This is a genomic window from Sporosarcina sp. P7 (genome assembly GCF_002743425.1).
Classification (GTDB): Bacteria; Bacillota; Bacilli; order Bacillales_A; family Planococcaceae; genus Sporosarcina.
In genome coordinates this window covers 1-57,671 of record NZ_PDZF01000009.1, presented here as the reverse complement: position 1 = coordinate 57,671, position 57,671 = coordinate 1, and the positions used below count along the sequence as shown (strand labels likewise).

The following is a 57,671-nucleotide window of genomic DNA, read 5'->3' as shown; positions in this document are numbered from 1 at the left end:
GTAGTTCTTGTAGGATAGGAAGCTGTTGTTGTTCTTTTACTATTTCTGCTTTTCGTGTTTCAGCTTGAGCAAGTTCTATTTCTATTTTCTCTAATTGCTCTGGTAAATCTGGTTTCAATTGAACGGCAAGTTCTTCTATTTTCTGCTGTCGTTGTTGCTGTTCTTCTTGTAATTGCAATGTTTTTTGCTCTACTTCTCTGACTTCTATTTTTTCTTGTTCAAGTAGTTGTTTTGCTTGAGAATACTTTAGTTCCGAAGTAGTTAAGGTTGCTGCTAATTGCGTTACGTTTTTTATTCGTTGTCTGCACTCCAATATCTTCGTTTCAAGCTGATCAATTGCCTGTGTGAGTTGATTTCCCTGCCACTGTTTTTCAGGCGGCCCGTTGGTTTGTAGGTATTCATCAATCTTTTTCTCCAATGCTATTTGCTTGGATTCCAGATGTTGCTTCAACTCTTCCTTTCGCTGTATATTGGCTTGTATTTCATGAAGTTCCTGTTGGAGGAATCTCAAAATCTCATATTTCACTTCCGCAAATACTTCCTTTACAGAGTGGACTTTCTGTTGTTGAAGATCAATTCCTTTTGCACGAACGATCTCTTCTTTACCGTAAAACAATGACATACCTTGTGCAATTTTTTGTAGAACTTCCATTTTCCCGGATGAAATTTCTTTATTTTGCAGCACTTTTTTTGTTGTAGGATTGATTAAAAACTTTCCTAAACGATCAATCATTTCATGCATTTCTTGTATAGTTGTGAAATTTTCGGTTGAGCGCTTAGTAATGGTTTCTACCGGATAACGGTGCGTCTGCAAAAGAGATTGTGTTTTTTTAATAGCCGTCTGAAATCGTTCATGAAGTTCCTTCCATTCCTGAAATTCATAGGAATACTCTCCACTTTCAATCGACTTGATGATTCGTTGTAAGTCGTTATTCCGCAACGTAATATGAATAGGTAATTCAATCTGGTTTTCAGCGAGCGTCAGTTGGATATCTTTCATTTTCGTCTGAGACTTTACGAGACGATGTGTTGCTTGTAGCAATCGTTCTTTATCAGGAAGAGTTTTGTATTCTTCCATCATCTTTTGGTGTGCTTCGGTATTGCTCCGCAATTTTGCAAGCCAGTTGATGTAAGATTGTGTCTGTCTTAATAAGCACTGCTCTTGTAAAGATTCTTCCACTTGACCTGACAATTCTTCTTTATTCGGCTCTGTTTTTAGCTGTTTCTGTAACCCTGCAATTTCCTTTACGTGTTGAGCAAGGTCAACTTCAGTTTGCGCCATTTTTTGCTGCTTTTGAGAAAGCCTGCGTACAGACTGCTCAAGCAGAGATTTCCGAGAAAAGTATTCAGACTTTAGTTTTTTCAACTTCTCTTGCACTATGTTTTGCATTTGTAGTTGCTCAGTTAATATGATTTTCAATTCTGTATTTTGTTTAACCTGATTGGATAATTGATCCGCATGCTTTTGCAATTCGATATCTTTTTTTCGATAAATTGCACGTGTTGCTTGTACGGTTTCAATTGTTTCATTTCTCCAGTGCAACGCCACATTTTCTTCCATGAAACGCTTGCCCTCTTCTTCGATACTTTCTGATCGCCCATAACGTAAAATGCGTGTCGCTGGATCTGTAAGTAATCGACCGAGTGCGTTATCTACTGCTAGATTTGATTGGGATGCAACAAGTGTCCGCAAGCCGGCTTTGACGTTCTGATAGCAAATTTCGGATATTACCGTTGTTTTACCTGTGCCGGGAGGACCTTGGACTACAAACAAGTCATGTGCCTTCATCGCGCCCGAGACTGCTTCTTGCTGGAATTCATTTAAATTATTATGAAACTCCAGTTTCGGCTGTTTATTCGTAATTTGCACGACAGGTCGTTCCTCAAATAAGATCTTTTCCAAATTCGCATTTGCCGCTAGACCATCTTGTAAGTCTTTGAAACCTTTACGTAACCGACGAATCTGACTTAATTCAGCAAAGTTCGTCAGCACTAGGCTTTTATTACGTGTTGGTAACCAGTGCTCAGATCTTGCTTTCTTCTGAAACCGTTGATTTAGTTCTACGACAAGGATTTTCTGTCCTTTCTGAGCATCGATGACTTGACCGATCTCAGTGGTGAGTTCATTCATTTTTACACTAAATCCACGGAGTTGCTTCCAATTTTTCATTTGCAAATCTTTACATTGAAGACGTACCTTTGTAAAATCACTAGTAAAACTGGCTTGGCTAAATGTACAGGAGATATCCGCTACATCCGCATTTTTCTCTGCAATTTGTAGATAGCCTTCCCAACTTTCAATGCGTTTTTTTACATATTCTGAACGCTCTTCTGCGATGGGCAATTGACGCAACCTTGTGTAAAATTCAATTGGCAGTGCGACTCCTGCACGGTTTAACCTGAATTTTATTGCTGTATGTAGCCGCCGATTTGTCTGAACAGGCTCTCTTGCACCTCTGACATGAAAGCCTGTTGCGAGCAAGCCATCCGGTTTCAATACGCACTCCATAACTGCCACACGTTGCTGTACTTCTTTGGCAAACCTTTTATTTGTATGTGGATCAAAAAACAGCGCATAGGATTGGTTCCCCATACGATTCTCTGGTTTCTTTTCAATATGTATATCAAAAACAGACTCTGAAGAAACAAAAGCCTCTTCACTTAGAAACCACTGTTCCAAACCTTTTCGTGCATTTTTCGTTATTTCCAGACTGCAAAGTATCATTTCTATATTTTTTAACACACTCATGGTAGTTCATTCTTTTCAACATAGGGCTTTACTTCAGCAAGATTATACATCGTGCTTCTCCCTGTTATTCCCTTGTTCAAAGCTCTCACCTCAGTCCTCTATTATAGATCATAAGTGCATATACCGCGAGTAAGAAAAATCTCAAAAAAACTTTTTCAAATTAATTTAAAAAAGATGTTTAGAAATAGTTTGTATGGGTATACTATTACTACAAGGCAAACTGAAGGAACTAGTTAGTGAAGTAAGCTGCTAGATCTGGACGAGATGCACAGCCTTGGCGGAAAACTTTTCTTTACTGGCAAGTGGTACACTCGGTTTGGGAATCTGCTTTTAAGATTCCAAATGAAAGACAGGTTTACCAGGTAATGCGAATGAAGTTTTTTGTGTAAGTGCAAGTGAAATTCCTGCTTCAAAGAAGTTAAGCAGTGCAACATGCAAAACGCATACTACGAGGGTACAATATCGTCAGTATGGAGTAATCGCAACATAAAATTTTCCGCATAGTTAGAGAAGAACAGTCAGTGATTAGAAGGTTTTAATCACTGACTGTTTTTTGTTTTGTCGCTAAACCATGTGAGTTGTTTAATATGAATGAAAACTGGGAAAACAACATATAAGAAACAATAACGAGGAGGAGCATTATATGAAAAAAAGAATGGCGTTGACAGCTATTGGTTTAGGAGCAGCCTATTTAATGCGTAACAAAGATGCACGGGACAAATTGTCTCGTCAATTCGACGAGTTCAATGACACACCTATGCGCGGCGAACGTAAAGGTAACACTCAGAAACCTGAACCAAATAAAGGATTACTAGGTAGATTTTTAGACTAAATATATTGAATCGCAAAGGAGTAGATTTGCATGAGCGAAGAGAAAAGAGTTTTTACAGAAAAAGACCGTAACAGGGCAGAGGGCGGTTATATGGATAACCCCGAAAATTTAAAAACGGATAAGGAAAGCATTTATGATATGCATGAAGATATGCAGACCGTAGACGCTATTCCTTTGGAAGATGTTCGTATGGAGGAAGAAGAAGAAAGACATCATCGTGAGACGAAAAATCGTTCGTCCAGTGAAGAGAAATATGAAAAGGAATAATGATGTTTTGAAATACACTGTAACAAACTCGTGGAGTACTTAACCGATATGAAAGCAGATTAGAAAAGTGACGCCCATCAAAACGGGCGTCACTTTTTATGTCATTTTTAACAGTGCTTCTGATCCAATCATACCTGCGGAAATGCCATAGTTCTCAGCTTCCAGCGTTACAGATTCTAGCGGGGCTGCCAGCAATTGCTCTATCGTTTTCACACCAACCGCGCGTCCCGCAACAATTTTTCGGTCTGCTAGTACACTATTTAATAATCCTACATCAAGTGCCCCACACATAATATACCCTTTGTCATTCGAAACTGTAAGTAGCGTCGTTTTCGGTAGTTTTACCGTAACTGCTTGAAATGACTGTCCATCTATAGATATGATTTGATGTTCAATCAAGACACCCACCCCTTTCTTTATCAGCATATGATAAGCCAGTCAAAACGTGATTCATCTTACAACCTTTCCTACACTGGAATGCATGAAAATCTCACCTATTATGGTAAAAGTATGACGTCGTTATGTATTCATGTGCTACTCTGTTGTGTGAATATCCAACCTACACTTCAGAATCGCTAATTAGCTCAACGTATTTCATATAAAATTTTTCATCTACTATTTGTTGATTCATCTTATTCAGTTTACTATAGGTAGATAAGGAGGTTTCGGTATGACAACGATTTGGTTTAATGCACTCTTTTATACGATGCAAAATGAAGGACATACAATAGATGCTTTACTTACAAACGACGAAAAAATACTAGCGACCGGTTCATATGATGAACTAAAAAATCAAGCTGATACTCAAATAGACTTGCAAGGTGCTTTTGTTTACCCTGGTTTTATCGATAATCATATGCACATGATCGGCCAAGGTGAAAAGCTGTTGCGCCTTGATTTATCCAACACCACTTCTTCAGAACATATGATGGAGCTGCTTCTAAACGCCTATAAAGATTTGCCAGAAGACGAATGGTTCATTGGGGAAGGTTGGGATGAGAATAATTTTCCTGACAAGAAAATCTTCACTCGCTATGAGTTGGATGCTGTAACAGATTCACCCATGCTATTAAAACGCACTTGTTGGCATGCTGCTATCGTCAATTCAAAGGCTCTGGAACTAGCTGGTATTACAAAAGAGACACCTGATCCTGATGATGGTGTCATTGAACGCGATCATAACGGCGAGCCGACAGGGTTATTGAAAGAAGGTGCTATGCAGCTAGTGCTTCAACTTTTACCGACTCCAACAGAGGACTATGTTACGAAAGCTTTGGAAACTTCTGTTGATCATTTACTATCTGTTGGGTTGACAGGTGTTGTGACCGATGACTTAGGTTACTATGGTCACTATCAGACGCCATTGAAAGCTTTCAATAATGTTCTCGGTGGTGATCGAAAATTTCGTGCTCATTTACTGTGTCATGTTAGTGTATTTTCTGATTTGATGGAAGACCATATGCTCTATAATACACCGTGGGTAGAGCCTGGTGAGATGAAGTTCTTCATTGATGGCGCTTTTGGCGGCAGTACTGCGCTGTTAAGTGAGCCGTACACCGATGAACCCGATAATGTAGGAACAGCTGTATTGACCGATGAAGAGATCGATAACTATGTCAAAATGGCAAGACACTATGGAGAAGCTGTTGCCATACATGTGATTGGTGATCTAGCAGTTGAAAAAGCACTAGATGTCATTGAAAAGTATCCTGCTCCAGCCGGCAAGAAAGATCGGTTTATACATGTCATTTTATTACGTGATGATTTAGTAGAGCGAATGCAAAGGCTTCCCATTGTTTTAGATATACAGCCTGCGTTCGTTCCTTCTGATTTCCCTTGGGTTAGGGACCGACTGGGTGAAGACCGGCTTGACTGGGCATATGCATGGAAGAAGCTTCTAACTAAAGGTTTTATTTGTGGCGGGGGATCAGATGCTCCTATTGAAGACCCGAATCCTTTGCTAGGTATACACGCAGCAATCACCAGAAGATTATGTACGGAACAGCATGAAGGATATTTGCCAGATGAAAAACTTAGTCGTTATGAGGCAGTACAATTATTTACTTCAGGCGCAGCGGCTACTATAGGTAAAATGCATTCAAGAGGAAAACTCTCAGTTGGATTTGATGCAGACTTCACGGTCTTGAAAGACGATGTTTTCACTATAGACGTTGATCAAATAACTGAAATACAAGTAGAAAAAACTATTGTCGCTGGTGAAATTATGTATACAACGAATACGTAATCACTGTTTAGTAACTAGTGAATGGGGGAAACTTTCTAAAAAGGGGGTTTTACCTTGGAATTATTAAAAGTATATGGTGAACTGGATTGGAAGAAGCTCACGCGTAACGTGTTAATTCCAGTAGTGGGCGGATCGATTATCGGATTTCTTGCTAACCGCAATACGCAAAAACAGTATGCCAAGTTGAAGAAACCTTCATTTTCTCCTCCCGGAGCTACATTTCCATTTGCTTGGACAGCTTTATATACGATAATGGGTGTTGCGAATTACCGCGTGGAAATGAAGCAGCCATCGCAATGGAAAGATACCGCTATCTCGTTGTATGACGTACAATTAGGCCTTAATTTTCTTTGGTCCTTCTTGTTCTTTAAATGGAATTTACGAGGTACAGCACTGATAGAGATGACGATTTTGTTAGGTGCAATTGCTATGACCGCTTATGAATTCAATCAGACTGATCGTATCGCAGGCGGATTGATGGTACCTTATATTGGATGGGTTATGTTTGCACTAGTATTAAATTACTCTACATGGAAATTAAATAAGTGAACATAAAAATGTCCCTGCCACTACTGGCTGGGACATTTTTCAATGTTGATTATATTGATTTTGATTGTAGTTCATACGCTCGGCAGTCTTATAAGCGTCATACATACCCCAAATCCATACAATGGGATACGTAATGAAACCGATACCTACAAACATGAGCAGACCGTTGATTCCTTGCAAGATAATAAGTAAAATCCCTTTAAGGATTTGTCCATTATAGATTTGACCGACGCCAGTCCAGAAAAAACTAAGCACGGCGGCAATACCTGGATGCTTAAACATGTCATCTCCCCTTCCTGGCTGTTACGTCTATCCTACAGTATCCAGAAAGGGAATGACAAGGTATTTGCTACATGTTTTTTAGAAACGGTCTTTATCCAACTGATCGCCTTTGACTTCTACGTCTCCTTCTTTTTCAAAATGTACTTCCTCACGTTTCACTGATTCGTGAATCGTTTCATTCTCTACAACCTCACGCTTCTTGAGTATGATTTCTTCCGTGACAACTGGTTTCTTTGTTACTTCCACTTGTTCTTCAGTAATCGGAATGCGAATTGTCTCATCATCTTCCCTGAACGCTGCCGCGTCATTGCCATTGCGACCGTCAAAACCACCTTCTCCATCTACAACTGGTCTACGTTCGATTGTCACTTCGTCGTGCGAAACGCTAACATCTACTGATCTAGGTTCTTCTACTACTTCTTTTTCAACACGGATTTCTCCACGCTGTGTTTCATGCTTATCCACTTGAAGACGTTCCTCGTGTAAACGTAGACGCTCTTCTTCTGTATCTGTGTCAGTGAAAGCATGTTCAGTTGCATGAAGGCCAGAATCTACATCCCGATTGTGTTGGTTAAGTGTATGATCTGGAAGCGTTTGGTTCAATCTGAATGCCGGATCTCCTCCATTCAATTCTTGGTCAGTTACGCTCAAGCCATTCGCTCCAAGATTTACGTCTGTACTTTTTCCAATTCTGCCGTAGAACTCGGTGTTGTCCATATAGTGGCGATTTGCTTCACCAGAATCAACATATAGCAACATGCCACCCTGTTCAATTTCCTGGTAATACTTTACTGTATCTTCTGTTCCGAAATCTAAACTATCTACCATACGACGTACATGGTCTTCTCCAGAAACAAACCCCATAAAACGATCCCACCATGAATCGTCAGCTGATTTAATTTCTGCATCCGTACGACTTCTAAGCATAGTTAATTGATCTTCATTTTTCACAACGACATAAATATCATCTTCAGGCCATCCTTCTCTTTTCAACTCATCCAGACGGTTCACCAGATCTGTTTCATTATAGTACATTCCAATATATCTATTTTTACCCATATAAATCTCCTCCTAATGTTGTAATGAATTATTTAGAACTCTTTTTAACGTCGTGTTGATACATGTACCCGGGTTATGGAAATTAGAAACCTTTTCGTTAAATTTTTTGGGGATGTATAAATATTTGCTAGTATGGAATGCTGTTAAAAAGGAGTGATTTCATGCTGGAATTAGATACGCCGATTGAAGGCAAACTAGCTTGTTTTGGGACTTTACGGGATAAAGTCGATCAGCACGGCTATCATTTTGGCGGAGGCTGGGATTATCATAAAGGTAGTTTTGATTCCATCCTTCATAGAGAAGCTGGCGAAACCATTTACTTACGTGTCCCCTTTGAAGTTCATGACGGTGAACTTGATGATTTCAACACATCCATTAAATTTAAAAAACCTTACGTCATCAAACATGTGGTGAATACGGGATTAGATCCCGACTCAAGTTCTTTAATAAGTGGTTCTTTCAATCAATTCCAAGAACCGTTGGATCGAGATGCAGAAATTCGTGATAAAAGTCGTTGGGAAATTGCCGGTGAACTAGCAATTGAAGAAATACTACAGTACTTGGAATGAAAAAAGGATCTTCTTGCCGAATTTTTGGCAGAAGATCCTCTTTACTATTTTTTTAAACCTTGTATTTTTTCATCCATCTCATCTGAATCTAGCACTTTTTTAGGATATTTCTTGAAAACCGGTTCTAGTTCGCTCATTAACTCTTCTAATTCAGCCCCTGTATAGAAAAGGGTTTCGAAGTATTTGGTATTTCCATCCGACTCCACTACTATTCTAAGCCGTTGCAAAGGTTCTTTGCCGGCAAGGTCTTCATCCGTCATGATTGCCTCTTCTGCTTCATAATCGGCTTGCTGAATCCAAGTTGTTCCCGATTCATCTGCCTCTTTTGCAAATAACAGTAATTCTTCTGTATCCATCGTCGGCATCTTCATGCAAACCCCTCACTTTACTTGTTTTACTTAGTGTTCCCTGTTAGTCACAGTTAAAACCAATTAGTGGCTCGCCTCATTTTCGAAGTATAGCTCCTTATGCAGACCACACCCTCGATTAAACCCCGCGTCGCAAGAAGGACATTGATAGTCGCATTGTAAGTATTCAGTAATGGTGAGTTCGTGGCCGCAATTACCGCACAGTATGGCTTTTTCATTATATCGACTAACTGGCCAAACAGCGTGATGGCCGCAACCCGCTTCTTCATGGCATAGGTGACATGGATAATAGATTTCACAACAATAGAACTTGATGGCAATTCTGTCTGTTTCTGTTGCGTAATGGATACAGCGCGTTTCATCATCCACTAGTAAGCCCCGAACTTCTTGATCGTATTTTTTCATTTTTACGCACCCCTCTTATGTACATCATAAAAGTATGGAGGCCTGTTAAGCAATTAAAAATAGAGAGGGATTTGAAATGGAGTGGATGAGTAAGGGGCTGCAAATTTATAGACTCACCACTTTGGTTATAAAATACGCGTCCCGGGTTCTAGCTTCAATCTACTCACTCACCTCTTTTTATTCATCCTTGGTTTCGAAACTCAGTCATATAAAAAATGTCTCCGGCAACCGTAAGTTCACGACTGCAGAGACATCCTCAGTTTACATATCCTTATGAGTGAATGGACACTTTCCTGTTAACGGCACACTGTCGTCGCCGATGAAGAACTGTTTCCATTCATTATGCGTCGGATCTCCGTAATGGCTGATATCGGGATGCTTCGGTAGATTATCCCATACCTCTACACGTTCACGAACTTTTTCACGTGAGTTAATTCCGCCTTTTTCCGTACCTGTTAGACCTTTAAAAATTTTGCGCGGCTGGAACCCGATGACCATTGCATTTCCCAAATCACGCGTTTTGCGTTGCTTATAGGCGGGTGCATTACCAAAAGCAAAAATCGGCTCACCTTGGAAATGAAAGTCCCACAGATAATGATCAGGATCTCGTGGCGCTTCAGCAGGCCATTCTTCTTTATCTTCTTTATGCAAGTATTGCAAAATATCCCAAAACTGTTGGCGATATTCTTCTATTGTTCCTTCTTTTTCAAAGGGTTCAACAAATACAAACAGACCATGGCGTTTATGCTTTGGATTTTCAAATAGTTTTAAAAAAGCTTCTAGCGCTTGCGGTAAGTTCGACCAGTCTTTTTGTGAAATATAGGCATAGCGCAACTCGCCTTTATTTTCACCAGCCATACCAAAATAGCATGGGAATGTTTTATCGGTCACAATATCATGAAATGTTTGATATTCTCTACGTAACCATTCCGGTAAATCATTACGTTCTGTAAAGTCTTCTTTTGTCAATAAAGCGTTTGATGTTTGAATCAACGTTTTATCCTCCTCTAACATACTATGCTGTATATCCGTTACCCCGTCTTTCGCATAATGAAACATATGAAATAAAAAAACATCTTATCGAATGGCGATCGATAAGATGTTTTTTTATTGTAAAGGTTTCGGATTATCCTGTAATTCATCAATCGTTTGCATAACCAATGTGACTGCTTGGCTTAAGGCACTTCCACCACCAAGCGTAGCTGCAACACCAACAGCTTCTAATACTTCTGAAACTGTACAACCTGCATCCATACAAGCTTTTGTATGGAAAATAATACAGAACTCACTATGTGCATAGATACTTACTGCTAGTGCAATCAGCTGTTTATATTTCTGACTGATTTCTCCTTCTTCAAAACCAATTTCCGTAAATGCGTGGAATGATTTCATGAACTTCGGCAACTGTTCGCTCATTGCACCCATACCAGTTTTGTAATCTGCCAGTACCGCATCCGTAAATGTATAGTCTTCCATAAAATCGCCTCCCGTCATAGCAGTAGTATGTCCGATTCTTTGTTTGCTATTCAGCGAGAATGGAAATGATATAAGCAATTACAAATACAGGAGGTTCAGTATGAAAATCGTCGTTACAGGAGATACACATATGCCTGGAAGAGGAAAAGGTTTGCCATCACGATTAATAAAAGAATGTGAGACGGCCGATTTAATTTTACATACAGGTGATTGGAAATCGGTCGAAGTCGTGCAGATGCTTTCTGAATTTGCGGAAGTAAAAGGCGTTTTTGGAAATGTGGATGACGAGGATATAAAAGAACGGTTTCCATTGCAGCAAGTGATTCAAGCGAGGCACGTAAACATTGGATTAGTACATGGTCATGGCGAGAAAAAGACTACAGAAAAACGGGCTATTGAAGCATTTGAAGGAGTGCCACTGGACGTCATCGTCTTCGGACACTCCCACATTCCTATGCTTCGTTACTTGAATAAAACCCTATTACTGAATCCTGGTTCACCAACAGATAAGCGAAAATTACCCCATTACTCTTTCGCTATCTTACATATTGATGATGGGATTCGTGCTGAGTTATTATTTTTTGATAATAAAACGTAAAGTACAAAACGAATGGATTAATATATCCAACCGCGTGTATATTGAACGGGTGATTCGATTTCTACTCCCAGTTCTTTTGCTGCTGTGTACGCCCAATAAGGATCACGTAATAATTCGCGAGCGAGCAATATGATATCCGCACGGTCATTTTGTAAAACTTCTTCTGCTTGTAGGGCTGATGTGATCAATCCTACTGCACCCGTTGCAATATTTGCTCGCTGACGGATTGTATCTGCAAATGGCACTTGATAGCCTGGGAAAGGATGAATAGCAGCCGGAACTACTCCACCTGAGCTAACGTCGACTAGATCGACACCTTGTTCTTTCATCCAGCCCGCCATTTCTGCATACTGCGAAGAATCCATGCCGCCTTCTTGATAATCTTCTGCCGAGATTCTGACAAATAACGGACCCTCCCAAACAGAACGAATTGCATCAATTACTTGCCTAAGTATGCGATAGCGATTTTCTGCTGATCCCCCGTATTCATCTTCACGATGATTACATAGTGGAGTTAGGAATTCATTAAGTAAATAGCCATGTGCACCATGGATTTCAATCACGTCAAATCCAGCTTGTTTGGCACGGAGCGCTCCTTGTTTGAATGCTTCAATGGTTTCTTCAATATCAGTGACAGTCATTTCTGTCGGTGTTTTGTGTTTTTCATTGTACGCAATAGGGCTTGGCGCATGAATTGTTCCATCCACTGTCGCCTTTCTTCCTGCGTGTGCTAATTGGATACCGGTACGAGCACCATGCTGTTTGTTTAAACGAACGATTTCAGTTAAACCTTCAATATGCTCATCTGACCAGATCCCTAAATCCTCACTTGAGATTCTTCCTTGCGGTTGAACGGCTGTTGCTTCAACGATGATCAGACCAACTTGTCCTACCGCACGCGTTGCGTAGTGGATTTTATGCCAGTCTTCTACTTTCCCATCCTGATTATGTGAAGAATACATACACATCGGTGCCATTGCGATACGGTTTTTAAACTCTACACCACGTATAGTATAAGGACTAAATAATTTTGCCATGAATAATTCCTCCTCTAATAGTTACTAGAGAAAGTATAGCAAATCCCTGCTAATTTTTACTGTTCGAGGATTTCAAACGAACTTTATGAAACATATGGTAGTCTTTGAACGTATAGTAGACTATATGAAAGGAGGTCTTCCTATGCAACCACTTATTTCAATATGGACACAACCTAAACAAACGATTCATTATGTTCTTGAATACAAAACATGGAGTTATAGTTTTTTCATCTTATTCCTTACGTCGGTCAGCGTCGGTATAACATCATTCGCTGAAACGGATATTTTACCCAATCTGTCATTGCCGGTAATGATCCTACTCGGTATCGTGTCATCGTTCATCGGGACTATGATCAGCCTGTTCATTAGTTCTGCTCTCTACACGTGGGTAGGTAAATGGCTCGGAGGTAAAGGGAACTTTAAGGATATGGTGCAAATGACGCCAATCGCTTCGATACCTTTGATTTGGATGATGCCGATTAACTTGCTATTAGTCATTATTTACGGCAAGAATTTATTTGAGGATATGACGAATACTGCAAGTGTTGACGTTTTTGGATCATTATCTATTGTATTATTACTCGCTAATTTACTAACATTGGCTCTAAGTATCTTTAGTACAGTGATATTATCGAAAGGGATTGGGATTATCCATCACTTCTCTTCATGGCGTGGATTTGGCACGATTATGATTGTTGCCGGTTTATTTTTAGCATTAATGATTCCATTTATTATCTTTTTGATAGTTGTTTTTTGGGCTTACTAAAATCAATATATAAAAAAACCGAAGGCGATTCCACTTCTGGAAACGTCTTCAGTCTGACGCAAAGCCTAATGTACTTTACGTTTTATTATTTATTGATCATTTTCATGAATTCTCTCATTAAGCCTGGAAGATCTGGCCAAGCATGTCCTGATACTAGATTCCCTTCTGTATGAAGATCTTTTTCTATATACGTAGCACCAGCTGCTGTAACGTCTGGCTTACACGCGATATATGCTGTATATTCCCTGCCTTGCATGAGATCAGGAATAACGGATAACACTTGAGCAGCATGGCAAACTGCCGCCACGGGTTTATTCTCTTCAAAGAAATGGCGGACAATATCTGGTAATGATTCATCTAGACGAATATACTCTGGTGCACGTCCACCTGGAATAATGAGCGCATCATAGTCTGCAGGATTGACATCTTTGAAGGCAATATGTGAATCCAAGCCATACGCGGGTTTTTCAACATACGTTTCCATTCCATCGATGAAATCATGGGTAACGGTATATAATTTTTTTACTGATGGTGAAGCAATAGTTGTGTCGAATCCTTCTTCCAAACAACGATAATAAGGATAGAAAATTTCCAGTGCTTCTACTGCATCTCCACCAAGAATCAATACTTTTTTACTCATGTGCAGATCCTCTCCCTATTCTAAATTGTGTTACTACTTTACTTCTTTCGACAATTTGATAATGAATCCTCTTTCTTTTGCTGAATTCCTCTTCTTTATGTATGACTATCGCAAATTACACCATATTATGAGTAGGAGGGATTTCTATGGATCGAGATATACGTCATTTGTTTCATAAAGGAACGATCAACGAAGAAATGGGAATGGAGTTTGAAGTATCTGCCGAAGAAGCTTCACGTGCCCGAGAAAATGCAAGCGGTAAAGAATATCGGGATGCTTTGAAAGAAGTCTATCGGGCAACAGAGGATAAAAGAAAATAATTCGTGAAAAAGCCGGACAGTTCATACTGTTTGGCTTTTTACATTTTACTATAATGATTTCTCCGACTTCTGCGTATCATGTATTGCTCAATAAGTATTGCGAGAATCGTTCCTGTAATCAATCCATTAGATAATGTGGAAGCTACAATGGGAGGAAGTTGCGACAAACTTTCTCCGGGGACAAACATAGTCCCTACACCTACCATTAATCCAAAAGCTACAGCTTGGCGAGCACGCTCCTTTTCTGGATCAGCGTCGAGTTCATTGAATGCCATCGAGACCATTTTTGTAAAGATGGCGAAAGTTACAGCGTATGCAACTGGCGCTGGTAAAGCCGCAAATATCGCCATAATACTTGGAAACAGTGTAATGAGTACTAATAGCGTACTGCCAATAATAAATGGTTTTATAGATGGCATACGTGTCGTACCAACAAATCCAGCAGATCCTGAAATCGGTACGGATCCAATGGCGGAAAAAGCGCCTGCGATCAGATGGATGAATCCTGAAGCAAATGCTCCTTGGCGTAATCGATCTGGCGCTTTAATATGAAAAGATTCCTTCAACAAATGTTCCATGACACGTATTGATGCAAGCATATTCGCTACTAGCAATAATGTAATGAAAATCGCTGTAACGAGAACACCACTATCCCATACAGGTTTTCCATAAACAAACATTTTTGGTAGTTGGATTAGCTGATCGGACACTTTCGCGATAGTTGGTGTTTTTCCTAGTAGCAAGAAAATCCCCCAGCCAAGTGCAATGGAGATCAATATCGCATATTTAGATATGAACGGGCGTTTATTTGCCATCGCAACAAACGTGATGAGTAAAACAATGAAACTTCCGAGAAAAATGACTGAATCCAGATGGTCTCCTACTTCTTCTATCCCTATCATTCCCTTAATAAAGGTTCCGCTTAATTGTAAGATCAGCAACATTAGATACGTAAACGTGATTGCTGGTGTGAAGAGTACTTTCATTTTCGTGATGATTCCTGTCGCTGCGAGGATCATGAATATCACACCGCTGTATAACATACCACTTTGCAATGCTTGCAAGGCGTCTGCTGAGGTTGTATAAAAAATGCCGACCATACCGGCATAGACCACATAAATTCCCCACCATAAGCCTGCGGGACCTTCGTTGATGGGCATTTTATGTCCGAAAAATGCCTGAATCAGACTGGCAACACCGAGAACAAATATAGTTCTTTGCATAAATAGCGATGTCGCTACTGAGTCCATACCAAAGGCGTGCGCGATTGCGATGGGGGCAGCAATAGATGATGCAATGAGAAAGATGGTCCATTGTACGCCGCCTGCTAGATGTTTCATTAGACGATTCCTCCAATAGTGCCGTGCAATTTAGAATTCATATAGTATACCATGAGAGTAATTTTTTTATCATATAGAATAAGAATAGATAAGGATTTGAGGAAGCACCGTTGAACGACGTTTCAGGCGCACGCTCACCCTCCGGTAGTCTTAGACTTACGATCAACTAATATCGCTTCTTAATTTTATGTTTTGATACAAAATTAAAATGGAAAAAAGACTAAAGACACCCCCCTAATTCAGGAGTTTGTCTTCAGCCTAATCCTACATAATTAACTAATCCTACATTTTTCATTATTCACCGGTCGGTTGCAACGTAAGTACACGTCCGTCAGGGATTTCTTGTGTCATGAGTGTTTCGTGGTAGTGGCCTTTTGCCCAGTCTTCTGCTTGGTCGTGGAACCATTTGGATTTCAGATGTCCGCTTTGGCCGGGCCCAACGACATGATATGTTTTTGTTAAGTCGTCTAGATCTGCAACAAAACGCCATGATGCGCCGTGGTTAACGGAGCCGTCGTCTTTAAAGGAAGCAGCTTGCACTGTAATATTGGAACCACCGATTGGCTGTTTTTCGGGATTTAATAATTTGACGAATACAGGTGATGCGCTTGCTAGCGGGTGTGGGAATGTCAGTTGGTGATAGTCGCCCCATGCCCATTTTTGTTGTTTGTCGCCGAAGTCATCAGAAATTTTATTTATTGCGTTAATGAATGAATTATACACCCACTGATCAATGCCCCGCTTTTCTTCTAACCAGACACTTTTTTCACCACTATAGCCTTTACGCAGAAGTTCGTCTGTAATCTGGTTTTTACCTGGCATTAGTTCATAGACATCATCCGGCATTTCATTGCGGAACATATCGATTTGCAGTTGTTTCATCCATTTGTGGAAAATTAGCGGAGCACTGCTATCTTTTGAATCAAATTGATCCCATTGTTTCAATGTATTTAATACTTCTTTGTAATCACCTGATTGGTCTTTGTTCTCTACTGATGTAATCATGGATGCAAGGAATTCCGCAGCGTAAAGGTTTTTTTGATCCATTTGCAGTTTCATCATGTCATCCACTGTGAAACTATCTCCTCCTCGTAGCACTTCTGCAATCCGTTCAAAGCGGTATGGTTGTGCCCAGAACTTTGTGATGTGATATGGATAATTTTCATCTACCACTTCATTATTTGCTGTGGCGATGAAACCTTCTTCGGGATTAACTACACGTGGTAGTTCTTCATAGGGAATATAACCCTCCCAACCATAATCAGAAGAATCTCCTGGCACTGCCAATTGTGCGTCACCTTGTTTACGGATGGGAATGCGACCGTTTGCTTTATACGCGATTGTGCCGTCCGTCGAAGCGAAGACGAAGTTCTGTGCAGGTGCATGAAACTTCTCCAATGCTTTCTCAAAACTTTTCCAATCTGTTGATTTATTCATTTCCATAATTGCTTCGAGCTCAAGCGTGGGCTCGAGTGCCGTCCACTGCATGGAGAATAATGCATCAGGGTTTTCTTCTTTGTACATAACGTCTGAAATAATCGGACCGTGTTTTGTGACAAGTACTTCATAGGGAACATCTTCAGCATCTTTAACTTTAATCGTCTCATCTCGTACTTCTGCCTGTTCCCACTTGCCATCATAACGGAATTGGGCTTTTTTACTTGGATGCGGAACTTCAATATAAAGATCTTGCACATCCGGTCCAACGTTCGTAACCCCCCAGGCAATATCTTCATTATTTCCTAAAATAATTCCAGGAATTCCCGCAAAGATTACTCCTTCAACATTTTGTTCAGGGGATTGTAAATGCATTTGATACCAAATAGACGGTGTACTCAGTCCTAAATGCGGATCATCAGCTAGTAATGGTTTACCGGAAGCCGTCTTTTCTCCTGATACTACCCAGTTGTTACTTCCATTGAATTCAGGTGGTGAAAGTTCCGGTAGAAAACGTCCCGCTACCTCTACGTTATGCTCTTTATTAGCCGTCATGATAGATTCTGCATTTTTCGGATACGTCAGGAATAAATCTTTCACTTTTTCTTCTGGAAACGCATTGATTGCCCAGTGGCGGAAGGCTTGCGGTTGCCATCTCCCCCCCAAGTCATAAGCCATATACTTCCCGATCGTTAATGAATCAATCGGTGCCCACTCTTCAGGCTCATATCCAAGAAGTGCAAATTCATAAGACAATTGATTTTCCGATATAGCTTCCCGAATGAATGCATTGACTCCTTCCGCATACCAGCCAAGTACTGCTTTTGCCTGTTCTCCATATCCATCATATGAAGCTTCTGCGGCATTTCGCAAACTAAATGTACGAAATAACTTATCAGTATCGACTGCCTTATCACCGATGACTTCCGCCAGACGACCGCTCGCCTGCCTTCGGGCTAGATCCATTTGAAATAAACGGTCTTGCGCTTGCACATAACCTTGCGCTCGGTATAGATCTTCATCCGAAGCAGCGTTGATATGCGGTACCCCATTGTTATCCCGTGTAACGATTACTTCTTGATCGATGAATGTGACTTGATGGTTTCCTTCTACAAGCGGTTTCGACTTCAAAATGTAAGCGTTTGCAAATATCACAACAAACACAGCTATAATTGACAGTATACTGAGTGCCCACAGTATAATCTTTCTGCCTCTTCCCATGTCATTCCCCCCTTTAGAACTTAGTATACTAGTAATATTCTGAAATTCCTTTAATTATTATCCATTAAAGGAATGTAGTGAAACTGAAACTTCAATCCCTTTAACTGTATTTGAATTTTTTCAAAAAACAAACTACATAAAGAAAGGATGTCCTAGAAGTCGCTGACTTCTAGGACATCCTCTTTTGATTCTTCTTAGCGGGATTCGAAAATCTTTTGGATGACGTGATTATTGTTCGATTTTCCAAAGTTTTTATGAATACAGCTTGCGGGTTTTTCACGCAAGATGGACGCGAAGCTATTGGCCAGTTCGGCTTCCCCTGCCACATGCACTTCTTTCCATCCGCGCTTCTTTTTCATGTTACCCACTACAGAACCCATGCCTTTATAAAAACGATCCAGATTCTCCTTTAACCGATGATCAAATTCGTCTGTATGTCCACCTACTCCCCGTTGTATGGACGACTTAACACCTTTCTGTTCTTTCCAGACATCGAGACCCGAATCAAATTCATACACCGTTTCTTCATGGACTCTCCCCATTGCTGTATCCAAAATCCGGACATTACTGTAGCTTGGGAGTATAATTCCCGCTTCTGGATATGCTTGTAACATATACTCAAATTCATTCGTCATGGCTTGGTTTTCCCAATGAAAGCTCGTCTTGACTGCTACTTGAACATAATGAACAGACCATATTTCAGGATCCGCTGCCGCAAAAATGATAACCCCTTTCGCCAAATCATTTTGCTTATCTTCAACTTCTTTCATCACACGGTCTTTCAATGAACGAAATGCAGTCAATTCTTTTTCATCTCCGGATGCGACGAGGTATTCATCAAGTCTCTTCAACCCTGATTTCAAATGAATTCTCCACGCAGCTTGTTGTTGGTCAGGATCTGCAGGATTCGTGTTTAAGTATACTGACAGCACACATCGATCATCACAGTGAAATGCCTTCAACTTTTTCAATTCTTCGCTAATACTCATCCAATCATCCTCCTTATTCCCTCAGCTATAGCATGCCCGCTGAAGTGAATATTACAAGGTAATTGGAGCTGTGAATTTTTTCAAGTGAAATAGCAATGCTTCATCAAAAATGCCCAGTTAGCAAAAAACGTGCAGTTAATTCCGCTACTTCTTTCTGGTGATGAATTTCTTTATGTCCATAGGGCAACTTAATAAAATCAGCAAGTCCCGGATAATAAACTGAATCCAACTCTACTCGTCCATCATTTTCTCCTTGAAGCAATTTCCCAAGCCATAAATGATTTCGATTCCCCGCAATTGCGCCAATCGCAAAAGGAGTCATATCCGGCAAGTTTAACTGTTCAATATACGTTGCGTTTAATGAGCGTAATGTCTTGTAGTGTTCAGTGTATCCTGTAATTTTACTCGCCACATGCGCCAGCTGACTTCCACGGTTTGGCGTAGCAATTTGCACACAGTGACCAATTGAATCCTTCCATTCAGTTTCTTGCAACACTTTTCGAATAAGTAGACCGCCTGTACTGTGACCAACCAAATGAATAGGAGTATCTTTTTGTGAGATCATATCGGACAAATGTTTTTCCACAAGATAAATGGATTGGTCAAATTCATGATATGTTAACGGTAAGTCGAGTGATCTGCAATGAAACCCTGATGTTCTAAATAGATAGACAATGTCTGCATATCACGTGAATTTTTATTGAAACCATGTAACAAAAGAACACGCTCTTCCATACAAACACCCCTTTATCGTTAAATACCCGATTGAATTTTCTTTACAAGCTCCTTCGTTTGTTCATTCAATTCTTCCACATGGACTTGCTCTTGTGGAATATCCACCACTTTATACTGTTGCTTTAGCAGTAAAATCCGCTCGACGCTTTGATTGACTCGTTGTTCTGTAATGACTCCTTCACTTATAGCCGTTTGTAATGCAGTGAGTAGCTCGTCTACTGGCGTATATTTATGCCCAACAAGTAAAATATCTCCACCTGCTGCAATAGATTGAACTGCCGCATCTCCAATTGTATAGTTCTTTTCAATAGCTCCCATGACCAAGTCGTCTGTAATCACCACACCATCGAACTGTAATTCATCACGTAATACGTCTTGAATGATGATTTTTGAAAATGATGCAGGTGTTTTCGGATCATATGCCTCTACAAGTAAGTGTCCGACCATAATCGCATTTACGCCACTTTCAATCGCTTGTTTAAAGGGAAATAGTTCTACGTTCTTCAAGCGCTCCTTAGTATGCTTGATCACGGGCAAATCAATATGTGAGTCTACACTGGTATCACCGTGTCCTGGGAAGTGTTTGACGACAGGTATGACATGTTGCGACATCATACCCTTGGCCTGCTCGATTCCTGCTTTACTGACTAGCCGTGCGTCATGGCCATACGAGCGATCACCAATCACTGGATTATTCGGATTGCTATCGACGTCCAGTACAGGTGCAAAATTCATATTCAATCCGAATGCACTCATTTTGCGGCCAATTAACTCTCCAACATCATATGCATATTTCCCGTTTTCAACTTTTCCGATTTTACGATTAGAAGGTGTTTTTACGAGTTCTTTTGGCAATCGTGTAACACGTCCACCTTCCTCGTCTGCACTAATAAATAACGGCGTTTTCGCATTCGTATTCGCCTGTTTCAAATCATTAATCAAACTAAGCGATTGCGAAACAGAAACGAAATTGCGTTTAAATAAAATAATGCCACCGACATGCCTATCTTGAATAAATCCCTTCGCTACAGAATCCAGTTGCGGACCTTGCACACCCATAAGAATCAATTGACCGAGTTTTTCATCAAGTTGCATTTCCTGTATCACATCCTGAATTTCCGCACTCGGCTTATGGAGAACAGCAATTTCTGCGATGGTTGCATCGTTTTCTGCTGAAGAAAACAACAAAGTTAATTGGTATTCATCATTCAATTCATAAATAAATGCTGTTTGCCCACCTACTTGTTCAAGTCCATCTGGAACTCCTAGTACTTCCTTGGTCTGCAATTGCGTTATGTCAACGAATTTCGATTCCGCTATACGTAATTTATAAACCTTCTTGTTCTCTGTCAAACGAAGCTTCAATTTTTCTTTTTTATAAGATGCATATATTCCCTTACGATCACGTTCTACCTTATCAGCTTTCCCCAACTGTTCTTGGACTTGTTGAAAAGTAGTTTTCCCCACTTGCCATGGTTGACTGGGTAGCTTTCCTTTTTCAGCGGCATCGTGTACCGCAATCAGCTCTTGTTCTTTCTGTTGATTGCGCATGTCTATTTGTTTAGATTGTTCATTCTTATCGTTCTCTTGATTTGAACACCCTATTGTTATCATAAAAAGTGCACCGACGACGAGTAACAGGAATACTCTAGATACTTTTCGAATAGTTCCACCTCTTCTTTTAGTCATGATAACATCTTTTAGACGTTTTTTGATATTGTCAGTCACCGCATAAAACCTCGACTTTTGTCCATTCTAGTCTGTAGGAGGTGGACGAACATGGCGAATAAAAATAATAAGAAAACCATGAATGAACGGACACATAACCCGTTGAAAACGTATGAAAATAAAAACAAAGAAGCCAGTAACAGTAATAATCAACATCCAGAGGGCCATTCTTTAGAAGAGTTTTCTGCAGAGTTTGGATCTAGGCCAAAAAATAAAAAGAAGAAAAAATAAAACAACTGCCGTGTTCTGTTCACAGAATGACGGCAGTTGTTTTATTTTATATCTCTTCGTTAATCTTGAAATGACGTCTTCCATACCTGTTCCCCACCTTATTGAATATAGAGGCAAGTACTTGTTGGAAGAGCATACCGAAAACGACAGGCATTGCGACTTTCGGCGGAAAGAACGTTGTCGCGATGACAACACCTGTCGCGATATTTCGCATGCCGCCCACAAACATGAACGTCGTAGCAATCACTGGATCTCTCCACAGTACATGCGCTATCCATAAGGCAGTTGCATAGCCCGTTAATGCTATGAACAGTACAAGCGCAATAATACCGACGAGTTCAAAAGAAATCTTCTGCACATAAGGCGCTACTGCACTACCATTAATCGCAACAATCGCAAACAAACTTAATTTAGAGAAAGGAGCTAAGCGAGGCCCCCATTTCTTTTGAACACTCCCCTTTGAGAGTTCATTTAACGTAATACCTGCTATTGTAGGTAGTACGATCATCCAAAGTAAATTAAGTATTAGTGACATACTATCAATGGTTACTCTTTCTCCCACGACGATATGAAGAATAACCGGTAAAATGATAGGTGCCAATAATGTATCAATCAATATGATAGATAAGCATAGAGGTAGATTGCCTTTCGAAATCGTTACCCAAATCACACTCGTAACACCTGTCGGGATTGCGACTGCTAACACAAAACCTACCGTCAGTAAGTGATCATCAAAAAATACCGTGGATAAAAAGTACGCCCATGCCGGCATCACTATGTGCAGAAAAGCGATGCTAACAAGTACTACGGCAGGATACTTCCTGACCATGTGTACTTCTTTTATATTCATGCCAAGACTGCCAACGAACGTCATAAACGCAAACAACCAGGAGACAATAAACAATAACTGCTCCCCTACTTGATGAAACACGACACCTATTACTAAGCTGAGAGGTGTTAAGATGGCAATCCATCGTTGTAAAAATATATTCAAATTAGTAAACATATAATTCCCTTCTTTACTAGCCTGACGTAATGGTTGATATAGTCGTATTCTAGCATAGTAGATTGTGTGAGAATCCATATTGTATCTAACAAAAATTACAGATGCATAAAAAAACCGTAGCGCTAAATCGCTACGGTTCTGTTTTCGTAAAATTATTTTGTGTATGAAAGAACAGCATATTTACTAAAGTTCTTCATTGCATTTGTTGCTTCTGCTTTCTCAGCATATTCAAAAATTCGTACGTTTGCTTGATCAAATAATGTAATTACCCACATGTTTTCCAGTCTCCTTTTAATTTGTATTTATTTATCAATAGTAAAGTCAGTGCTTAGTATGTGTATGTTAGGACTGCGTACTTGTTAAAGTTCTCCATTGCACTTGTTGCTTCTGCCTTCTCAGCATATTCAAAGATTCGTACGTTTGCTTGATCAAATAATGTAATTACCCACATGTTTTCCAGTCTCCTTTTAATGTGTATTCATTTATCAATAATAAAGCCAACGCTTAGTATGTGTATGTCAGGACTGCGTAATTGTTAAAATTTTTCATTGCATTTGTTGCGTCGACCTTCTCAGCATATTCAAAGATTCGTACGTTTGCTTGGTCAAACAATGTGATAACCCACATGTTGTGTAGTCTCCCTTTTGTTTGGCAGCATAGTTCCTTGAATGGAATCTGCTAACCAATTTCTTTTGTTACCCTTATCATACTCTGTTCTACAACAAAAGAAACCGATATGTGAAGTGTTTCACAAATCATTCAAAGTCAAAACGCTTACATATGTCGCAATTGTGTCTGCAAACGTTTTCTTATTAGCGAAATAGAATTTATGCATATATTTTCAATTTAACTTAATCTTTTCATCAACAAGAAAGTACTTTTTTCAGCAGTTTCTATAAATTAGCCTCTCTGACTAGATATATTTCAACAACACGTACATATAAAAAACCGCAGCTACGTACGCTACGGTTAAAATGATCACTTCTTATTTCGTGTAAGAAAGAACGGCATATTTACTAAAGTTTTTCATTGCGTTCATCGCATCTACCTTCTCCGCATACTCAAATATTCGTACGTTTGCTTGATCAAATAAAGTAATTACCCACATGTTTGTCAGTCTCCCTTTGGTTTACATTTTAATCATTTATTTGTATTCTCTCTATGTTTGTTCAGTGATTTTACTTTGTGTAGGATAAAACAGCGTACTGATTGAACTTCTTCATAGCAGTTGTAGCCTCTACTTTCTCCGCATATTCAAAGATCCGTACCTTTTCTGTTTCGAACAATGTGATAACCCACATGTTGTTCAGTCTCCTTTTTGGTTGTATTTTAATTCTTTAAGCGAGAATCCATGACCAACTTCTCTTGTTAACCTTAGTATACTACGCTCAGCAAACGATTTGGTTACATTGTGAAGACTTTCACAATTCATTCAAAGTCGAAACGCTTACATATGACCACTTTGTGTATTCTAGTCACTGTGCGTTTAGTTGTTTTACTCTCTTTTCCCTATCACTTTCAATTAAACACAGATCAGTATGTAAGGCATATACTATGGTCAAAACATAATGAAAGGAATGAGTGTGATCAATCCAGCTGTTTCTAATTTCAAATTAGTGTGTTGGTATCAGCCTGTGTATATATATCCATGTTTTAACTTATTGCCTTTACAGCAAATGAATCAAGCTGAAAATTCGTCTGTGTTACCACACGATGGTCGAACGGATTATGGGCCAATGCCTTTCACGATCAATATAGAAGAGGCAACAACACGAAACCAAACGTTCCGTACCGTACTATGGACAGGTGACCATTTTCAGCTCACACTAATGAGTATTTCGCCGGGAGAAGATGTGGGTTTGGAAATGCACCCACATACCGATCAATTTATTCGGCTTGAGGAAGGGCAAGGTATCGTTCAGATAGGACATAGAAGAGATCAAGTAGACCTCGAGCGACACATTCAAGATCAGGATATTGTTATTATTCCAGCTGGGACTTGGCATAATTTATTAAATACCGGTACTGTTCCTATCAAATTGTATTCTATTTATGCACCGCCAAATCATCCGTACGGTACGATTCATGAAACGAAGGCGATTGCGGAAGAAATGGAATCCCCACATCCTGCTCACAATAAGTATATCTAGTATGCTGAAATATGCTGTTGCTATGATTGAAAAATAAAAAAAGACAAGGCACTAATTTACACGGTGTCTTGTCTGAATTGGACTATACTGTTTTGTCATTTCACCTGGGCGAATAGGCATTGTGTGTTCACAGTAAAAGGTGTTTTATAAAAACAGCAACCCTAAGCTAACCACGATAGAAATCGAGAACGCAATTTTACTTAAAAACACAAGCTCATTACTTCTAAACTTCATAACAACTGCCAATACAGCTACAATCCCCATTAAAATAGATAGAGTTTTTTGAATTGTAAAGTTTGTAGGAAAAGATGTAAACGCCAAGTAGGATAAAAGCAGGCCAAATAACATATTGATAATGATTATACTGTTATTGGTTTTACTTTTATATAATACAACTTGAATTCCTATAGCTATAATTATTAAAACTATATACATGATCTCCAATATATCTAATGCCATTTGTGTAACCTCCTTCACATTATGAACTAATTCAGTAATTGTAACATGAAGTCGAAACTTACGATATTTCTTCGTTCGTTTTTCCGTTATTTATTAAAATATAACATCGGTTGTTCCGTATTTCACATAACGTTTTGATTCCCCGTAAGGTCAAAAAAAACTCTCGAACTATCCGTCCGAGGGTTTTTAAAATATACATCTATATTTACTGAAATTACTAACCCGTTGTCGCCAAGCTATTTCAACTCTATAAACGCCACACACTCCACATGACTACTATGCGGGAACATATCTACCGGCTGAACTTCCTTCGTGCGATAGCCGCCATCTTCGAGAATGCGTAAATCACGTGCCAATGTTCCTGGATTACAAGACACATACACAATCTTCTTCGGTTTATAAGTTAGAATGGTTTCTAGTAATTTTTCATCGCACCCTTTACGTGGTGGATCGACGACTAATACATCAAATTGCTTACCTTGCGCGTACCAAGTTGGAATAACCTCTTCTGCAGGACCTGCTTCAAAATGTGCGTTAGTAATACTGTTTAGTTCCGCGTTACGCTTTGCATCTTCTATCGCCTGCGGTACTATTTCAACTCCGTAAACAGCCTTCGCTTGTTTAGCCAAGAACAATGAAATCGTTCCTATTCCACAATACGCATCCACTACCGTTTCATTTCCGGTTAGGTCAGCATAATCAAGTGCCTGTTGGTACAGTACTTCCGTTTGAATAGGATTTATTTGATAGAAAGAACGTGCTGAAATCTCGAATTCAGTATCTCCAATCCGATCAATAATGACATCCGCTCCGTATAGATTAATCATATCATTCCCCATGATGACATTTGTATTCGCTGTATTCACATTTTGCATAATAGACGTCACGTTCGGTAATTGTTGTAGAATTAATTCGACTACCGCGTCTTTTTGCGGGAACTTTTTATGTCGCGTAACGAGTACAACCATGACTTGACCCGTCTGACGTGCTTTTCTAACGATTACATGACGTAGCAAACCTTTGTGTGTATATTCGTCATACGTCTCGATACCAAGCTGTTGAAGTTTATACTTAAGCATCGTCATCAGTTCGTCTGCTTCTTTCGTTTGGATCAGACAAACATCTGTATCGACAATGTGATGTGTACGAGCTTTATAGAAGCCAGTAATTACACGGTCGTTCTCCGTATCAAATGGAATTTGTGATTTATTGCGGTAACGCCACGGATCATTCATGCCTTTTACTTCATGTACAGGCACGTCAGGGAGCTTAGCTATCCGATCCATTACATCGCGTACCGATTTGCGTTTTTGTATCAACTGACTCTCATAGGACAAATGCTGCAATTGACATCCACCACATGTCGGGAATACATGACAAGGTGGCGTTACACGGGATGGAGATGGTTCCACGATATTTAGCAGTTTGGCGAATCCATATTTCTTCAATGTCTTCAATACATGGACATCGACTGTTTCTCCAGGCAACGTTCCTTGAATGAATAACGGATAGCCTTCTACTTTCGCTACGCCCGCTCCATCATGTGTCAGATCTTCTATCGTCACTCGTATCTTTTCATTTTTATTTACTGCAAAGCTCATGATTTTTCCTCCATCTTTCAGATACTTCTAGTGTAACACGGGGAAGCAAACAAAAAAACAGACGTAATCACACGTCTGTTTCTTTATTGTCCTTATACTCATTTCTAGTCACTGCATCGTCTTTCAAGACCACAAAGAACGATAATAGTATACCCGCAATGATCACCAAAAAAGGCGCATAGAAAATCAAAAATTCATTCATCGTATTGCCTCCTTATGCATGATGATTTTCGTTTCCTTTTACGTATTCTTTATTGAACAGGAACATACGTAATAGTAAATAAAGCGATGGAATTAGAAGCAATAATCCACATATGAAAGCAATGATTAAAGCAACCGCCATTGCTTGGTTCGTAAAGCTATCGTAGATCGTCAAATACGGGTAGAGCAAGTACGGATAATGCGATGCCCCATAGCCAAAGAAAGCGAACACGAACTGTCCTATTAGTAAACTGAACGCCACACCATAATGACGCTGTCTCCAAATGAGGTAAACCGTACCCAGAAACAGTACGAGCGATATCAAAAACAAAGGCCAGAACGTTTGAATACTCTCGTAATGGAGCGGATTATGCTTACGTAATTCAAATATAATCCCGCCAGCTGCGATGATCGTTGGAAATGCCCAGATTAGCGCGTATTTCCTCAAAAGATGCGTCGCCTCGTGATCCCCGGCTTTGTTCGCATACCACGTCAAAAATGCGGAAGAGATATAAAGTGTTGCCGCTATGCTAAGCACTACAATCGACCAAGTTAATGGGCTAGTGAACAACTTCCAGTAATCCAAAACCGGTTGTCCATTCACTATTTCAATAAATCCACCTTCAGAAATTGTTAAAACAATCGATAGTGATGCCGGAAGTAATAAACCCGTGGAACCGTAGGCAAATGAATATCCTTTATGACCACGGGCTCCATACGTCTCAAATGCATAGTAGGAACCTCGAACTGCCAGAAGAATAATGGCAAAACTCACCGGGACTAGCAATGTGGTGCCATAATAAAAGGCGGTTTTCGGGAAGAATCCAATAATTCCTACGAAGAAGAATACTAAAAAGACATTCGTTACTTCCCAGACTGGCGATAAGTAGCGCTGAATGACATTAGTCAATATTCGCTGTCTGCCCGTAAATAAACTGTATGCGTTGAAAAAACCTGCTCCAAAATCAATGGCACCAATTAGAATGTAGCCGAATAAAAACACCCACAATACCGTAATCCCAAGAATCTCGATATTCATCGAATGTCACCGCCTCTCTCCTGCTGCCGATCTTTGATTTCTTGTTCTACAGGATTCCTGATGAACATTCTCCTTAAAACAACAACACTACCGACTCCTAGAACCAGGTAAAGAAGCGCAAAAAGCACAAGCATAGTCGGTACTTGCCCGCTAGTTGTCGCGCCTTCCGAAGTACGCATAATATTACGCAATATCCACGGCTGACGTCCTACTTCCGCTAGCCACCAACCCGCTTCAAGAGAAATGAAAACGAGTGGTCCTCCCGCGACAATTAGCCAACGGAATAAGCGTGACTCGACAAATGACCATCTTCGCCACATACCAATCCAGTATATAGCTGACAACATCATTAATGTCATTCCGATCGTTACCATAATATCAAAGAGGTAATGAATATAGAGAGGAGGGATATCTTCTTCAGGAAATTGATCCAACCCAACGACTTCTGCACTAAGAGATCCATGCGCTAAGATAGAAAGTGCGTACGGTATTTTAATGGCGTATTTAACTTCCCCATCGTCCAACACACCATACAAAATTAAAGGAGCATTTTCTTCCGTTTCAAAATGCCATTCTGCAGCCGCCAGTTTTTCAGGTTGATACTCTGCTAAATACTTACCTGATAAATCTCCAACCAACACTGCACTCACACTAAAAATGAATCCCACTTTCAATGTCAGATATAACGCTTTTTTATGATAGACGTGATTCGAACCACGCAACAAACGGAATGCTGCAATAGCCGCCAATAAAAAGGCGGATGTCATATAAGCTGTCCCGACTACGTGTGCCACTTTTGTGGGCATAGCGGGGTTGAACATTGCCACAAGTGGATTGACGTTAATTAATTCTCCATTCACTAGGTTAAAGCCTTGTGGTGCATTCATAAAGGCATTTACAATGGTTATGAATACTGCAGAGAATGAAGCTCCAAGCGCGACAGGGATAAGGAGTAGAAAATGTTTCTTTTGATTTTCAAAACGATCCCATGTATAAAGGTAAATACCGAGAAAAATTGCTTCAAAGAAGAAAGCGAATGTCTCCATAAATAATGGTAATGCAATCACATTTCCCGCAAGCTCCATAAAGTTCGGCCATAATAAGGACAACTGCAAACCAATTGCTGTTCCTGTCACTACCCCTACTGCCACCGTGATAACGAAACCGCGTGCCCAACGTCTAGCCAACAAAATATAATGCTCATCGTTTTTCTTGATACCCACCCACTGGGCTAGCATAATCATGAGCGGGACACCGACCCCTATGGTGGCATAGATAATATGAAACGATAAAGTTAGTTCGGTCAAGATTCTAGAATATAAAACTGGATCCACACAGGCCACCTCCTCTTTTCACGAGAATAATCTTCCAATAATTGATAGCAACATTATACCCGCTACAATAAATGCCAACCACATCAGACGCTTTTCTTGCCTTTTATACACCTAATCACTCCTAAGCACAATTCTATTTTAGGCTTTCCCTTAAAACACCTTTCAATAACCTATTTAAAGCGATTTGTTGAAATTTAGACGTATTTCTGCATTCACAGCACATCTTATTATTGTATACTAATAAATTAACCCATTTCACTTGTAATTTGTTAGTTTTTACAGTATAATTAGTTAACTAATGAGAGGTGAAAGTCAATGAAAAGAGTAAAAAGAAAAGTCATAGCGTATATTACAAAAGGGGAAGGCAGACACCGTAAATTGCTTGTTTATGAGCAAAAGGATCAGCCTGAAGCAGGTTTACAAGTTCCTGGTGGTACAATCGAACGCAACGAACTATTATTGGATGCATTATATCGAGAAATCGAAGAAGAATCCGGTATCGTGCGTGATGAACTTATACTAGAAGGTAAAGTAAAAGCTTCAAAATATTTCCCGGAAGATAAAAATGTAATTTATGAACGTACGATTTTCCACTTTTCCTATACAGGAGAAAACAAGCACGAATGGGAATATATCGTAGAAGGTGAAGGTAAAGACGCAGGTCAATTATTCAGCTATCGTTGGATGCCGTTGAAAGAAGTGCCAAAGTTAGCTGCTAAACAAGGAGAAGCGATTGAATACATCTGATATCGACCTGATACGATGCTCATTGCATCGGGCTCACCCAATTAATTTTTCACAATAAAAGACTATTCCATCCGAACGTTAGTAATTCGACTGGAATAGTCTTTTTATTATTTCTTTTATTTGATTTGCTTCACTTTATCCTGAGGGCGTAATTTCTGAAGCGGTACGAACATCTCGACATGTTGATATAAATTTTGGAAAGTTGCTGGCAATACGCCACCGTACTCTCCATCTAAGTTCAATAACACTTCGTCTTTGGAAGTCACCACAATTTTTTCCGCCTTCGCTGAAACAACTAAAGGATCATCCAGATGTTCTCCGCGGGAAGCTAGCGTAACCACACGAATAAATTCTGCAATATTGCATTTCTTTAAAATAAGCAATGTAAAATATCCATCGTTGATACTGGAGTTAGGTGCTAATTTCTCAAACCCGCCAACCGAGTTGGTCAAGCCAATCAAAAACATCATGGCTTCCTCATCAAATACATTTCCATCATACTCAATACGAAGATGACTGGAATGTATGGAAGGCAACATTTCAATTCCTTTTAAATAATAAGCCAACTGACCAATTACTGTTTTTAAACGGCTTGGAACTTCATATGTCAATTCCGTCATTCGGCCGCCACCCGCTATATTAATAAAGTAGCGATCATTCATCAAACCTACATCGACCGGAATCGAATCTCCTTGGCAAATGATATCTACAGCGTCATCGATTTCTCTCGGTATACGCAATGCTCTTGCAAAATCATTCGTTGTTCCCATAGGTATCAAGCCGATTTTTGGACGTTTGTCAAAATGTCCGACACCTTCAACTACTTCATTGAGCGTCCCATCGCCACCTGCAGCAATAATCACATCGAAACCTCTGCGAACCGCGTCTCGCGCTGCCGCTGTTGCATCACCCTCGCAAGTTGTAGCGTGAGCGGATGTTTCATAACCCGCATTCTCCAATTTTTCGAGGACTTCTGCTAAATGTTTACGGAAGACTTCTCTTCCTGCAGTCGGATTATAAATAATGCGTGCACGTTTCATACACTTTCCCCTCGATCCTTTCGCGTCTGAAACAAATCAGACCTTTACCATTTTCAAATGGTTTCTTACACTTAATTACTGAGACAATTGTAAAACAGGAAGCCATGTCGACCGAATATCACTATAAACAGCAAGCCAATTTTCGGGCTTAGATGTATATTCAGCCGTCAATTGGGAATAAAATATTTTTTGTTTATCTTCAAAATCAGTTGCATCTTTAGCTGGCAACTTGGCACGACCATCCATGACAAACTTTTGAAGTACTGGTGCCCGTGGTCCCCACTTACCCACTACCTCACCTGCAGCATTTAATAGCAGATACATAGGAATCGAACGTCCACCATTCGTCAAATATTGATCAATCAGCTCTGGATTTTCATCCCTCAAAACAGCGCGAACATCTAGATTGGCAGCTTCAGCAATTTTTCGAAGGATGGGATTATTTAGCATGGCATCTCCACACCAGTCTTCTGTAATGACTAAAATATGGGGTTGCTTTTCTTTCAACAATTCAATAAATTCATCATCCTGTGGTACTTCAAATGCATTATAGATCAAAAAACTGTTTTCCTTATGTGTTTCCATTTTGTCCATATTCGTTTGAAGGGATACAGCATCTTCAAAATATTGTTGTTCTGTTTTCAATACAATCCCCCCTGTTTCACTGTGTAAGTTAACGTGGAAAAACGTCCAGGTTCAGGCTATTTTGACCTCTCCTGGAACGTTTTCATTTAATTGATAGATTAGCGCTTCTTGATCTCTTCCATCAATAATTTATTAACAAGTGGTGGATTCGCTTGTCCTTTGGTAGCTTTCATAACTTGTCCAACTAAGAACCCAACTGCGCGATCCTTACCATTTTTAAAGTCTTCTATTGATTGTTCGTTGTTGTCTAGAATTTCGGTAATGATTGTACGCAATGTACCTTCATCGGAAATTTGGACAAGTCCCTTTTCTTTGACGATATCGGCAGGGTTTCCGCCTTTTTTCACGAGATCAATAAATACTTTTTTCGCGATTTTAGAAGAAATCGTACCATCTGTAATCAATTTTACAAGTTGCGCCAAGTTTTCAGGCGTCAGTGGAGTATCGTGCAGTTCTTTCGATTCTGCATTTAGATAGGCAGATACATCCCCCATCAACCAGTTGGAAGCCAATTTAGGATCCGCTCCAGCTTTTACTGTTGCATCAAAGAAATTAGACATTTCTTTTGTTAAAGTTAGTACGTGTGCGTCATATTCCGGAAGATCCAGTTCAGACACATAACGTGCTTTACGAGCATCTGGTAATTCAGGAATTTCTTTACGAACACGGTCAATCCATTCCTGTTCAATATGAACTTCAGGTAAGTCCGGGTCATTAATAAAGCGATAATCATTGGCACTGCCTTTAATCCGCATCAATACCGTGTCACCAGTTGCTTCATCATAACGGCGAGTCTCTTGTTGAATAGTACCGCCAGACAAGAGAATCTTTTCCTGACGCGCTACTTCATTAGCAATACCGCGGCGAATAAAGTTAAACGAGTTCAAGTTTTTCAACTCTGTCTTCGTTCCAAATTTTTCTTGACCGTATGGACGTAAGGAAATATTTGCATCACAACGAAGTGAGCCTTCTTCCATACGTACGTCAGATACTCCTGTATATTGAATGATCGCTTTTAGTTTTTCCAGAAATGCATATGCTTCCTCTGGAGAACGCACATCTGCTTCTGTAACGATTTCGATTAATGGTGTTCCTTGACGGTTTAAGTCGACTAATGAATAGCCATTTTCTGTATGCGTTAGTTTACCTGCATCTTCTTCTAAATGTACACGTTCAATACGGATTTTTTTCTTCTTACCGTCTACTTCAATTTCAATCCAACCGTTTGCTCCTACAGGACGCTTGTCTTGAGAGATTTGATAAGCTTTCGGATTATCAGGATAGAAGTAATGCTTGCGGTCAAAGTTCATGATCGGCGCAACGTCACAGTTTAGTGCCATAGATGCCTTCATTCCAAATTCAACAGCTTTTTTATTTAACGTAGGTAAAACACCAGGATACGCGATGTCTGTTACGTGTATATTTTTATTCGGCTCTGCCCCAAAATGAGCGGGTGCTGGAGACATGATTTTAGTATCCGTTTTAAGCTCTACGTGGATTTCTAATCCGACAATTGTCTCAAAGTTCATGATTATTTCCCCTCCTGAATCGATGGAGTGCGTTTGTGGAAATCAGTTGCTTGCTCATAGGCATGGGCGACTTTATATAATGTTTCCTCGTCAAAGTGCTTACCCATGAGTTGCATTCCAACTGGTAGTTCGTTAACGAAACCACATGGTACGGATAGTGCTGGACGGCCTGTCAGGTTCGCTGGTACAGCCAAGACATCATTTGCATAATGAACGAGCTGATCACCGCCTGTTTCGCCAAGTTTAAATGCTGTTGTAGCAGCAGTTGGTCCAATTACTACATCATACTTTTCAAATACAGAGTCAAAGTCTTGTGCAATCAATGTACGTGTCTTTTGTGCGCGTACATACAGATCTTCATGATGATCCGCACTCATTGCATACGTACCGAAAATAATGCGTTTTTTCACTTCATCACCAAAACCTTCTTGACGTGTACGGAAATATGCTTGTTCGAGGTTTTCAGCGTTTTCAGTATGATAGCCATAACGCAATCCATCAAAACGTGAAAGATTGGATTGAGCTTCTGAAGAAGAGATTACATAATACGTAGTTGGCGCATATTGAATATGTGGCAATTCTACTTCTTCACAAACCGCTCCAAGTGATTCCAATACAGAAATTGCTTCTCTTACTGCCGCTACGATTTCTGTATCAACACCTTCGCCTAAGTAAGGTTTCGGAACTGCAACCTTCAGACCTTTTATGTCGCCTGTAAGAGCTGCTGTGAAATCAGGAACTGCTTTTGCAGAAGATGAACTATCATTGTCATCTTCTCCCGCGATTACGCTTAGCAATAATGCGTTATCTTCCACAGTTCGTGACATGGTACCAATTTGATCAAGTGAGGAAGCAAATGCTGTCAAACCAAAACGTGAAATACGACCGTATGTAGGTTTCATTCCAACAATTCCACAGAATGCAGCTGGTTGACGAACTGAACCACCCGTATCCGAACCGAGGGATAGTGGGACTTCACCTGCTGCGACTGCTGCTGCCGAACCGCCTGAAGAGCCACCTGGTACATAGTCTGTATTCCAAGGATTTAATGTATTACCGAAAAAAGATGTTTCAGTTGTAGAACCCATTGCAAATTCGTCCATATTGAGTTTTCCAATATTAATTGCGCCCGCAGCTTCCAATTTTTCTATAGCCGTAGCATTGTAAACAGGTACGAAGTCTTCCAACATTTTGCTTGCGCATGTTGTCTTCATATCTTTTGTTACAATATTGTCCTTAATACCGATTGGAACTCCGAAAAGGCGGCCACGTGTAGTTGCAGCTTCTTGATCAAGCTGTTCTGCACGCTTTGTTGCCTCTTCTTTTGCGACGTGAATGAACGCGTTGATTTTCTCTTCGTGCTGTTCAATCGTTTGTAATGTTGCCTCTGTTACTTCTTTAGCAGTAACTTCCCCTTTTTGTAAAAGAGCTTGAAGTTCAGTTGCTGTTTTACTAGTTAACGTCATCACTTTTCCTCCTACTGTCATTGTGCCAAGAATGGTATTTTATACTGTGAATTCGATTACAGAATATCCGGAACCTTGATAAGTCCATCTTCCTGATCTTCTGCACTGGCCAGCATTACTTCACGGTCCAAGATATCTTTTGGCTCATCTTCACGTAAGACGTTGATCATAGCAACTGGGTGCGTCATAGGTTTTACACCTGTAACATCCACTTCTTTTAAATCACTTACACTTTCAATCAAATCTGCTATCTTTGCAGAGAAATTTTCTTTGTCTTCCTCGGAGAGGCCAATACGGACGAAATCCGCAAAATACTTGACGTCTTCTTTCGAAAATGTTGTCATACATCGTTCCTCCTCATTTTGCAATCGTACAATTAATCATACCATTTAATCAGTTTCTTGGAAAGTTCGTGTTACTCCCTAAAATCAGTTAATATCCGTAGACGTGTACAAACGGTTCCTCTCGATCCTTGTCATTTACAATCAGCACTTCGGGCCCATTTACTGAGGTAACACTTACTTCAATGGGAACATCTTTAAAATGTGTTTTAACCAATGAAGTTAAGTATTGTGAAAACCCAATCAGCTCCGTCTTGCCAAAAAATTGTATAGGAATTTCCACGCGCAATGAATTGAGTTTCTGATCTTTATAAAAAGCTGTTCCAATGACATTCACAAAGCTCGGGAAGTAATCATCAATGTCTTGTTTGAAGTTCTTGAATGTCGTATTCAAGTCACGATAATTCCCTGTTGATGAAGTCGCGGGAAGTAATACATACTGCTCGTCTACTTCTTTCCAACCCGTGAATTCTTTTTTTCCTTTTGCAGCAAATGAAGTGGCAAAATATGTACCGGGTACAATATCGTTGCGACTTTCTTGCTTAAACAGTCCAACCGCTATTGGTATCTCAGCAAGCTCTGGTTTACTGCGTAACCGACTTAAAATAATATCCGCCATCTTCTTGCCTTTTTCTTCAATTGTTTTATCATCAATCCGACGTTCACTGGCTTCACGTGGATAATACACCGAATTCATCGCTAGTCCAATAGAAATGCCAGCCAATTTCACTTTTTTATCGTCCGTCATTTGTAAATAGTTTTGCTCGACGATATGTGCAAGATATATCGGTGCCTCATCTGCAATTTGAGCCGGTGACATATCATCGGTTATTGCGGGATTGAGACCTGCTTCAAAATTGGATTTTCTGGAGATCCATTGCTTCGCAGTATCGCGGTCAATATATTGACCCTCCTGGAAGAAATAATCTTTCGGGTCGTAATACAACGATGACAGGCGCAGTAAGCCTTCCTCTGTTTCCTGAATATCGTACTTCGTATGGAGATTATTGACGATCAACCCCCGGCTGGCGCTCTTTTTAAATGGAACCGGTGTCCGGTAATAGGATTTTTTAATTTGAGCATCAGGGATGAGCACCATTTCCTGCTCACTCTCTTCTGTTTCCTGCACTGCTTTTTCCTGATCATCGCTCGGCGAAGGTACACAGCCTGTCAGCAATACTGCCGACAGAATACCCGTTATAAGCCATTTAGTCTTTCTTTTCATTCATATCCACTCCAAGGGCATCAAGCATAGCTTGTTCGTCCCAAATTTCAATCCCCAATTCTCTTGCTTTGGTCAATTTGGATCCTGCATCTTCACCCGCAATGACCAGATCTGTTTTCTTACTAACACTGCCGCTAACAGTTCCGCCAAGTGATTCAATTTGTTCTTTAGCTTCTCCACGCGTCAATTCTGAGAGCTTTCCTGTCAATACGATGGTTTTTCCAGCGAAAGGTCCAGTAGTTGGCAACTCTTCACGTGTGGCACCTTTATAAACGGTATTTACACCGTAAGAGCGCAACTTGTTCATCACTTCGTGAACTTCTTCTGTATTAAAGTACGTTGTTACAGAATCAGCAACTATCGCACCGATTTCAAAAATTTTCATAAGGTCTTCTTCTGTTGCTTGTTCTAACGCATCGAGAGTACGGTATTCTTCCGCTAAGATTCTTGCGACTTTTTCACCGACATGACGAACACCCAATCCAAATAGCAATTTTTCCAATGAATTCTCTTTCGACTGTTCAATGGCCGCCAAAATATTTGCTGCGGATTTCTCACCGATCCGTTCCAAGCTCAATAGCGACTCTTTCGTTAAAATATATAAATCAGATACATCTTGTACCAAATCAGCCGTATACAATTGTTCAATAAGCTTTTCGCCCACGCCATCTATATTCATGGCTCTTCTTGAAACGAAATGGATTAACGCTTCTTTCATCTGCGCGGGACATTTAGGGTTCACACAACGCAGCGCTATTTCCCCTTCAATCTTAACAAGTTCTGAATCGCAAACAGGACAGTTGTCAGGCATATGGTATGGTTCTTCTTCACCCGTTCGCTGTTCTTTCAATGACATGACGATTTCAGGTATGATATCGCCTGCCTTTCGCAACACGACGTGATCACCGATACGAATATCTCTCTCTCGGATCAAGTCTTCGTTATGCAAAGATGCTCGTCCCACTGTCGTACCTGCCACAAGAACGGGCTCAAGAATAGCTGTTGGCGTCACTACACCTGTCCGCCCTACGCTTAACTCAATATCCAACAGTTGAGTATGCACTTCTTCTGCAGGGAACTTATAGGCAATTGCCCATTTAGGACTCTTTGCCGTATAGCCCAGTTGCTCCTGCGATTCGAAGTTATCGACTTTTACTACAATACCGTCAATTTCATAATCAAGGTGTAGTCTATTTTCTGACCAGTAGGCTACGTAGTCCAATACTTCTTCAATTGTTGTACAACGCTTACGTTCTTTATTCGTCGTCAAACCTAGTTCATCCACTTTATTGAGCGCATCCGTGTGACTATCTAGACCATAGACATCTGCATCGCCGCCTACCGCATAAATGAAAGTAGCTAAATTTCTGCTCTCTGCTACTTTTGAGTCTAATTGACGAAGTGATCCCGCAGCTGCATTTCGTGGATTGGCAAAAGGAACTTCACCCGCTTCATCACGGTATTCATTCAATTTAACAAATGAATTCTTCGGCATATACGCTTCGCCACGCACTTCAATCGTTAAAGGCTCATTCAATTTATGTGGAATTGAGCGAATAGTTTTTAAGTTAGCTGTGATGTCTTCTCCAACTGAACCATCTCCGCGAGTAGCGCCCTGCACAAGGCGACCTTCTTCATATTGCAATGAAACGGCAAGACCATCGATCTTCAGTTCACAAACATACACCGCGTTACCTGTTGCTTCTTTTACCCGTCTGTCGAAATCCTTTAAGTCTTCTTCATTAAAGGCGTTCGCTAAACTTAGCATTGGATAACGATGAACGACTTTTTTAAACACCTCAAGTGGTTCTCCACCCACCCGTTGTGTCGGTGAATCAGGATAGATCAAGTCGGGATGTTCTTTTTCAATCGCCAACAATTCCTTCATCTTCTTATCATATTCTGAATCGGGAACGATGGGGGCATCCAAGTCATAGTATGCGCGCCCGTATTTATGCAATGTTTTATTGAGCTCCGCTACCCGCTTCTCTAGTTCTAGAACATCATCCATCTATTTTCCACACTCCTTAAAGAGGCTTTATTCTTTTTCAATCGGTGCGAATTTAGCTAATAATCGCTTAATACCTACTGGATTTGGGAATGCAATATCCAGTTCCATATCATCTGCTTTACCTTTAACACTCACAACCGTTCCAGTTCCCCATATTTTATGGGATGCCTTGTCTCCGGGTTTCCACTGCATTTTTTCTCCGCCACTTTCATTATAGGCTGGACGTTTGACCGCAGGACGTTTGGCTTTTGCTTTAGGTGCTTGGGCGAAAGGTACACTCATGCCATTCCCATCGGCCAACAGCTCTGTCAGTTCTTGCGAGATTTCATTGAGGAAACGGGATGGTTGATTAAAGCTTGATTTACCGAACAACATCCGGTGACCTGCGCTAGTCAGGTAAAGGCGCTGTTCCGCGCGTGTAATCGCCACATACGCGAGTCTTCTTTCTTCTTCCATTTCTTCCGGATCTGTCAGTGCCCGAATATGCGGGAATATGTTTTCTTCCATGCCGAGAACGAAGACCACGGGGAATTCTAAGCCCTTTGCTGCGTGCATCGTCATTAGGACGATTTTTTCAGTAGAAGTGTTCTCTTCTTTATCCAATGTATCGATATCCGCTACTAAAGCGAGGTCAGTCAAGAATGCAACGAGTGAAGGTTCCTCCTCTTCTTCCGCTGCACGTTTCTCAAACGCTTCTGTAACCGATAGGAACTCTTCAATATTTTCCAGACGACTTTCTGCCTCGATGGATTTTTCTTTTTCCAACATCTCACGATAGCCTGACTTATCAATGACTTCTTTCACTAGTTCAGTGACTGATAAAAACTCTTGCATTTGAGTGAATCCATTGATGAGCTCATGGAATTTTACCGCTTCTGTTAATGCTCGTTTAGGTAAACCCATGAAATCCACTTCCTGCAGCGAATCAAATATGGAGCGGTCATTTTGTAATGCAAAAATAGCCATGCGTTCAAATGAAGTTGCACCGATGCTTCGTTTAGGTTCATTAATGATTCTCGCTAAAGCTAGGTCATCATCGTTATTCGCAATGAGACGTAAATATGCGAGTAGATCTTTAATCTCTTTGCGGTCATAGAACTTCGTCCCGCCTACAATTGTATAATCGAGATTTGACTTCAATAAATATTCCTCAATTAGACGAGATTGTGCATTAGTTCGATAGAGTATCGCAAATTGATCCAATGTTAATCCTAGTTTTTCTTTTAACTCAATGACTTGTTGCACAACAAATTGTGATTCATCTTTTTCGTCGCGCGCTTTATAGATCGAAATTAATTCGCCCTCGGGGTTATCAGTGCGCAATTTCTTATCATAGCGACTTTTGTTATTGTTGATCACTTCATTTGCTGCTTGTAAAATTCTCTTGGTGGAACGGTAGTTTTGTTCCAAAAGAATGACATTCGCTTCTTTATAATCTTTTTCGAAAGACAGAATATTACCGATATCCGCACCACGCCAGCGATAGATTGACTGATCGGAATCGCCTACTACGCAGACATTACGGAATTTTGATGCCAGCATTTTCACGAGACGATACTGCGCGTTATTTGTATCTTGGTACTCATCCACATGAATATACTGAAATTTATTTTGATAATACTCGAGCACTTCGGGAACTCGTTCAAACAAGACCGTGGTCATCATAATTAAATCATCAAAATCCATTGATTGGTTCTGACGTAGTTTTTTAGTATAACGATCGTAAATATCTGCTACTGTACGTTCATGAGGGTTTTGAGGATTCGAATTTTTCCGGAATTCAATCGCATCCAAACATTCATTTTTCGCATTGCTAATTATTCCAAGCATTGCTCGCGGATCATTCTGCTTCGGGTCGAGATTCAGTTCTTTCAAAACACGTTTCATTGCAGTTAGTTGATCCGCACTGTCAAGGATCGTGAAGTTTTTGGATAAACCGATTCGATCCACGAACCTACGTAGAATTCGAACACACATCGAGTGGAATGTTGAAACCCACATACGTTCTCCAGAACCCGGACCAAGTAGGCCATCAATTCGGTCACGCATTTCACGTGCCGCCTTATTGGTAAATGTAATGGCCAATATATTGGAAGGATACACTTGTTTTTCCACAACCAAGTATGCAATTCGGTGCGTCAATACACGAGTCTTTCCTGAACCAGCACCCGCCATAATAAGCAAAGGGCCTTCTGTCGTTTTGACCGCGCGCGCTTGCTCAGGATTCATGCCTTTTAGTAAATCATCTGATAGTTTATTCATATTCGTACCGCCTTTAATGAACATTTGTTCTCATTATATAGTACTCACACAGGTAAAGGAACAGATTTCACAGCATCGACTGTTTTAAGAGCCATTTGTAGATTTTCGTATACAACATTTCCTATCACTACAGTATCTGCAATGGCCGCCATTTCTTTTGCTTGTTCTGTTGAGCGAATTCCACCACCATAAAAGAGGCGAGTGTTGGTTAGTAACTCTTTCGCTGACCGAACAATTTGTGGGTCACCGTATTGTCCACTGTACTCTAAATAAAAAATCGGCAAGGAAAATAAGTGTTCAGCCATACGTGCATATGCTTGTACATCTTCTTCATCCGGAACACGATCTACACCTGTCACTTTCGCGGCTGTACAATCCGGATTTAAAATGCAGTAACCTTCTGTAACCATTTCATCGAAGTTCATCATGTGGCCGTATTCTCGAAGTGCTTCGTGATGCAAACCGTTCAGCCATTTCGAATCTGTCGTATTTAAGACCGTTGGAATGAAGTAATAATCGAAGCCTGGTGTTACCGATTCTACAGTAGATACTTCTAATGCAAGTGGCACGGAAAAGCGACGGAAACGTGCAAGTAAATCAAGTACGTTTTCCAATGTAATTCCGTCAGATCCACCGATGATGACTCCATCTGTTCCAGATTCCGCCACCGCTTCTATCTGTTCATCTGAGAGGTATTTGGCCGGATCAATTTTAAATGCATGCCGCCATGTTTTATAGTCCATATTTTCTTTCCACCTTCTTTTAGTATATTCGTTTTATATAACTTTTAAAAAACCGGTGGGGTTTTATCCCTGGCCGGTTGTGTTAGTCGTTTTTTGTTTGGTTGTTTTGGAGTTCAGGATAGAGTCGATCCAACATGAGGTTGTAACCACCAGACCCGTAGTCTACGCAACGACGTATGCGGGAAATCGTAGCTGTGCTTGCACCTGTTTCTTGTTGGATACTATCATATGTTTTTTTCAGTTTAAGTTTATGTGCGACGTCCAGTCTTTGTGCTAGTGATTGAACTTCGCTCATCGTGCAAATGTCATCGAAAAACATGTAACATTCTTCTACATTTTTCAGCTGTAGAATGGCTTGAAACAATTGATCTATTTGTTCTCCGCGAATTTTATCTATTTGCATGTTCTCGCCCTCTCTCTATGTCGATCTTACGGAGTATAAGTGACGGAAGCAGAAGGACCCGATAATGATGGAACAATGTGGATCCAAGTTTTTCCTACGGTTAATTTAACAGGTATACCTTGATCCATTGGAGTTAAAAACCCATCTTTATTTTGCCATTCGATCGGTTTAGCGATCCCTTCATGAAACAGCATAGCAGGGCCACCTGATTCTAGATCTATTGCAAGTCGGCCTTTTTGATCAACTGTTTGATGATCCATTTCCATCACGATAATATTCGCTAATTCTATTCGTCGTTCGTTTAACTTATCCACTGTATCAATGCCATTGACAGAACGATAATACCGATTTGCTTGTTGATTATATTGATACGTACTAATAAAATTCGGGTCTGAACTATACGATACTTGTACCGTTGATGCCATATCCCCTATTTTATCACTTTCATTAGGATTTAGGAAAGAAAAGGACGGCCGTGCAGTGATCTTTTCAGAAGCATTCACGAGACTAAAAGCTTCTTCAATATGTTCCTTTGAAATATAAGAGTTATGTGGAGCACGGCGTTCTGCTGAACGTTCGAATAATGTCCCGTCATGATTTATGCCATTTATATGATCGACTACTCGATCATCAAGTAATTTTTTTGCATCCGGACTATAACCGTGCGCTATATAAAATGCATCCATACCTACAGCTAATTGTACAAAATAATCACGTGCACTTCGAATTGGCCCTAACTGATCCGGTACTTTACTTTGAAAAAGTGCAGCATAGCGCGTAACTTGACCTTCTGCTAAGAATTCATATATCTGATCGGCATCTGAAAGTCCCGACTGCGGACGTGCAGCAGGTATATTGCTAATGGTCGCTAAAACAGGACGGTTATCTATGGAGTTTGCAATTATCTCGCCTGTAAACAACGATACTACATTCGTTTTTTCTTGTTCCTCCGGTTCAGATTGATCTTTCGAAGAACAACCTCCAAGACATACTGCGCTAACTAAGGCTATCATGAGTAACTTCCGTCCATTCCCTATCAATATACGTTCCTACCTTTCTACATGAGGAATTAATAGTTCATTTTTCATTACTTGCAAGACACCAACTGGCGTGATTCGGGTATATGGCAAGTGAATAGATTGAAGGAATAATAATGTATATATAGCATCTCCATGTGCATAGCCACGTTCTCCTAATGCTTTTCTCATTGCTAGCTCTTCTTCGATGATCACTTCCATCGGTTGAACTGACAGTCCGCCTGCTACCACTAAAGGTAATGTTTCAATAATTTCACCATTTTCAGCGAGTGCCATGCCTCCACCTATATTCTTGATTTCATTAAATGCTCTCTTCATCTCTTGCCAATCCTGTCCTATCAATAATACATCTCCAGTATTTGAATAGGAAGATGCAAAACCTTGCAGATTATTACCAAACCCTTTCAACATAGTATTGACTCGCCATTTTCCGTTCTTATCCAGTAATATCAAATAGCACTCATCACCAGTAGCAATAGTGGGACTAGTGAGATCCAGATCACTTTCGTATACTTTCGTAATAACATCATTGACCATCTGAATCCCTATTGAAGATGAGAATGTGAAGTCTTCATCTGTCAGTTCATAAGGCAATTCGTATGTCGGTAATGCTTTCCAATCTACTGCTTTAAAGGCGTCAGACGATGTACTATCTCGTAGAACCCACTTCCCTTTAGATAACACGTCAGTCGGCACAGGGTTATGTTCATTCTCTAAAAAGTTCAATGTCGCAAAACGGCCCGTCGCAATTACACTATGCAAGTCAGTAATGTCATAGTACCTCGCCACGTTATACGATGCCATTTGATACGCATCAATCGGTGATACTCCCGCGTCAAGTGCTACCTGAATGCATTGGTCCATAACACCTTCACGGTAGAACGAAGGTGGAGAACCATCGGTCGTCATCATCAAATGATCAAAGACATCCCATTCCTTCTCTACAATACCTTTCAATAAATCTGGTAGGTCGGGACGAATTGACGAATAGCGTAATGTGGCAGCATACCCTTGCTGCAAGCGTCTTTCTACTTCATCTACAGTCATCGCTTCATGATCGCCGTCCGCTCCAAGTAATTTCATCCGGGCCAGTGTACGTTCCGATGCACCCGGAAAATGTCCTTCAATCTTTTTACCAAGACGTTTTGATTCTACTAATGACTGCATCATATTTTGATCACCTTGTAGTAATTTAGGCCAACCTGTCAGCTCTCCTGTCATCAACACATCAGGACGCTCCATCCATTTCACAATATCTACGGGATTGAAAAGTTCTTTTTCATTTTGCAGTACGGTTTGTGAATCAACACGTGCCCACCAATAAAATGCAAATGGCAGTTCATTTAGTTGATCAATGAACGTAATTGTAGTTTGCTGATTCAGCATTGAAAACAAGATGAGGTTATCTGATATAAAAGTCGTTGTTCCACGGCGAGAGGCATAGTCTGCAAATGTTTCGGGATTATATAATTGGAATGGATGAACATGCGGCTCGATATATCCCGGTACTATTTTCTTGTCTGAAGCATCGACACGTTCTGTTCCTTCAAGCAAAGCCGGCATGCGTTCCCCTACATAGACAATCCGGTCACCCTGAATCCAAATATTTCCTTGCATCCATTTCTTGAATATAGAATGTAAGTAGGTAGCATTTTCAATTACGATGTCAGGCGCTTTCTGACCATTAATAATCGCTAGTTGCGACTGTATTTCTTTCGCACTCCACATGCAGATCACCGTCCCTAAAAGTTTTTTTACTAGTTGTTAACTATTGCTTTATAGTAACATAGCAATCCAATCCCGAATAGATGTGTCGTACAAAGGTTGTCCACAAGTAGATCTTCACTAATCCACAAAATACTGGAAACTTACACACATTACCAACAACTTACCCACACCTTTTCCACTTATAAACCACAGATTATAAAAAAAGCTGTGGATAACATATTTTTCAACTCAACTAAAGTGTATGCAGCATTTACTATAAGTTCGTAAACACTAAACATCTTCCTTTAGTATTAAAAAAAGACTGTCTTAGAAGTCAGACAACACTTCTAAGACAATCCTGTTTCATCTATTATTCAAATGTACGCCATCCGATATCCGTACGATGGAAGAATCCATCCCATTGTTGATCAGCGAGACCAGTGTAGACTTTTTCTTGTGCTTCTTTTAAAGTGGCTGCTTTCGCTGCAACGAGAAGTACACGACCACCATTTCCGATAAAGCGATCATCTTCCAGTTTAGTCCCTGCATGGAATACATCAAGCCCTTGATCTGTTAGTACATCAAGGTTAGGAAGTGCGTGACCATTCACTACGTCGTTAGGATACCCTTCCGATGCAATGACTACGCCTAACATCGCTTCTTCATGCCACTCAAGATCAAATGATTCTCCAGCCATCAGGGCTTCCATGAACTTACCAAAATCCGACTTCATACGTGGCAAGACAACTTGTGTTTCAGGGTCGCCAAAACGGGCATTGAATTCGATAACTTTTGGACCTTGCTCAGTAAGTATTAAACCCGCATAGAGGATACCTGTGAAAGGAATTCCTTCTTCTGTCATAGCCTCAACAGTTGGCACGACTACGCGATCGTACGCTTCCTGCACAATGGTATCCGAAATTTGTGGAACTGGAGAATAAGCCCCCATTCCTCCTGTATTCGGACCACGATCTCCGTCATACGCACGTTTGTGATCTTGTGCGATCACCATTGGATAAATTTGTCCGTCATGGACGAATGACATATAAGAGAACTCTTCGCCATCGAGAAATTCTTCTACCACGACACGTGATGATGATTCACCGAACTTTTGATTACCGATCATGTCATCTACCGCATCTAACGCTTCCTGCAATTCCATCGCGACGATCACACCTTTTCCAGCCGCTAATCCGTCCGCCTTCACTACGATAGGTGCACCTTGTTCGCGGATGAATGACTTTGCCTCTTCAGCATCCGTGAATGTTCCATAAGCCGCTGTCGGAATATCGTACTTGTCCATGACCTCCTTAGCGAATGACTTACTACCTTCGATACGAGCAGCTGCCTGGGTCGGACCGAATACTGTTAAACCTTTTTCTAGGAAGTAATCAGCAATACCTTCCGCAAGCGGCTGTTCCGGTCCAACAAACGTCAACGCAACACGCTGTTCAATTGCGAAATCTGCTAAAGCTTCAAAGTCTGTAGCTGCAATATGGACACATGTTGCATCTTGCTGCATTCCGTCATTACCAGGCGCCACAAATACTTCCGATACAGAAGGCGCTTGGTTGAACTGTTTGGCTATCGCATGTTCACGACCGCCACTTCCAATTACAAGTACTTTCATGTTCATCTACTCCCTGCACTATTAATGTTTGAAATGACGTACGCCTGTGAATACCATCGTAATGCCGTATTCATTGGCTTTTTTAATGGAATCCTCATCTTTCACCGAACCACCCGGTTGAATGATTGCTGTAATGCCCGCTTTTGCCGCTGCTTCAACCGTATCATCCATAGGGAAAAATGCGTCAGAAGCAAGAGCTGCCCCTTTTGCATGTTCGCCTGCCTGTGTCAGAGCAATTTTCGCAGCACCTACACGATTCATCTGACCTGCGCCAACACCGATTGTCATGTGCTCATCTGTAATGACGATTGCATTAGATTTCACGTGTTTCACAACGGCCCATCCAAGTTTCATCGCATTCCATTCTGCCTCAGTCGGCTCACGGTCTGTTGCCACTTTGATATCCGCTTCTTCAAAACCGTGGGCATCAGGCTGTTGCATTAATAATCCGCCCTCAACAGATACCGTGTTCCACTGATCTTTTTTCTGCTGTTCAAATGAAATCGTCAAGAGACGAATATTTTTCTTTTTCATCAACGTCTCAAGTGCTTCTTCCGTAAACGAAGGAGCAATAACGATTTCAAGGAATATATCAGCAAGTTGCACTGCTGTTTCCTGATCTACTTCTTTGTTCAATGCAATGATTCCGCCAAAAATAGACGTAGCATCTGCTTCGTAGGCTTTTTGGAAAGCTTCAGCAATGGTTTCTCCTGTACCCACACCACATGGATTCATATGCTTAACTGCTACAGCTGCAGGCTCAGAAAATTCCTTAACGATTTGTATCGCTGCATTCGCATCTTGGATATTGTTATAAGATAGTTCTTTTCCATGAAGCTGTTCCGCATAGGCAATCGAGAAATCAGATCCAAGCGGACGGCTATAGAATGCTGCCTGCTGATGGGGATTTTCTCCATAACGCAATGGTTGCTTCAACTCGTATGTATAGGTAACTTGTTCCGGGAATTGTTCGCCTGCAAGGTCTGTTAAGTAGCCTGAAATCAATGAATCATAAGCCGCCGTATGACGGAAGACCTTAGCTGCCAAACGACGGCGTGTTTCAAGAGTCGTCTTGCCATCCGCTTTTAGTTCGTCAAGTACTACACTGTAGTCAGCTGCATCCACAATGACTGTTACGTATGCATGGTTCTTCGCAGAGGCGCGAAGCATTGCTGGTCCACCGATATCGATATTTTCGATTGCATCTTCCGCTGATACATCTGGTTTGGAAATCGTTTCTTTGAATGGATACAAGTTCACACAAACTACATCGATTGGCTGGATGCCGTGCTCTTCCATTTGTGCTTGATGTCCAGGGTCATCTTGTTTTGCAAGTAACCCACCGTGAATCATCGGGTTCAACGTTTTCACGCGGCCTTCCATGATTTCAGGGAATCCTGTTACTTCATCTACAGCCGTTACGGCAACGCCATTGTCTTTCAAATGCTTCATCGTACCACCAGTAGACAATAATTCATATCCAAGCTGTTCAAGTTCTTTCGCAAATTCTACTACTCCACTTTTATCCGATACGCTTAACAATGCGCGTTTTTTCAAAGGAATTCCCTCCAGTTTATAAAAAAAGCCTGTCATCTCAACAGGCTCATCAATTTTTAAATACGTTTTGCAATGTTGCTACATATAATTCATGTTCCACGGCATGGATAGCTAAAGCGGTCTGCTCGGCATCCCCATCAACAACATCCACTGCGCGTTGCGCTAAAATCGGACCCGTATCCATCCCCTCGTCTACCAGATGAACTGTGACACCAGTTACTTTAACGCCAGCAGCTACTGCTTGTCCAATTGCATCCTTACCTGGGAATGAAGGCAACAGCGATGGATGGATATTGATAATCCGTTCAGGATATGCGTCCAATAAAACTGGACCGATCAATCGCATATAGCCAGCTAATATTAGCCACTCCACTTGTGCTTCTTGTAATGCTTTGAGTATTGCTTGTTCATATGCTTCTTTCGTTTCGAAGTCACGAGGACGAATGGCTGCAATTGAAATACCTTTTTCATTCGCCCGTTCATTGACGAAAGCATCTGGTTTATCTGTTACCATCAAAACGATTTCAGCTGGAATTCGCTCCGCTTTACAAGCCTCTGCCAAAGCGGCAAAGTTACTACCGCTTCCTGAAGCAAATACTGCAATCTTTACTTTATTCATTATGACAATGTCCCGTCATGCTCACCGTTAAATGTTACGCCTGCATGCTTCGTAACACGTCCGATTACATATGCTTCTTCACCGTGTGCTTTAGCGATTTCCATTGCTTTTTCAGCCTCTGCTTTCGGCAAGGCTACAACGAATCCAACCCCCATGTTGAATACGCTATATAAATCACGATCTGTTAATTCACCTTTTTCTTTCAACATGTGGAATACAGGAAGTACTGGCCAAGCACCTAGATCTACTTCTACTCCAAATTCTTCAGTGAACATACGCGGAAGGTTTTCAAAGAATCCACCGCCTGTAATATGGCCCATGGAGTGCACGTCAAGCTGTTGGTGCATTTCAAGTACCGGCTTTGCATAGATTTTAGTTGGCTTTAACAGTGCATCAGCTACTGTGCCAAGATCTTCATAACCTTCAATCGTATCGTTAATATCGGCGCCCAATTGTTCGAATACAATATGGCGTACTAAAGAGTAGCCGTTCGAGTGAATACCGCTCGATGCGATTCCAACTAGTACGTCTCCTGCTTGCACACGTTCACCCGTAACAAGTTTGCTCTTTTCACACGCTCCTACGGCAAAACCAGCCAAATCGTATTCATCTTCTTCGTAAAGTCCTGGCATTTCAGCCGTTTCTCCACCAATCAATGCTGCACCCGATTGTACACAACCATCCGCTACACCTTTGACGATTGCTTCCACTTTTTCAGGAACCGCTTTACCTAATGCTACATAATCAAGGAAATAGAGAGGCTCAGCACCTTGCGCTACGATATCATTTACACACATTGCGACACAGTCTATTCCAATTGTGTCATGACGGTCCGCCATGAAAGCCAATTTCAACTTCGTGCCAACACCGTCTGTTCCAGAAATTAGTACTGGTTCTTTATATTCGAGTGCAGATAAATCGAACATTCCGCCAAATCCACCAAATGCACCTGCTACACCTTTACGAGATGTTCGTGCTACGTGAGATTTCATGCGTTCAACTGACTCATAGCCAGCTTCAATATTTACTCCCGCTTTTTCATATGCCTTCGACATGGAAAGGCCTCCTATCGTACGATTTCTTTTTCATGCGGCATTGCCGTATCCGAATAAATCTCTGTTGGATACTCACCCGTGAAACAAGCCAAGCATTGTCCGCAGTTTTTCATTTCAGATGACCGGCCGTTCGCTTCCAACATTCCCTCTATTGATAGGAATGATAGGGAATCTGCACCAATCTCATCGCGCATTTCATCTATAGTACGACCTGTCGCAAGTAATTCTGAATCTGAACTAATATCTACACCGTAATAACACGGCGCGATTAATGGCGGTGAAGCAATGACGACATGTATTTCTTTTGCTCCTGCATCGCGAAGCATGGAGACTATTCGTTTAGATGTCGTTCCACGAACAATTGAATCATCGACCATAACCACACGCTTACCATAAACGACCTGATGTACAGGTGACAGTTTCATTTTTACGCCTTTTTCACGTAATGCTTGAGATGGCTGGATAAACGTTCGTCCAACATAGCGGTTTTTGATTAATCCTAATTCATATGGAATCCCGCTTTGTTCAGAGAATCCTATAGCTGCTGAAATACTAGAATCCGGAACTCCAGTGACGACATCTGCACTGATTTGTACTTCACGCGCCAGTTGTTTACCACAACGTTTACGCGCGGCATGAATATTGATACCATCGATATCTGAATCAGGACGAGAGAAATAGACATACTCCATAGAACACATCGCGTTGTCTGCCGGTTCTGCAAAACGCTCAGACACTAATCCATTATCATTGATGATTAGCAATTCACCTGGTTCCACAGAACGAACATATTCAGCACCGATAATTTCAAATGCACAAGTTTCTGAAGCAACGACCCATGCATCACCTATTTTCCCCAAAGATAATGGACGCATACCATTTGGATCTTGCGCCACCATCAACCCTTCATCTGTCATTAAAACAAATGCAAATGCACCTTTTAAAATAGCTAGCGCCTTCTTCACCCGGTCACGATGATTACGTGAACCACTGCTACGTTTGATCAAGTGAGCGAGTACTTCTGTATCGGATGTACTTTGGAAGATGCTACCTTGCCGCTCCAAATGTTCTTTCAAATCTGTCGCATTGATCAAGTTCCCATTATGCGCAATTGCCAAGCTCCCCGTTGTGGAACGAAAGACAAGTGGTTGTACATTTTCTATACCACGACCGTCTTTTGTCGTATAACGAACTTGCCCAATTGCGCCTCGTCCTTCAAGCGAGTCCAACTTTTCACCTGAGAACACTTCATTGACCAGGCCTTCACCTTTAACTGCATGGAGGCCATTATCGCCTTTTACGACGATACCAGCCCCCTCTTGTCCACGATGCTGAAGAGCATGCAATGCATAATAGCTAAGTTGTGCTGCATCGTCATGTCCCCATATCCCAAATACGCCGCACTCTTCGTTTAGTCCTCTGAGTTCAGCAAGCATGCTATTGCCCCTTTCCAAGCAGTTTGGAATTCTTCTACCGTCCCTTCTACTAAGACAGTTCCCTCTGCATCTTTGATGACGATTTCTTCGCCATCTGTTACTGTTCCTATTTTCACAGCATCTTGAACTTTCTCTTCAAATGCGGCTACTTGATCAGCTTGTACAGTAACCAAGAAACGTGACTGTGTTTCACTGAATAACGCAGTGATTGCTGAACCTTCCACTGTTACGTCAGCACCCAAACCTGGTGAACCAAATGTACCTTCACAAAGCGCTACTGCAAATCCACCTTCTGACAAATCATCGGCCGATTGGATGATTCCAGCTTGGATTGCCCCAAGAAGCTGTTGTTGACGAGTTGCCTCTATGTCTAAATCAATTGCAGGTGATTTACCGAAGATCTTGCCTTCGATCATTTGTTGCAACTCGCTGCCGCCAAATTCTGTTTCTATTTGACCGATCAAATAGATCGCATCTCCAGCTTGTTTGAAACCAGGCGTTGTCACTTGACCTAAATCATGGACGATTCCTACCAAACCGATTGTTGGTGTTGGATAGATTGGCACACCGTTTACTTCATTGGAAAGAGATACGTTACCCCCAATGACCGGTGCATTTAATTTACGACATGCTTCCGAAATACCGTCCGCTGATTTTTCCAACTGCCAGAATACTTCTGGCTTGTCCGGGCTACCAAAATTCAAGCAGTCAGTCAAAGCGATTGGTTCTGCTCCTGAACATACAAGGTTACGTGCAGCTTCAGCTACCGCAATCTTACCACCAACTTCTGGATCCAAATAAATGAATCGAGAGTTACAATCCGCTGTCATCGCAATCCCCTTGTTTGTTCCTCTAACACGGATCACACCTGCAGATGCCCCTGGTGCTAAAACTGTATTCGTTCTTGCACCTGTGTCGAACTGATTATATACCCACTCTTTAGATGCAATCGTAGGACGTTGCAATAAGTCGAGTAAAGTTTCTTTTAAGTTCGTTACTTGTGGTTCTTTATTTTCAATCGCTTGGTTTTTCGCAAATGATGCAGGTTCTTTAGATTCTTTCTGATAGCTCGGTGCATCTTCAGCTAGTAGATCTGCCGAAACTTCTGCTGCAACTTCACCTTTATGAAGCAAACGAAGCATTTTGTCATCTGTTACATGTCCAATTGTCGCTGCAGTAATTCCGTACTTTGTGAAGAGTGCAATTACTTCCTCTTCCCGACCCTTTTTCACCACGATCAACATACGTTCCTGAGATTCTGACAACATCATTTCATACGCAGTCATATTCTCTTCACGCTGTGGTACAAGGTCTAAGTTCAATTCCACGCCATAGCCCGCTTTTGAAGCCATTTCTGCTGCTGATGAAGTTAGACCCGCTGCACCCATATCTTGAATACCGATCAACGCATCGGATTGAACTAGTTCTAGGCAAGCCTCCATCAATAACTTTTCAATGAATGGATCTCCCGCCTGCATTACCGGAAGTTCTTGCTCTTCTTCAATAGATAATTCAGAAGAAGACATGGTGGCCCCGTGAATTCCGTCACGTCCTGTTGTAGCACCTGCGTATATCACTGTGTTGCCAATGCCAGCCGCAACACCTTTTTGAATATCTTCATGATTCAATAAACCGACTGCCATTGCATTGACTAGTGGACGCTTTGAATAACACTGATCGAACTGGACTTCACCGGCTACTGTTGGGATTCCCATTGCATTACCGTAACTTGCAATTCCAGCAACTGCTTCTTCAAACAAAAATCTATCTCGAGGTTCTGTTAAATCTCCGAAACGAAGTGAATTTACTAACGCTACTGGACGTGCACCCATAGAAAATACATCCCGAATGATACCGCCAGCACCTGTTGCTGCACCAATGAAAGGTTCAATTGCAGATGGTGAGTTATGGGACTCCATTTTAAAAACAGCCGCTTGGTTGTCACCGATGTCTACAATTCCAGCACCTTCACCCGGTCCCTGTAGCACACGTGCACCTTCAGTAGGAAATCTGCGTAATACAGATTTTGAGCTTTTATATGAACAGTGCTCCGACCACATAGCTGAAAATAAACCTGTTTCCACATAATTCGGAATACGTCCAAGTTTTTCTACTGCACGTTCATATTCTGCATCCGTCATGCCCATTTGGAGATATAGACGATTTTCTTTAATTTGCTCCGCTGTAGGTTCGTGATTAATTGACATGCTGTTCACCCCGACTGTTCATGATTGATTGGAATAAAGCTGTTCCATCTGTTCCACCGATGATGGCTTCTACTGCACGTTCAGGTAGTGGCATCATACCAAGAACATTGCCTCTTTCATTTGTGATACCCGCGATAGCTTCTGTGCTACCATCTATATTTTCATCCCCATATGTGAAGACAATTTGATTATTGCTTTTTAGTTTTTCCACAGTCTGATCGTCCGCATAGTAGTTACCAAATTCATTAGCAACTGGCAATGTGAGCATTTGACCTTGTGTATAGTCTTTAGTAAAGGCTGTATTATTATTTTCCACCCGTACTGTTTCTAGGGCCGAACGGAATTTCAAGTTTTGATTACGTAAGAATCCACCTGGGAGAATGCCTGCTTCTACTAAGATATGAAAACCATTACCTACGCCAAGAACTAATTTACCTGATTCAGCAAACGCTTGTAATTGTTTACACGCAGGTGAACTCTTCGCCAATGCACCCGGACGCAAGTAGTTGCCGTATGAAGTGCCTGTTGGTAATAGAACCGCATCGAATGAATCGAGTTGGTCGGCTTCTGTATGCCAAACGTATTCAACATCTTGCTTTACTGTTTCCTCAATTGCATGGTACATATCAAGATCACAAGTAAGACCTGGGAATACTAGAACGGCGAACTTCATTTGCTGGCAACCTCCCCGATTTCAAAACGGTAATCTTCAATGACTTTATTAATTAATAGATCGTTACACATTTCATTCACGCGTGCTTCGATTGTCTGTTCTGATCCATCAAGCTCTAATTCAATTAATTTCCCAACTCGTACACTTTTTACGTCTTCGTAGCCCATCTTTTGAAGTGCTTCAGTTGTCGCAATGCCTTGTGGATCTACAACACTTTCACGTAGTGTTACATAAATTGTTACTTTCGTCATTGTCAGTTCCTCCCAAAGTGGAAATAATAGTTTTTATTAGTTAATATCTTGCCAAATACCAGACTGCTCAATTTCTTGCAAAGTTCTTTCAAGGTTTTCTGTCATAATCGTCACGTGACCCATTTTACGTTTTTCTTTTGCTTCTGCTTTGCCGTATAAATGAATGGACCAATCAGGATAGTCCGCGATACGTTCTTGAAGCGGTGCTACATGTTCCCCAAGTACATTCACCATTATGGATGACCCCCATAACTTCGGCTCACGTAACGGCCAACCGCAGACTGCACGAACGTGTTGATGGAATTGTGAGATGTTACATGCCTCTATTGAATAGTGACCCGAGTTATGCGGGCGCGGTGCCAATTCATTAATCATGATTTCACCGTCAGGCAGAACGAACATCTCAACTGCTAGTGTTCCTATTAATTCTAAATGGCCTGCGATTTTCTTTGCAGCATTTTCTGCTTGCTCCAAAACTCTTTGTTCTACTCGTGCTGGTACAATCGATTCGTGCAAAATATGATTTTTATGAATATTTTCAGCAATTGGCAAGCAATATGTTTGTCCTGCTGGGTTTCTTTGAATGATAACGGAAATCTCTTTTTCAAATGGCACAAAAGCCTCCGCTATACAAGAAGAATGAGTAAATAAATCTTTGGCACTTTCAATTTGTTCTTTCGATTCAAGCTTTACTTGACCTTTACCGTCATAGCCTCCAAAAGCAGTTTTCACGATACAGGGGAACCCAAGATCATCAATTTTCTCTTCTAACTCTTTATATGTTTCAGCGGTTATGTAAGGCGCAACCTGTACTCCAGCTGCTTGAATTTCAGCCTTTTCATTGATACGGTTTTGTGTGATACGGACTAGCTCAGCACCTTGAGGTACGTAAGCTTTCTTTGTCAGTCGCTTCAAACCTTCATAGTCGATATTTTCAAATTCAAATGTAATAACATCACTTACTTGGCTTAATTCGTTCAATGCCTCTTCATCATTATATGATGCCACTATTTCGATATCAGCTAACTGTCCGCATGGAGAGTTTTTTGTTGGATCAAGGACCGCAATCTTGAAACCAGCCTCTTTGGCCGCAAGTCCCATCATCCGTCCCAATTGCCCTCCACCGATGATACCGATTGTCTGTCCTGGTTGAATCATTTTCAATTTAATTCACCACTGCTTTCTAGCGAGATTTGCTTCATTTCATCGCGTCTTTGCTGCAGTTTATTGCGTAATACTTCATCTTGTGCACAGAGCATTTGAGCCGCAAGGAGGCCTGCATTTGTAGCGCCCGCTTTACCAATTGCCGTAGTCGCTACAGGTACACCTCCTGGCATTTGAACGATGGATAACAGCGAGTCCATACCATTCAATGCTTTAGACTGCACAGGCACACCAATAACAGGAACTAGCGTTTTTGCTGCAACCATCCCTGGTAGATGGGCAGCTCCGCCTGCTCCTGCGATAATAGCGCATAATCCTTTCTTCTCCGCTTGTTCCGCATAGTCGAACATGAAATCGGGTGTACGGTGGGCCGACACTACTTTCTTTTCATAAGGAACTCCTAGTTCATCCAGTATGTCGCATGCATGCTTCATTGTTTCCCAGTCGCTCTTACTGCCCATTATGATACCAATCTTCGGTTCCAAATCTAATCCGCTCCTTCATGCACAACATGATTTAATATGAAATAATAAAAAGGTCCTTGAAAACTCCACTTTTCACATGCACAAAAAGCAGAACTTTCAAGGACCCTTACCCATATGGATACGTAGCTATCGTAACTTAGCCATTCTCCATGATTATCCAAGAAAAATTGCTTTCCCACATAGTATAGACATTTACGGTGTCTTGGTAGAAACGCCACAGCCAATTCTGCAGCATATACGGGGAACTCATTTACTCTTATTATATTATCAATTAATACATAATCCGTCAACTAAAAGACGAACATTACATTATAGGTCTTTTACAATCATTCGTCTTTAAGTTGACATATGAATGGTTAAACGCTAGTTCTCTTTCCCTTGACAGTTATTAGCTATTTTTGATAGCTTGAAACTGTGTTTGTTGTCTAATTGGAATATACTCTTCTCCAACCTGTTTAAATAGGGGTTTCTCTCTTCTGGCAACAACGGTATATCCCAAACTTTGAATTCTTTCCAAACATTCATCAAGCGTTTCATTTTCTTCTCTATCAAACCAGATCTTTTGTTTACTCATTTGAATAACTTGCCTCTTTTCACACTCTTCACCCAGAAGCCACCGTGTATCGACTTAGGTTCATACGATATAATAAAGGCTTTCGGATCTAGTTCCGTTATGGTTTTATACAGTTGCACTTCGTATTTACGAGGCGTCAAAATTTGCATAGTTGAACGATAACCACTTAATCCATTAGCTGCCGAGTCTGTAACGCCATATCCAAGTCGTCGCAACACAGCGGGCATTTCCTTATCAATATCTGCCGTTATCACGTTAACCGTTATATAACCAAGTGCTAAACGTTCTTCAATTTTCGAACCAATAATAACCCCGATGCCATACCCGAGCGCATAAGCAATCAAGTTTTGGATTTGATCTAGATTATCAAGTACTAAACCAAGTCCGATGACGTATATTACCGTCTCTATCATACTCACAGTTGCAGCAATATAACGATAGCCTTTAAGTGTCAGAATTATTCGTATTGTCATGAAAGTAACATAGACAATATTGATTGCGAAAATTATTAATATCATTACCATTGCACCACTCCTTTAAACAAGTAGGATAATCGTATCGCGCCTTAGTTAAAAACTCAAGGAAAGTCTTTTAAATTGTAGATTATGATAGACGCTTGTGGAGTGGACGAGAAGGATAGAAGGCATGACAAGGATCGTATAGTCAAATAAGGGGGATGAATAGTGCACTTGATGGGTTAATGAGTGGATTCTTGCCATTGATATAGAGCGATTGTCTGGATGCTTTGAGCGAGGAAGCGGGATGATAGAGCGCTTAGCGCAATTCATTGAGCGAGTAAGCGAGACGATAGAGCGCTTAGCGCAACTCATTGAGCGGGTTAGCGAGACGATAGAGCGCTTAGCGCAATTCATTGAGCGGATAAGCAAGACGATAGAGCGCTTAGAGCAATTCATTGAGCGGGTAAGCGGGATGATAGAGCGCTTAGCGCAACTCATTGAGCGAGTAAGCGAGACGATAGAGCGCTTAGCGCAATTCATTGAGCGGATAAGCAAGACGATAGAGCGCTTAGCATGATTTATTGAGCACCTAACCAAGATTTACAATCACTCGACTCTAAACTTAGTCCATATTTAGTATTAAACACAAAAAAGCCACTCCCCAAAGGGAATGGCTTCGCATGCCTAGCAACGTCCTACTCTCACAGGGGGAAACCCCCAACTACCATCGGCGCTGAAGAGCTTAACTTCCGTGTTCGGTATGGGAACGGGTG

General features: G+C 40.9%; 62 protein-coding genes, 1 rRNA gene and 1 riboswitch (1 of these 64 running past the window's edge). Of the genes, 12 read left to right on the top strand and 51 right to left on the bottom strand.

Annotated features, from left to right (window positions below; genetic code table 11):
• A protein-coding gene (locus CSV60_RS10150; protein ID WP_099636919.1) for an AAA domain-containing protein crosses the window boundary here: on the bottom strand, positions 1-2,749 show its 5' portion. 1,100 nt of this gene lie to the left of the window's left edge; 2,749 of the gene's 3,849 nt are visible here — the first part of the coding sequence; the start codon lies at positions 2,747-2,749; the stop codon falls past the left edge of the window.
• A gap of 643 nt (positions 2,750-3,392) precedes the next feature.
• Between CSV60_RS10150 and CSV60_RS10145 the strand changes: the two genes are divergently transcribed.
• Together CSV60_RS10145 and CSV60_RS10140 are read left to right on the top strand one after the other, a co-directional pair.
• Complete coding sequence (locus tag CSV60_RS10145) at positions 3,393-3,581, top strand: hypothetical protein (protein WP_099631713.1); 189 nt, start codon at positions 3,393-3,395, stop codon at positions 3,579-3,581.
• 30 nt (positions 3,582-3,611) lie between these two features.
• Complete coding sequence (locus CSV60_RS10140; protein ID WP_099631712.1) at positions 3,612-3,848, top strand: hypothetical protein; 237 nt, start codon at positions 3,612-3,614, stop codon at positions 3,846-3,848.
• 96 nt (positions 3,849-3,944) lie between these two features.
• Here CSV60_RS10140 and CSV60_RS10135 read toward each other — a convergent pair whose 3' ends face one another.
• The gene (locus CSV60_RS10135; protein WP_099636918.1) at positions 3,945-4,274 is read right to left on the bottom strand and encodes a YunC family protein; all 330 of its coding nucleotides are present in this window, start codon (positions 4,272-4,274) and stop codon (positions 3,945-3,947) included.
• A gap of 244 nt (positions 4,275-4,518) precedes the next feature.
• Between CSV60_RS10135 and CSV60_RS10130 the strand changes: the two genes are divergently transcribed.
• Positions 4,519-6,093 carry an amidohydrolase gene (locus tag CSV60_RS10130; protein WP_099636917.1) on the top strand — a complete coding sequence of 525 codons (1,575 nt, stop codon included), beginning with the start codon at positions 4,519-4,521 and terminating at the stop codon, positions 6,091-6,093.
• Between the two features lie 54 nt (positions 6,094-6,147).
• A complete protein-coding gene (locus tag CSV60_RS10125; protein WP_099636916.1) occupies positions 6,148-6,642 on the top strand; it encodes a TspO/MBR family protein in 495 nt (164 codons plus the stop codon).
• A gap of 39 nt (positions 6,643-6,681) precedes the next feature.
• On the opposite strand, the gene CSV60_RS10120 is transcribed toward CSV60_RS10125, so the two are convergent.
• A complete protein-coding gene (locus tag CSV60_RS10120) occupies positions 6,682-6,924 on the bottom strand; it encodes a hypothetical protein (protein WP_099631709.1) in 243 nt (80 codons plus the stop codon).
• 78 nt (positions 6,925-7,002) lie between these two features.
• Entirely contained in the window at positions 7,003-7,983 is a 981-nt protein-coding gene (locus CSV60_RS10115; RefSeq protein ID WP_099636915.1) for a YsnF/AvaK domain-containing protein, read from the bottom strand.
• A 161-nt stretch (positions 7,984-8,144) separates the two neighbouring features.
• Here CSV60_RS10115 and CSV60_RS10110 point away from each other — a divergent pair, with 161 nt between their 5' ends.
• Positions 8,145-8,552, top strand: a complete 408-nt coding sequence (locus tag CSV60_RS10110) for a YugN family protein (protein WP_099631707.1) — start codon at positions 8,145-8,147, stop codon at positions 8,550-8,552.
• 44 nt (positions 8,553-8,596) lie between these two features.
• Here CSV60_RS10110 and CSV60_RS10105 read toward each other — a convergent pair whose 3' ends face one another.
• The 4 genes from CSV60_RS10105 to CSV60_RS10090 all read right to left on the bottom strand — a co-directional run bounded on the left by CSV60_RS10105 (position 8,597) and on the right by CSV60_RS10090 (position 10,801).
• The gene (locus CSV60_RS10105) at positions 8,597-8,917 is read right to left on the bottom strand and encodes a hypothetical protein (RefSeq protein WP_099631706.1); all 321 of its coding nucleotides are present in this window, start codon (positions 8,915-8,917) and stop codon (positions 8,597-8,599) included.
• Between the two features lie 66 nt (positions 8,918-8,983).
• A complete protein-coding gene (locus CSV60_RS10100; protein WP_099631705.1) occupies positions 8,984-9,325 on the bottom strand; it encodes a CHY zinc finger protein in 342 nt (113 codons plus the stop codon).
• A 261-nt stretch (positions 9,326-9,586) separates the two neighbouring features.
• Complete coding sequence (locus tag CSV60_RS10095) at positions 9,587-10,339, bottom strand: YqcI/YcgG family protein (RefSeq protein ID WP_099636962.1); 753 nt, start codon at positions 10,337-10,339, stop codon at positions 9,587-9,589.
• 93 nt (positions 10,340-10,432) lie between these two features.
• Positions 10,433-10,801 (bottom strand): carboxymuconolactone decarboxylase family protein, encoded by a 369-nt coding sequence (locus CSV60_RS10090; protein ID WP_099636914.1) that lies wholly within the window; start codon positions 10,799-10,801, stop codon positions 10,433-10,435.
• A 100-nt stretch (positions 10,802-10,901) separates the two neighbouring features.
• Between CSV60_RS10090 and CSV60_RS10085 the strand changes: the two genes are divergently transcribed.
• Positions 10,902-11,399, top strand: a complete 498-nt coding sequence (locus CSV60_RS10085) for a metallophosphoesterase family protein (RefSeq protein WP_099631703.1) — start codon at positions 10,902-10,904, stop codon at positions 11,397-11,399.
• A 17-nt stretch (positions 11,400-11,416) separates the two neighbouring features.
• Here CSV60_RS10085 and namA read toward each other — a convergent pair whose 3' ends face one another.
• Entirely contained in the window at positions 11,417-12,436 is a 1,020-nt protein-coding gene (gene namA / locus CSV60_RS10080; RefSeq protein WP_099636913.1) for an NADPH dehydrogenase NamA, read from the bottom strand.
• A gap of 142 nt (positions 12,437-12,578) precedes the next feature.
• On the opposite strand from namA, the gene CSV60_RS10075 reads away from it, so the two are divergent.
• Positions 12,579-13,202: a Yip1 family protein gene (locus tag CSV60_RS10075; RefSeq protein WP_158232930.1), complete on the top strand. Its 624-nt coding sequence runs from the start codon at positions 12,579-12,581 to the stop codon at positions 13,200-13,202.
• Positions 13,203-13,287: 85 nt separating this feature from the next.
• Here CSV60_RS10075 and CSV60_RS10070 read toward each other — a convergent pair whose 3' ends face one another.
• Positions 13,288-13,842 (bottom strand): DJ-1/PfpI family protein, encoded by a 555-nt coding sequence (locus CSV60_RS10070; protein WP_099631700.1) that lies wholly within the window; start codon positions 13,840-13,842, stop codon positions 13,288-13,290.
• Between the two features lie 146 nt (positions 13,843-13,988).
• On the opposite strand from CSV60_RS10070, the gene CSV60_RS15855 reads away from it, so the two are divergent.
• Entirely contained in the window at positions 13,989-14,162 is a 174-nt protein-coding gene (locus CSV60_RS15855; RefSeq protein WP_158231675.1) for a hypothetical protein, read from the top strand.
• Between the two features lie 38 nt (positions 14,163-14,200).
• Here the strand turns inward: CSV60_RS15855 and CSV60_RS10065 are convergent, their stop codons facing one another.
• The 5 genes from CSV60_RS10065 to nagZ all read right to left on the bottom strand — a co-directional run bounded on the left by CSV60_RS10065 (position 14,201) and on the right by nagZ (position 21,573).
• Positions 14,201-15,502: a purine/pyrimidine permease gene (locus CSV60_RS10065; RefSeq protein ID WP_099636912.1), complete on the bottom strand. Its 1,302-nt coding sequence runs from the start codon at positions 15,500-15,502 to the stop codon at positions 14,201-14,203.
• A 294-nt stretch (positions 15,503-15,796) separates the two neighbouring features.
• Positions 15,797-18,160: a penicillin acylase family protein gene (locus CSV60_RS10060; RefSeq protein ID WP_099636911.1), complete on the bottom strand. Its 2,364-nt coding sequence runs from the start codon at positions 18,158-18,160 to the stop codon at positions 15,797-15,799.
• A 194-nt stretch (positions 18,161-18,354) separates the two neighbouring features.
• On the bottom strand, positions 18,355-19,149 hold the full coding sequence (locus CSV60_RS10055) for a VLRF1 family aeRF1-type release factor (RefSeq protein WP_099631697.1): 795 nt from the start codon (positions 19,147-19,149) through the stop codon (positions 18,355-18,357).
• Between the two features lie 103 nt (positions 19,150-19,252).
• Positions 19,253-19,714 carry an esterase/lipase family protein gene (locus CSV60_RS10050; protein ID WP_233189602.1) on the bottom strand — a complete coding sequence of 154 codons (462 nt, stop codon included), beginning with the start codon at positions 19,712-19,714 and terminating at the stop codon, positions 19,253-19,255.
• Between the two features lie 188 nt (positions 19,715-19,902).
• Positions 19,903-21,573: a beta-N-acetylhexosaminidase gene (gene nagZ, locus CSV60_RS10045; RefSeq protein WP_143565336.1), complete on the bottom strand. Its 1,671-nt coding sequence runs from the start codon at positions 21,571-21,573 to the stop codon at positions 19,903-19,905.
• Positions 21,574-21,663: 90 nt separating this feature from the next.
• On the opposite strand from nagZ, the gene CSV60_RS10040 reads away from it, so the two are divergent.
• Complete coding sequence (locus CSV60_RS10040) at positions 21,664-21,843, top strand: hypothetical protein (RefSeq protein ID WP_099636908.1); 180 nt, start codon at positions 21,664-21,666, stop codon at positions 21,841-21,843.
• Positions 21,844-21,889: 46 nt separating this feature from the next.
• On the opposite strand, the gene CSV60_RS10035 is transcribed toward CSV60_RS10040, so the two are convergent.
• The 6 genes from CSV60_RS10035 to CSV60_RS16145 form a co-directional block, all read right to left on the bottom strand.
• Complete coding sequence (locus CSV60_RS10035; RefSeq protein ID WP_099636907.1) at positions 21,890-22,849, bottom strand: bile acid:sodium symporter family protein; 960 nt, start codon at positions 22,847-22,849, stop codon at positions 21,890-21,892.
• A gap of 152 nt (positions 22,850-23,001) precedes the next feature.
• Positions 23,002-23,124 (bottom strand): hypothetical protein, encoded by a 123-nt coding sequence (locus CSV60_RS16165; protein ID WP_255397325.1) that lies wholly within the window; start codon positions 23,122-23,124, stop codon positions 23,002-23,004.
• Between the two features lie 53 nt (positions 23,125-23,177).
• Positions 23,178-23,300: a hypothetical protein gene (locus tag CSV60_RS16160; RefSeq protein ID WP_255397324.1), complete on the bottom strand. Its 123-nt coding sequence runs from the start codon at positions 23,298-23,300 to the stop codon at positions 23,178-23,180.
• A 53-nt stretch (positions 23,301-23,353) separates the two neighbouring features.
• Entirely contained in the window at positions 23,354-23,476 is a 123-nt protein-coding gene (locus CSV60_RS16155; protein WP_255397323.1) for a hypothetical protein, read from the bottom strand.
• 358 nt (positions 23,477-23,834) lie between these two features.
• Entirely contained in the window at positions 23,835-23,957 is a 123-nt protein-coding gene (locus CSV60_RS16150; RefSeq protein WP_255397322.1) for a hypothetical protein, read from the bottom strand.
• A 70-nt stretch (positions 23,958-24,027) separates the two neighbouring features.
• Positions 24,028-24,150: a hypothetical protein gene (locus CSV60_RS16145; protein WP_255397321.1), complete on the bottom strand. Its 123-nt coding sequence runs from the start codon at positions 24,148-24,150 to the stop codon at positions 24,028-24,030.
• A 267-nt stretch (positions 24,151-24,417) separates the two neighbouring features.
• On the opposite strand from CSV60_RS16145, the gene CSV60_RS10030 reads away from it, so the two are divergent.
• Entirely contained in the window at positions 24,418-24,999 is a 582-nt protein-coding gene (locus CSV60_RS10030) for a cupin domain-containing protein (protein ID WP_099636906.1), read from the top strand.
• Between the two features lie 144 nt (positions 25,000-25,143).
• On the opposite strand, the gene CSV60_RS10025 is transcribed toward CSV60_RS10030, so the two are convergent.
• From CSV60_RS10025 to CSV60_RS10010, 5 genes are all read right to left on the bottom strand, one after another.
• Complete coding sequence (locus CSV60_RS10025) at positions 25,144-25,458, bottom strand: hypothetical protein (RefSeq protein WP_099636905.1); 315 nt, start codon at positions 25,456-25,458, stop codon at positions 25,144-25,146.
• Positions 25,459-25,694: 236 nt separating this feature from the next.
• On the bottom strand, positions 25,695-27,059 hold the full coding sequence (gene rlmD, locus CSV60_RS10020) for a 23S rRNA (uracil(1939)-C(5))-methyltransferase RlmD (RefSeq protein WP_099631690.1): 1,365 nt from the start codon (positions 27,057-27,059) through the stop codon (positions 25,695-25,697).
• Positions 27,060-27,126: 67 nt separating this feature from the next.
• Entirely contained in the window at positions 27,127-27,261 is a 135-nt protein-coding gene (gene cydS / locus CSV60_RS16140) for a cytochrome bd oxidase small subunit CydS family protein (RefSeq protein ID WP_255397320.1), read from the bottom strand.
• 12 nt (positions 27,262-27,273) lie between these two features.
• Complete coding sequence (locus CSV60_RS10015) at positions 27,274-28,299, bottom strand: cytochrome d ubiquinol oxidase subunit II (RefSeq protein WP_099631689.1); 1,026 nt, start codon at positions 28,297-28,299, stop codon at positions 27,274-27,276.
• A complete protein-coding gene (locus CSV60_RS10010) occupies positions 28,296-29,633 on the bottom strand; it encodes a cytochrome ubiquinol oxidase subunit I (RefSeq protein ID WP_099631688.1) in 1,338 nt (445 codons plus the stop codon). Before CSV60_RS10010 ends, CSV60_RS10015 begins: the two co-directional genes overlap by 4 nt.
• Positions 29,634-29,948: 315 nt before the next feature.
• Here CSV60_RS10010 and CSV60_RS10005 point away from each other — a divergent pair, with 315 nt between their 5' ends.
• Entirely contained in the window at positions 29,949-30,380 is a 432-nt protein-coding gene (locus tag CSV60_RS10005; RefSeq protein WP_099631687.1) for an NUDIX hydrolase, read from the top strand.
• A 116-nt stretch (positions 30,381-30,496) separates the two neighbouring features.
• Here CSV60_RS10005 and CSV60_RS10000 read toward each other — a convergent pair whose 3' ends face one another.
• From CSV60_RS10000 to CSV60_RS09885, 24 genes are all read right to left on the bottom strand, one after another.
• Positions 30,497-31,420 (bottom strand): diacylglycerol kinase, encoded by a 924-nt coding sequence (locus CSV60_RS10000; RefSeq protein WP_099631686.1) that lies wholly within the window; start codon positions 31,418-31,420, stop codon positions 30,497-30,499.
• A gap of 75 nt (positions 31,421-31,495) precedes the next feature.
• Positions 31,496-32,065 carry a thioredoxin family protein gene (locus CSV60_RS09995; protein WP_099636904.1) on the bottom strand — a complete coding sequence of 190 codons (570 nt, stop codon included), beginning with the start codon at positions 32,063-32,065 and terminating at the stop codon, positions 31,496-31,498.
• 98 nt (positions 32,066-32,163) lie between these two features.
• Entirely contained in the window at positions 32,164-33,594 is a 1,431-nt protein-coding gene (gene gatB / locus CSV60_RS09990) for an Asp-tRNA(Asn)/Glu-tRNA(Gln) amidotransferase subunit GatB (RefSeq protein ID WP_099636903.1), read from the bottom strand.
• Between the two features lie 2 nt (positions 33,595-33,596).
• Positions 33,597-35,060, bottom strand: coding sequence for an Asp-tRNA(Asn)/Glu-tRNA(Gln) amidotransferase subunit GatA (gatA, locus tag CSV60_RS09985; protein ID WP_099636902.1), 1,464 nt, complete (start codon positions 35,058-35,060; stop codon positions 33,597-33,599).
• Positions 35,061-35,116: 56 nt separating this feature from the next.
• Positions 35,117-35,404, bottom strand: a complete 288-nt coding sequence (gene gatC / locus CSV60_RS09980) for an Asp-tRNA(Asn)/Glu-tRNA(Gln) amidotransferase subunit GatC (protein WP_099631682.1) — start codon at positions 35,402-35,404, stop codon at positions 35,117-35,119.
• A gap of 88 nt (positions 35,405-35,492) precedes the next feature.
• Positions 35,493-36,626, bottom strand: coding sequence for a CamS family sex pheromone protein (locus CSV60_RS09975; protein WP_099631681.1), 1,134 nt, complete (start codon positions 36,624-36,626; stop codon positions 35,493-35,495).
• Positions 36,610-38,637 carry an NAD-dependent DNA ligase LigA gene (ligA, locus tag CSV60_RS09970; RefSeq protein ID WP_099636901.1) on the bottom strand — a complete coding sequence of 676 codons (2,028 nt, stop codon included), beginning with the start codon at positions 38,635-38,637 and terminating at the stop codon, positions 36,610-36,612. The genes CSV60_RS09975 and ligA overlap by 17 nt, the downstream gene beginning before the upstream one ends.
• Positions 38,638-38,664: 27 nt before the next feature.
• Positions 38,665-40,899 carry a DNA helicase PcrA gene (gene pcrA, locus CSV60_RS09965; RefSeq protein WP_099636900.1) on the bottom strand — a complete coding sequence of 745 codons (2,235 nt, stop codon included), beginning with the start codon at positions 40,897-40,899 and terminating at the stop codon, positions 38,665-38,667.
• Between the two features lie 44 nt (positions 40,900-40,943).
• A complete protein-coding gene (gene pcrB / locus CSV60_RS09960) occupies positions 40,944-41,642 on the bottom strand; it encodes a heptaprenylglyceryl phosphate synthase (RefSeq protein ID WP_099631678.1) in 699 nt (232 codons plus the stop codon).
• An 82-nt stretch (positions 41,643-41,724) separates the two neighbouring features.
• On the bottom strand, positions 41,725-42,045 hold the full coding sequence (locus CSV60_RS09955; protein WP_099631677.1) for a YerC/YecD family TrpR-related protein: 321 nt from the start codon (positions 42,043-42,045) through the stop codon (positions 41,725-41,727).
• Positions 42,046-42,071: 26 nt separating this feature from the next.
• The gene (locus CSV60_RS09950; protein ID WP_233189597.1) at positions 42,072-43,058 is read right to left on the bottom strand and encodes a DUF3048 domain-containing protein; all 987 of its coding nucleotides are present in this window, start codon (positions 43,056-43,058) and stop codon (positions 42,072-42,074) included.
• Between the two features lie 36 nt (positions 43,059-43,094).
• Entirely contained in the window at positions 43,095-44,810 is a 1,716-nt protein-coding gene (locus CSV60_RS09945) for an adenine deaminase C-terminal domain-containing protein (protein WP_099636898.1), read from the bottom strand.
• A gap of 349 nt (positions 44,811-45,159) precedes the next feature.
• Entirely contained in the window at positions 45,160-46,419 is a 1,260-nt protein-coding gene (gene purD, locus CSV60_RS09940) for a phosphoribosylamine--glycine ligase (protein WP_099636897.1), read from the bottom strand.
• A 21-nt stretch (positions 46,420-46,440) separates the two neighbouring features.
• Positions 46,441-47,976 (bottom strand): bifunctional phosphoribosylaminoimidazolecarboxamide formyltransferase/IMP cyclohydrolase, encoded by a 1,536-nt coding sequence (gene purH / locus CSV60_RS09935; protein WP_099636896.1) that lies wholly within the window; start codon positions 47,974-47,976, stop codon positions 46,441-46,443.
• A gap of 49 nt (positions 47,977-48,025) precedes the next feature.
• Positions 48,026-48,598 (bottom strand): phosphoribosylglycinamide formyltransferase, encoded by a 573-nt coding sequence (purN, locus tag CSV60_RS09930; protein ID WP_369802758.1) that lies wholly within the window; start codon positions 48,596-48,598, stop codon positions 48,026-48,028.
• Entirely contained in the window at positions 48,595-49,650 is a 1,056-nt protein-coding gene (gene purM, locus CSV60_RS09925) for a phosphoribosylformylglycinamidine cyclo-ligase (protein WP_099636895.1), read from the bottom strand. Before purM ends, purN begins: the two co-directional genes overlap by 4 nt.
• A gap of 11 nt (positions 49,651-49,661) precedes the next feature.
• A complete protein-coding gene (gene purF, locus CSV60_RS09920; RefSeq protein WP_099636894.1) occupies positions 49,662-51,086 on the bottom strand; it encodes an amidophosphoribosyltransferase in 1,425 nt (474 codons plus the stop codon).
• Positions 51,062-53,293, bottom strand: coding sequence for a phosphoribosylformylglycinamidine synthase subunit PurL (gene purL / locus CSV60_RS09915; protein WP_099636893.1), 2,232 nt, complete (start codon positions 53,291-53,293; stop codon positions 51,062-51,064). Before purL ends, purF begins: the two co-directional genes overlap by 25 nt.
• A complete protein-coding gene (gene purQ, locus CSV60_RS09910; protein ID WP_099636892.1) occupies positions 53,283-53,966 on the bottom strand; it encodes a phosphoribosylformylglycinamidine synthase subunit PurQ in 684 nt (227 codons plus the stop codon). The genes purL and purQ overlap by 11 nt, the downstream gene beginning before the upstream one ends.
• Entirely contained in the window at positions 53,963-54,217 is a 255-nt protein-coding gene (gene purS, locus CSV60_RS09905; protein WP_099636891.1) for a phosphoribosylformylglycinamidine synthase subunit PurS, read from the bottom strand. Before purS ends, purQ begins: the two co-directional genes overlap by 4 nt.
• Positions 54,218-54,253: 36 nt before the next feature.
• A complete protein-coding gene (gene purK / locus CSV60_RS09900) occupies positions 54,254-55,375 on the bottom strand; it encodes a 5-(carboxyamino)imidazole ribonucleotide synthase (protein WP_099636961.1) in 1,122 nt (373 codons plus the stop codon).
• Between the two features lie 2 nt (positions 55,376-55,377).
• On the bottom strand, positions 55,378-55,866 hold the full coding sequence (gene purE, locus CSV60_RS09895; protein ID WP_099636890.1) for a 5-(carboxyamino)imidazole ribonucleotide mutase: 489 nt from the start codon (positions 55,864-55,866) through the stop codon (positions 55,378-55,380).
• A 160-nt stretch (positions 55,867-56,026) separates the two neighbouring features.
• A riboswitch (purine riboswitch) is annotated at positions 56,027-56,127 on the bottom strand.
• A 127-nt stretch (positions 56,128-56,254) separates the two neighbouring features.
• A complete protein-coding gene (locus CSV60_RS09890; RefSeq protein ID WP_099636889.1) occupies positions 56,255-56,440 on the bottom strand; it encodes an NETI motif-containing protein in 186 nt (61 codons plus the stop codon).
• The gene (locus tag CSV60_RS09885; protein WP_099636888.1) at positions 56,437-56,964 is read right to left on the bottom strand and encodes a DUF2179 domain-containing protein; all 528 of its coding nucleotides are present in this window, start codon (positions 56,962-56,964) and stop codon (positions 56,437-56,439) included. The genes CSV60_RS09890 and CSV60_RS09885 overlap by 4 nt, the downstream gene beginning before the upstream one ends.
• Positions 56,965-57,202: 238 nt before the next feature.
• Here CSV60_RS09885 and CSV60_RS09880 point away from each other — a divergent pair, with 238 nt between their 5' ends.
• Entirely contained in the window at positions 57,203-57,475 is a 273-nt protein-coding gene (locus tag CSV60_RS09880; protein WP_099636887.1) for a methyl-accepting chemotaxis domain-containing protein, read from the top strand.
• 105 nt (positions 57,476-57,580) lie between these two features.
• Here CSV60_RS09880 and rrf read toward each other — a convergent pair.
• A 5S ribosomal RNA gene (rrf, locus tag CSV60_RS09875) occupies positions 57,581-57,671 on the bottom strand; the annotation flags it as partial.

What these genes read in the sequence shown, in the direction of transcription:
- CSV60_RS10145 (WP_099631713.1), top strand. Translation starts at nt 3,393, where the DNA reads ATGAAAAAAAGAATGGCGTTGACAGCTATTGGTTTAGGAGCAGCCTAT.
- CSV60_RS10140 (WP_099631712.1), top strand. Translation starts at nt 3,612, where the DNA reads ATGAGCGAAGAGAAAAGAGTTTTTACAGAAAAAGACCGTAACAGGGCA.
- CSV60_RS10135 (WP_099636918.1), bottom strand. Translation starts at nt 4,274, where the DNA reads ATGCTGATAAAGAAAGGGGTGGGTGTCTTGATTGAACATCAAATCATA.
- CSV60_RS10130 (WP_099636917.1), top strand. Translation starts at nt 4,519, where the DNA reads ATGACAACGATTTGGTTTAATGCACTCTTTTATACGATGCAAAATGAA.
- CSV60_RS10120 (WP_099631709.1), bottom strand. Translation starts at nt 6,924, where the DNA reads ATGTTTAAGCATCCAGGTATTGCCGCCGTGCTTAGTTTTTTCTGGACT.
- CSV60_RS10115 (WP_099636915.1), bottom strand. Translation starts at nt 7,983, where the DNA reads ATGGGTAAAAATAGATATATTGGAATGTACTATAATGAAACAGATCTG.
- CSV60_RS10110 (WP_099631707.1), top strand. Translation starts at nt 8,145, where the DNA reads ATGCTGGAATTAGATACGCCGATTGAAGGCAAACTAGCTTGTTTTGGG.
- CSV60_RS10105 (WP_099631706.1), bottom strand. Translation starts at nt 8,917, where the DNA reads ATGCCGACGATGGATACAGAAGAATTACTGTTATTTGCAAAAGAGGCA.
- CSV60_RS10100 (WP_099631705.1), bottom strand. Translation starts at nt 9,325, where the DNA reads ATGAAAAAATACGATCAAGAAGTTCGGGGCTTACTAGTGGATGATGAA.
- CSV60_RS10095 (WP_099636962.1), bottom strand. Translation starts at nt 10,339, where the DNA reads ATGTTAGAGGAGGATAAAACGTTGATTCAAACATCAAACGCTTTATTG.
- CSV60_RS10090 (WP_099636914.1), bottom strand. Translation starts at nt 10,801, where the DNA reads ATGGAAGACTATACATTTACGGATGCGGTACTGGCAGATTACAAAACT.
- CSV60_RS10085 (WP_099631703.1), top strand. Translation starts at nt 10,902, where the DNA reads ATGAAAATCGTCGTTACAGGAGATACACATATGCCTGGAAGAGGAAAA.
- namA (WP_099636913.1), bottom strand. Translation starts at nt 12,436, where the DNA reads ATGGCAAAATTATTTAGTCCTTATACTATACGTGGTGTAGAGTTTAAA.
- CSV60_RS10075 (WP_158232930.1), top strand. Translation starts at nt 12,579, where the DNA reads ATGCAACCACTTATTTCAATATGGACACAACCTAAACAAACGATTCAT.
- CSV60_RS10070 (WP_099631700.1), bottom strand. Translation starts at nt 13,842, where the DNA reads ATGAGTAAAAAAGTATTGATTCTTGGTGGAGATGCAGTAGAAGCACTG.
- CSV60_RS15855 (WP_158231675.1), top strand. Translation starts at nt 13,989, where the DNA reads ATGGATCGAGATATACGTCATTTGTTTCATAAAGGAACGATCAACGAA.
- CSV60_RS10065 (WP_099636912.1), bottom strand. Translation starts at nt 15,502, where the DNA reads ATGAAACATCTAGCAGGCGGCGTACAATGGACCATCTTTCTCATTGCA.
- CSV60_RS10060 (WP_099636911.1), bottom strand. Translation starts at nt 18,160, where the DNA reads ATGGGAAGAGGCAGAAAGATTATACTGTGGGCACTCAGTATACTGTCA.
- CSV60_RS10055 (WP_099631697.1), bottom strand. Translation starts at nt 19,149, where the DNA reads ATGAGTATTAGCGAAGAATTGAAAAAGTTGAAGGCATTTCACTGTGAT.
- CSV60_RS10050 (WP_233189602.1), bottom strand. Translation starts at nt 19,714, where the DNA reads ATGATCTCACAAAAAGATACTCCTATTCATTTGGTTGGTCACAGTACA.
- nagZ (WP_143565336.1), bottom strand. Translation starts at nt 21,573, where the DNA reads ATGACTAAAAGAAGAGGTGGAACTATTCGAAAAGTATCTAGAGTATTC.
- CSV60_RS10040 (WP_099636908.1), top strand. Translation starts at nt 21,664, where the DNA reads ATGGCGAATAAAAATAATAAGAAAACCATGAATGAACGGACACATAAC.
- CSV60_RS10035 (WP_099636907.1), bottom strand. Translation starts at nt 22,849, where the DNA reads ATGTTTACTAATTTGAATATATTTTTACAACGATGGATTGCCATCTTA.
- CSV60_RS16165 (WP_255397325.1), bottom strand. Translation starts at nt 23,124, where the DNA reads ATGTGGGTAATTACATTATTTGATCAAGCAAACGTACGAATTTTTGAA.
- CSV60_RS16160 (WP_255397324.1), bottom strand. Translation starts at nt 23,300, where the DNA reads ATGTGGGTAATTACATTATTTGATCAAGCAAACGTACGAATCTTTGAA.
- CSV60_RS16155 (WP_255397323.1), bottom strand. Translation starts at nt 23,476, where the DNA reads ATGTGGGTTATCACATTGTTTGACCAAGCAAACGTACGAATCTTTGAA.
- CSV60_RS16150 (WP_255397322.1), bottom strand. Translation starts at nt 23,957, where the DNA reads ATGTGGGTAATTACTTTATTTGATCAAGCAAACGTACGAATATTTGAG.
- CSV60_RS16145 (WP_255397321.1), bottom strand. Translation starts at nt 24,150, where the DNA reads ATGTGGGTTATCACATTGTTCGAAACAGAAAAGGTACGGATCTTTGAA.
- CSV60_RS10030 (WP_099636906.1), top strand. Translation starts at nt 24,418, where the DNA reads ATGAAAGGAATGAGTGTGATCAATCCAGCTGTTTCTAATTTCAAATTA.
- CSV60_RS10025 (WP_099636905.1), bottom strand. Translation starts at nt 25,458, where the DNA reads ATGGCATTAGATATATTGGAGATCATGTATATAGTTTTAATAATTATA.
- rlmD (WP_099631690.1), bottom strand. Translation starts at nt 27,059, where the DNA reads ATGAGCTTTGCAGTAAATAAAAATGAAAAGATACGAGTGACGATAGAA.
- cydS (WP_255397320.1), bottom strand. Translation starts at nt 27,261, where the DNA reads ATGAATGAATTTTTGATTTTCTATGCGCCTTTTTTGGTGATCATTGCG.
- CSV60_RS10015 (WP_099631689.1), bottom strand. Translation starts at nt 28,299, where the DNA reads ATGAATATCGAGATTCTTGGGATTACGGTATTGTGGGTGTTTTTATTC.
- CSV60_RS10005 (WP_099631687.1), top strand. Translation starts at nt 29,949, where the DNA reads ATGAAAAGAGTAAAAAGAAAAGTCATAGCGTATATTACAAAAGGGGAA.
- CSV60_RS10000 (WP_099631686.1), bottom strand. Translation starts at nt 31,420, where the DNA reads ATGAAACGTGCACGCATTATTTATAATCCGACTGCAGGAAGAGAAGTC.
- gatB (WP_099636903.1), bottom strand. Translation starts at nt 33,594, where the DNA reads ATGAACTTTGAGACAATTGTCGGATTAGAAATCCACGTAGAGCTTAAA.
- gatA (WP_099636902.1), bottom strand. Translation starts at nt 35,060, where the DNA reads ATGACGTTAACTAGTAAAACAGCAACTGAACTTCAAGCTCTTTTACAA.
- gatC (WP_099631682.1), bottom strand. Translation starts at nt 35,404, where the DNA reads ATGACAACATTTTCGAAAGAAGACGTCAAGTATTTTGCGGATTTCGTC.
- CSV60_RS09975 (WP_099631681.1), bottom strand. Translation starts at nt 36,626, where the DNA reads ATGAAAAGAAAGACTAAATGGCTTATAACGGGTATTCTGTCGGCAGTA.
- ligA (WP_099636901.1), bottom strand. Translation starts at nt 38,637, where the DNA reads ATGGATGATGTTCTAGAACTAGAGAAGCGGGTAGCGGAGCTCAATAAA.
- pcrA (WP_099636900.1), bottom strand. Translation starts at nt 40,899, where the DNA reads ATGAATAAACTATCAGATGATTTACTAAAAGGCATGAATCCTGAGCAA.
- pcrB (WP_099631678.1), bottom strand. Translation starts at nt 41,642, where the DNA reads ATGGACTATAAAACATGGCGGCATGCATTTAAAATTGATCCGGCCAAA.
- CSV60_RS09955 (WP_099631677.1), bottom strand. Translation starts at nt 42,045, where the DNA reads ATGCAAATAGATAAAATTCGCGGAGAACAAATAGATCAATTGTTTCAA.
- CSV60_RS09950 (WP_233189597.1), bottom strand. Translation starts at nt 43,058, where the DNA reads ATGATAGCCTTAGTTAGCGCAGTATGTCTTGGAGGTTGTTCTTCGAAA.
- CSV60_RS09945 (WP_099636898.1), bottom strand. Translation starts at nt 44,810, where the DNA reads ATGTGGAGTGCGAAAGAAATACAGTCGCAACTAGCGATTATTAATGGT.
- purD (WP_099636897.1), bottom strand. Translation starts at nt 46,419, where the DNA reads ATGAAAGTACTTGTAATTGGAAGTGGCGGTCGTGAACATGCGATAGCC.
- purM (WP_099636895.1), bottom strand. Translation starts at nt 49,650, where the DNA reads ATGTCGAAGGCATATGAAAAAGCGGGAGTAAATATTGAAGCTGGCTAT.
- purF (WP_099636894.1), bottom strand. Translation starts at nt 51,086, where the DNA reads ATGCTTGCTGAACTCAGAGGACTAAACGAAGAGTGCGGCGTATTTGGG.
- purL (WP_099636893.1), bottom strand. Translation starts at nt 53,293, where the DNA reads ATGTCAATTAATCACGAACCTACAGCGGAGCAAATTAAAGAAAATCGT.
- purQ (WP_099636892.1), bottom strand. Translation starts at nt 53,966, where the DNA reads ATGAAGTTCGCCGTTCTAGTATTCCCAGGTCTTACTTGTGATCTTGAT.
- purS (WP_099636891.1), bottom strand. Translation starts at nt 54,217, where the DNA reads ATGACGAAAGTAACAATTTATGTAACACTACGTGAAAGTGTTGTAGAT.
- purK (WP_099636961.1), bottom strand. Translation starts at nt 55,375, where the DNA reads ATGATTCAACCAGGACAGACAATCGGTATCATCGGTGGAGGGCAATTG.
- CSV60_RS09890 (WP_099636889.1), bottom strand. Translation starts at nt 56,440, where the DNA reads ATGAGTAAACAAAAGATCTGGTTTGATAGAGAAGAAAATGAAACGCTT.
- CSV60_RS09885 (WP_099636888.1), bottom strand. Translation starts at nt 56,964, where the DNA reads ATGGTAATGATATTAATAATTTTCGCAATCAATATTGTCTATGTTACT.
- CSV60_RS09880 (WP_099636887.1), top strand. Translation starts at nt 57,203, where the DNA reads ATGATAGAGCGCTTAGCGCAATTCATTGAGCGAGTAAGCGAGACGATA.